Annotated in this window: 47 protein-coding genes, 4 tRNA genes and 3 pseudogenes; 14 read left to right on the top strand and 40 right to left on the bottom strand. The window is 38.8% G+C overall.

Annotation, left to right across the window (positions count from 1 at the left end):
• Nucleotides 1-578 precede the first annotated feature (578 nt).
• The 8 genes and pseudogenes from EAL44_RS06605 to EAL44_RS06645 all read right to left on the bottom strand — a co-directional run bounded on the left by EAL44_RS06605 (nucleotide 579) and on the right by EAL44_RS06645 (nucleotide 9672).
• Nucleotides 579-1961, bottom strand: coding sequence for an MFS transporter (locus EAL44_RS06605; protein ID WP_121076082.1), 1383 nt, complete (start codon nucleotides 1959-1961; stop codon nucleotides 579-581).
• Nucleotides 1962-2211: 250 nt separating this feature from the next.
• Nucleotides 2212-3908: pseudogene (locus EAL44_RS06610) on the bottom strand (DUF262 domain-containing protein).
• A 63-nt stretch (nucleotides 3909-3971) separates the two neighbouring features.
• Nucleotides 3972-4685 carry an amino acid ABC transporter permease gene (locus tag EAL44_RS06620; protein ID WP_121076189.1) on the bottom strand — a complete coding sequence of 238 codons (714 nt, stop codon included), beginning with the start codon at nucleotides 4683-4685 and terminating at the stop codon, nucleotides 3972-3974.
• Complete coding sequence (locus EAL44_RS06625; RefSeq protein ID WP_121076088.1) at nucleotides 4669-5439, bottom strand: amino acid ABC transporter substrate-binding protein; 771 nt, start codon at nucleotides 5437-5439, stop codon at nucleotides 4669-4671. Before EAL44_RS06625 ends, EAL44_RS06620 begins: the two co-directional genes overlap by 17 nt.
• Nucleotides 5440-5506: 67 nt before the next feature.
• Nucleotides 5507-6640, bottom strand: coding sequence for an alanine racemase (gene alr / locus EAL44_RS06630; protein WP_121076091.1), 1134 nt, complete (start codon nucleotides 6638-6640; stop codon nucleotides 5507-5509).
• A 6-nt stretch (nucleotides 6641-6646) separates the two neighbouring features.
• The gene (locus EAL44_RS06635) at nucleotides 6647-7999 is read right to left on the bottom strand and encodes an alanine/glycine:cation symporter family protein (RefSeq protein WP_121076094.1); all 1353 of its coding nucleotides are present in this window, start codon (nucleotides 7997-7999) and stop codon (nucleotides 6647-6649) included.
• A 40-nt stretch (nucleotides 8000-8039) separates the two neighbouring features.
• Nucleotides 8040-9272, bottom strand: a complete 1233-nt coding sequence (locus tag EAL44_RS06640) for an NAD(P)/FAD-dependent oxidoreductase (RefSeq protein WP_121076097.1) — start codon at nucleotides 9270-9272, stop codon at nucleotides 8040-8042.
• A 22-nt stretch (nucleotides 9273-9294) separates the two neighbouring features.
• The gene (locus tag EAL44_RS06645) at nucleotides 9295-9672 is read right to left on the bottom strand and encodes a RidA family protein (protein WP_121076100.1); all 378 of its coding nucleotides are present in this window, start codon (nucleotides 9670-9672) and stop codon (nucleotides 9295-9297) included.
• 314 nt (nucleotides 9673-9986) lie between these two features.
• Here EAL44_RS06645 and EAL44_RS06650 point away from each other — a divergent pair.
• The 6 genes from EAL44_RS06650 (at nucleotide 9987) to EAL44_RS06675 (ending at nucleotide 12750) form a co-directional block, all read left to right on the top strand.
• Nucleotides 9987-10061 (top strand) — tRNA-Gly (locus tag EAL44_RS06650).
• A gap of 42 nt (nucleotides 10062-10103) precedes the next feature.
• Nucleotides 10104-10190, top strand: a tRNA-Leu gene (locus tag EAL44_RS06655).
• Nucleotides 10191-10243: 53 nt separating this feature from the next.
• A tRNA-Cys gene (locus tag EAL44_RS06660) sits at nucleotides 10244-10318 on the top strand.
• 49 nt (nucleotides 10319-10367) lie between these two features.
• A tRNA-Ser gene (locus EAL44_RS06665) sits at nucleotides 10368-10455 on the top strand.
• Between the two features lie 125 nt (nucleotides 10456-10580).
• On the top strand, nucleotides 10581-12071 hold the full coding sequence (locus EAL44_RS06670; RefSeq protein ID WP_121076102.1) for a Na+/H+ antiporter NhaC family protein: 1491 nt from the start codon (nucleotides 10581-10583) through the stop codon (nucleotides 12069-12071).
• A 316-nt stretch (nucleotides 12072-12387) separates the two neighbouring features.
• Nucleotides 12388-12750 carry a hypothetical protein gene (locus tag EAL44_RS06675; RefSeq protein WP_000953797.1) on the top strand — a complete coding sequence of 121 codons (363 nt, stop codon included), beginning with the start codon at nucleotides 12388-12390 and terminating at the stop codon, nucleotides 12748-12750.
• 404 nt (nucleotides 12751-13154) lie between these two features.
• Here the strand turns inward: EAL44_RS06675 and EAL44_RS06685 are convergent, their stop codons facing one another.
• From EAL44_RS06685 to accD, 3 genes are read right to left on the bottom strand one after another with little or no spacing between them, the layout of a single operon-like run.
• Nucleotides 13155-14168, bottom strand: coding sequence for a LapA family protein (locus tag EAL44_RS06685; protein WP_121076105.1), 1014 nt, complete (start codon nucleotides 14166-14168; stop codon nucleotides 13155-13157).
• Nucleotides 14169-14177: 9 nt separating this feature from the next.
• Nucleotides 14178-14630, bottom strand: a complete 453-nt coding sequence (rlmH, locus tag EAL44_RS06690; RefSeq protein WP_001203847.1) for a 23S rRNA (pseudouridine(1915)-N(3))-methyltransferase RlmH — start codon at nucleotides 14628-14630, stop codon at nucleotides 14178-14180.
• A 13-nt stretch (nucleotides 14631-14643) separates the two neighbouring features.
• Nucleotides 14644-15513 (bottom strand): acetyl-CoA carboxylase, carboxyltransferase subunit beta, encoded by an 870-nt coding sequence (gene accD / locus EAL44_RS06695; RefSeq protein ID WP_000505071.1) that lies wholly within the window; start codon nucleotides 15511-15513, stop codon nucleotides 14644-14646.
• 80 nt (nucleotides 15514-15593) lie between these two features.
• Between accD and recO the strand changes: the two genes are divergently transcribed.
• On the top strand, nucleotides 15594-16208 hold the full coding sequence (recO, locus tag EAL44_RS06700; protein WP_162970395.1) for a recombination protein RecO: 615 nt from the start codon (nucleotides 15594-15596) through the stop codon (nucleotides 16206-16208).
• A 10-nt stretch (nucleotides 16209-16218) separates the two neighbouring features.
• On the top strand, nucleotides 16219-16875 hold the full coding sequence (locus EAL44_RS06705; RefSeq protein WP_121076109.1) for a CinA family protein: 657 nt from the start codon (nucleotides 16219-16221) through the stop codon (nucleotides 16873-16875).
• A 2-nt stretch (nucleotides 16876-16877) separates the two neighbouring features.
• Here the strand turns inward: EAL44_RS06705 and EAL44_RS06710 are convergent, their stop codons facing one another.
• From EAL44_RS06710 to glyS, 18 genes and pseudogenes are all read right to left on the bottom strand, one after another.
• Nucleotides 16878-17444, bottom strand: coding sequence for a hypothetical protein (locus tag EAL44_RS06710; RefSeq protein ID WP_121076113.1), 567 nt, complete (start codon nucleotides 17442-17444; stop codon nucleotides 16878-16880).
• Between the two features lie 64 nt (nucleotides 17445-17508).
• Nucleotides 17509-18141: an oxygen-insensitive NAD(P)H-dependent oxidoreductase RdxA gene (gene rdxA / locus EAL44_RS06715; RefSeq protein ID WP_121076116.1), complete on the bottom strand. Its 633-nt coding sequence runs from the start codon at nucleotides 18139-18141 to the stop codon at nucleotides 17509-17511.
• A complete protein-coding gene (gene lgt, locus EAL44_RS06720; RefSeq protein WP_121076119.1) occupies nucleotides 18141-18992 on the bottom strand; it encodes a prolipoprotein diacylglyceryl transferase in 852 nt (283 codons plus the stop codon). Before lgt ends, rdxA begins: the two co-directional genes overlap by 1 nt.
• 8 nt (nucleotides 18993-19000) lie before the next feature.
• Complete coding sequence (locus EAL44_RS06725; protein WP_121076122.1) at nucleotides 19001-19729, bottom strand: RluA family pseudouridine synthase; 729 nt, start codon at nucleotides 19727-19729, stop codon at nucleotides 19001-19003.
• 17 nt (nucleotides 19730-19746) lie between these two features.
• Entirely contained in the window at nucleotides 19747-20928 is a 1182-nt protein-coding gene (gene waaA / locus EAL44_RS06730) for a lipid IV(A) 3-deoxy-D-manno-octulosonic acid transferase (RefSeq protein ID WP_121076125.1), read from the bottom strand.
• Entirely contained in the window at nucleotides 20929-21708 is a 780-nt protein-coding gene (locus EAL44_RS06735) for a zinc ribbon domain-containing protein (RefSeq protein ID WP_121076130.1), read from the bottom strand.
• A gap of 9 nt (nucleotides 21709-21717) precedes the next feature.
• The gene (locus EAL44_RS06740) at nucleotides 21718-22449 is read right to left on the bottom strand and encodes a GTP cyclohydrolase I (RefSeq protein WP_121076133.1); all 732 of its coding nucleotides are present in this window, start codon (nucleotides 22447-22449) and stop codon (nucleotides 21718-21720) included.
• Nucleotide 22450: 1 nt separating this feature from the next.
• Entirely contained in the window at nucleotides 22451-23347 is an 897-nt protein-coding gene (gene glyQ, locus EAL44_RS06745; protein ID WP_121076136.1) for a glycine--tRNA ligase subunit alpha, read from the bottom strand.
• Between the two features lie 10 nt (nucleotides 23348-23357).
• A complete protein-coding gene (locus tag EAL44_RS06750; RefSeq protein ID WP_121076139.1) occupies nucleotides 23358-24296 on the bottom strand; it encodes an NAD(P)H-dependent glycerol-3-phosphate dehydrogenase in 939 nt (312 codons plus the stop codon).
• A 131-nt stretch (nucleotides 24297-24427) separates the two neighbouring features.
• Nucleotides 24428-26587 carry an acyl carrier protein gene (acpP, locus tag EAL44_RS06755; protein WP_121076142.1) on the bottom strand — a complete coding sequence of 720 codons (2160 nt, stop codon included), beginning with the start codon at nucleotides 26585-26587 and terminating at the stop codon, nucleotides 24428-24430.
• A pseudogene (locus EAL44_RS07865) lies at nucleotides 26584-28928 on the bottom strand (dynamin family protein). The gene acpP and the pseudogene EAL44_RS07865 overlap by 4 nt, the downstream one beginning before the upstream one ends.
• Before the next feature lie 2 nt (nucleotides 28929-28930).
• Nucleotides 28931-30577, bottom strand: a pseudogene (locus EAL44_RS06770) (dynamin family protein).
• Nucleotides 30578-30893: 316 nt separating this feature from the next.
• Entirely contained in the window at nucleotides 30894-31181 is a 288-nt protein-coding gene (locus EAL44_RS06775; RefSeq protein ID WP_000271461.1) for a virulence factor, read from the bottom strand.
• Nucleotides 31182-31247: 66 nt separating this feature from the next.
• Nucleotides 31248-31529: a DUF3240 family protein gene (locus tag EAL44_RS06780; protein ID WP_000880326.1), complete on the bottom strand. Its 282-nt coding sequence runs from the start codon at nucleotides 31527-31529 to the stop codon at nucleotides 31248-31250.
• A gap of 15 nt (nucleotides 31530-31544) precedes the next feature.
• On the bottom strand, nucleotides 31545-34604 hold the full coding sequence (locus EAL44_RS06785) for an efflux RND transporter permease subunit (protein ID WP_162970399.1): 3060 nt from the start codon (nucleotides 34602-34604) through the stop codon (nucleotides 31545-31547).
• Complete coding sequence (locus EAL44_RS06790; protein ID WP_121076154.1) at nucleotides 34604-35683, bottom strand: efflux RND transporter periplasmic adaptor subunit; 1080 nt, start codon at nucleotides 35681-35683, stop codon at nucleotides 34604-34606. Before EAL44_RS06790 ends, EAL44_RS06785 begins: the two co-directional genes overlap by 1 nt.
• A complete protein-coding gene (locus EAL44_RS06795) occupies nucleotides 35680-36978 on the bottom strand; it encodes a TolC family protein (RefSeq protein ID WP_162970397.1) in 1299 nt (432 codons plus the stop codon). Before EAL44_RS06795 ends, EAL44_RS06790 begins: the two co-directional genes overlap by 4 nt.
• Nucleotides 36968-39073, bottom strand: a complete 2106-nt coding sequence (glyS, locus tag EAL44_RS06800; RefSeq protein ID WP_121076196.1) for a glycine--tRNA ligase subunit beta — start codon at nucleotides 39071-39073, stop codon at nucleotides 36968-36970. Before glyS ends, EAL44_RS06795 begins: the two co-directional genes overlap by 11 nt.
• A gap of 111 nt (nucleotides 39074-39184) precedes the next feature.
• Between glyS and EAL44_RS06805 the strand changes: the two genes are divergently transcribed.
• Genes EAL44_RS06805 through gatC form a run of 3 tightly spaced genes read left to right on the top strand, consistent with a single transcriptional unit; the run spans nucleotide 39185 to nucleotide 42050 of the window.
• On the top strand, nucleotides 39185-40267 hold the full coding sequence (locus EAL44_RS06805) for a hypothetical protein (RefSeq protein ID WP_121076157.1): 1083 nt from the start codon (nucleotides 39185-39187) through the stop codon (nucleotides 40265-40267).
• A gap of 11 nt (nucleotides 40268-40278) precedes the next feature.
• Nucleotides 40279-41754, top strand: a complete 1476-nt coding sequence (gene gpmI, locus EAL44_RS06810; protein ID WP_121076159.1) for a 2,3-bisphosphoglycerate-independent phosphoglycerate mutase — start codon at nucleotides 40279-40281, stop codon at nucleotides 41752-41754.
• A gap of 14 nt (nucleotides 41755-41768) precedes the next feature.
• Complete coding sequence (gatC, locus tag EAL44_RS06815; RefSeq protein ID WP_121076162.1) at nucleotides 41769-42050, top strand: Asp-tRNA(Asn)/Glu-tRNA(Gln) amidotransferase subunit GatC; 282 nt, start codon at nucleotides 41769-41771, stop codon at nucleotides 42048-42050.
• Between the two features lie 111 nt (nucleotides 42051-42161).
• Here gatC and EAL44_RS06820 read toward each other — a convergent pair whose 3' ends face one another.
• Nucleotides 42162-43472: an adenosylmethionine--8-amino-7-oxononanoate transaminase gene (locus EAL44_RS06820; RefSeq protein ID WP_121076165.1), complete on the bottom strand. Its 1311-nt coding sequence runs from the start codon at nucleotides 43470-43472 to the stop codon at nucleotides 42162-42164.
• Nucleotides 43473-43607: 135 nt separating this feature from the next.
• Between EAL44_RS06820 and EAL44_RS06825 the strand changes: the two genes are divergently transcribed.
• The 3 genes from EAL44_RS06825 to ftsZ all read left to right on the top strand — a co-directional run bounded on the left by EAL44_RS06825 (nucleotide 43608) and on the right by ftsZ (nucleotide 47856).
• On the top strand, nucleotides 43608-45071 hold the full coding sequence (locus tag EAL44_RS06825; RefSeq protein ID WP_121076168.1) for a peptidylprolyl isomerase: 1464 nt from the start codon (nucleotides 43608-43610) through the stop codon (nucleotides 45069-45071).
• A 15-nt stretch (nucleotides 45072-45086) separates the two neighbouring features.
• The gene (gene ftsA / locus EAL44_RS06830) at nucleotides 45087-46568 is read left to right on the top strand and encodes a cell division protein FtsA (RefSeq protein ID WP_121076171.1); all 1482 of its coding nucleotides are present in this window, start codon (nucleotides 45087-45089) and stop codon (nucleotides 46566-46568) included.
• A gap of 130 nt (nucleotides 46569-46698) precedes the next feature.
• Nucleotides 46699-47856 (top strand): cell division protein FtsZ, encoded by a 1158-nt coding sequence (gene ftsZ, locus EAL44_RS06835; protein ID WP_121076174.1) that lies wholly within the window; start codon nucleotides 46699-46701, stop codon nucleotides 47854-47856.
• Between the two features lie 375 nt (nucleotides 47857-48231).
• Here ftsZ and EAL44_RS07995 read toward each other — a convergent pair whose 3' ends face one another.
• The 10 genes from EAL44_RS07995 to EAL44_RS08005 form a co-directional block, all read right to left on the bottom strand.
• Entirely contained in the window at nucleotides 48232-48474 is a 243-nt protein-coding gene (locus EAL44_RS07995) for a hypothetical protein (RefSeq protein ID WP_240448909.1), read from the bottom strand.
• Nucleotides 48459-48890 (bottom strand): hypothetical protein, encoded by a 432-nt coding sequence (locus tag EAL44_RS08000; RefSeq protein ID WP_240448911.1) that lies wholly within the window; start codon nucleotides 48888-48890, stop codon nucleotides 48459-48461. Before EAL44_RS08000 ends, EAL44_RS07995 begins: the two co-directional genes overlap by 16 nt.
• Nucleotides 48856-49089, bottom strand: coding sequence for a hypothetical protein (locus EAL44_RS06845; protein ID WP_240448912.1), 234 nt, complete (start codon nucleotides 49087-49089; stop codon nucleotides 48856-48858). The genes EAL44_RS08000 and EAL44_RS06845 overlap by 35 nt, the downstream gene beginning before the upstream one ends.
• Nucleotides 49071-49604 carry a hypothetical protein gene (locus EAL44_RS06850; protein ID WP_121076177.1) on the bottom strand — a complete coding sequence of 178 codons (534 nt, stop codon included), beginning with the start codon at nucleotides 49602-49604 and terminating at the stop codon, nucleotides 49071-49073. Before EAL44_RS06850 ends, EAL44_RS06845 begins: the two co-directional genes overlap by 19 nt.
• A complete protein-coding gene (locus tag EAL44_RS08075) occupies nucleotides 49591-49722 on the bottom strand; it encodes a hypothetical protein (protein WP_276206210.1) in 132 nt (43 codons plus the stop codon). The genes EAL44_RS06850 and EAL44_RS08075 overlap by 14 nt, the downstream gene beginning before the upstream one ends.
• A gap of 51 nt (nucleotides 49723-49773) precedes the next feature.
• Nucleotides 49774-50598, bottom strand: coding sequence for a small-conductance mechanosensitive channel MscS (mscS, locus tag EAL44_RS06855; protein WP_121076180.1), 825 nt, complete (start codon nucleotides 50596-50598; stop codon nucleotides 49774-49776).
• Nucleotides 50599-50732: 134 nt separating this feature from the next.
• On the bottom strand, nucleotides 50733-50924 hold the full coding sequence (locus EAL44_RS07905; RefSeq protein ID WP_121076183.1) for a hypothetical protein: 192 nt from the start codon (nucleotides 50922-50924) through the stop codon (nucleotides 50733-50735).
• A gap of 136 nt (nucleotides 50925-51060) precedes the next feature.
• Nucleotides 51061-51195, bottom strand: coding sequence for a hypothetical protein (locus EAL44_RS08080; RefSeq protein WP_276206211.1), 135 nt, complete (start codon nucleotides 51193-51195; stop codon nucleotides 51061-51063).
• A gap of 509 nt (nucleotides 51196-51704) precedes the next feature.
• Nucleotides 51705-52076: a hypothetical protein gene (locus tag EAL44_RS06870; RefSeq protein WP_121076186.1), complete on the bottom strand. Its 372-nt coding sequence runs from the start codon at nucleotides 52074-52076 to the stop codon at nucleotides 51705-51707.
• Nucleotides 52077-52138: 62 nt separating this feature from the next.
• On the bottom strand, nucleotides 52139-52459 hold the full coding sequence (locus EAL44_RS08005) for a hypothetical protein (protein ID WP_240448913.1): 321 nt from the start codon (nucleotides 52457-52459) through the stop codon (nucleotides 52139-52141).
• Nucleotides 52460-52960 lie beyond the last annotated feature (501 nt).

Below are 52960 nucleotides of genomic sequence, written 5' to 3' on the forward strand. Positions count from 1 at the left end.
ATTAGCATCCCTTTAATCCAAAGAAAAGCTAGCGTCGTTTCTAGTGGTAGCGATTACACGAACTCTTTTGTTTTCAATGAAGGGGCTAGCCATTTTAAGGTGTTTTTTAATTACGGGTGGGTGTTTTAAAACGCTAAAATATTAAAAAACTCAATCAAGCGATAATCTCATTGTGATGCACGAAGTTAGGGTGTTTTAAACCACTCAAGCAGAAATTCCAATCGCTTTATCGGTTGGGTGCTTCACTGAGATTGCAGAGAGGAATTATAATATCCCCCCACCCCTTAAGAGTTTTACAACAAAATGAAATCTAAAACAATAAGTTTAAAAATCTTTGAATGTTAAGGATTTCATCACTACCAAAATCCACCAACGCTAAGCGTTAAACCCTTACAACAAATGGCGCTAAAACACCCTATTAAAACTTAAATAATAACACTTCCTTTTTTAGCTTTTTCTCTCTTTTTCCACGAAATTCCTCTATATTTTTAATTCTAGGGTCAATATGATTTTTTTAAATATGGTTTAATGAAAATCCACTCAATCTTGGTTGAATGATTCAAAAGTTTGCGCTTCTTTCATGCCGTGGGCGACACTTCGTGTTGGGTATTAGATTTGTTGTAAATTGGCGCCATTAAAAGCGATGCGATAAAGGCAATTAAAGCAACCACAAAAATATAAAAACTCAAACCATAACTTTGCAAGCTTTCAGGCGCTGCTATAGCTTTTGCATTCAACCAGCTTGAAAGTTGAGGGGTAAAGCCAGCGGTTATAGCATAGGCTATATTATAGGCAAAGGAAATCCCACTAAAACGGATTCTAGCACTAAACACATCGCTCATAAAAATGGGGCAAAAATTCATAATGCCTGCGCAAAAGCAAGCTAAAAAGTATAAAACTATGGTATTGACCAAACTTGGCGCGTTAGAATAAAATTCTTTGAAGAATAAAAAGCCAAAAAACCCAAAGGCCGCACTAAAAGCCATACAAACTTTGTGCGGTTTGATTTTATCGGCTAAAAACCCGGTTAAAATAATAGAACTTACAATACCAACAAGTCCTAAAATTTGAAAATAGGTTTTTTCAAACGGAGTGAAATTAAAATTGGGGTGCGTAAGGGTAAAATTGGGAACAAAAAGGATAAAAATCAAAATACAAGCGGTTAAAACCCAAGTGATAAGCATGGAGATTGATATACCAAAGAGAGAATTTTTAAACACCTCTTTAAGCGGGAATTTGACTAAGGCATCGTCCTGTTTCATTTGCTGAAAAACAGGAGTTTCTTCTAAAAAGCGCCTCAAATACACAGAAATGATACCAAAAATCCCTCCAAGCCCAAAGGCAACCCTCCAAGCCCAATCTTCAACAACAGGCTTGTCAAAAACCATGTAAATCCCTATATAAACCAAACTCCCAAGCAAAATCCCAGAAACTACGGAAGCGGTTAAAAAACCGATATAAGTGTTTTTTTGTCCTTGCGGGGCATGCTCATGGACAAAAACCCAAGCGCCAGGCAATTCACCACCCACAGCAACGCCTTGACAAATCCTAACAAACACCAAAAAAACAGGAGCTATATAACCAAAATAATGAGCGTTTTTTAGGCTAAGCCCCATGCTATCAACGCCAAAACTCACCAAATGATTAAAAGTTGGCATCAAAGCGAGCGCAAAGGTTGGGATCACCATCAATAAAATAGAGAGCATGAACATGTTTTTACGGCCGAATTTATCCCCAAAGTGGGCCATCACTATGCCGCCAAGCGGGCGCGCCAGATAGCCTGCAGCAAAGATACCATAAGTGTTGATTTCAGACCAAATGGGGCTGAGGGTGTTTGGGAAAAAGTGTTTGGCAATGATACTCGTAAAAAATACAAAGATGATAAAATCGTAAAATTCTAAAGTCCCGCCAAGCGAAGATAACCCTAAGGTTCTTACCTCTTTTTTGCCTAAATGTTTTATTGATTATCCTTTCACTAAGGCTATCGCCCTTTTAATTTTTCATTTTGAAACTAAGATGGATAAAATTAATATAGCTACCTTACACCTTAACGGCATTTTTTAGATAACAAACATTAAATGAAATTTGATTAGCACTTAAAAAGTGAATCACTCTATCTTTTTTATCCTTAAGTATCACTTAAACGATTTTACATTTTGTTTTACCCGTTTTAAACGCTTACTTGATTCTATCAGCCAAAAAACACTCCTATTAAGACTTGGGTAATAACACTTCCTTTAATTTTTTAATGATAGCGTCTTCTCTTTTTTCACGAAAATCCTTTATGTTTTCCCATTCTAATTCTAGGGTAGGGTCAATATAATTTTTTCTTTTATACTCTTCTATGGCTCGCTCATCTTTATATTCTTCTTTGAGCCAACTTTCTGGGTCTTTATCCTTTTTGGCTTGGTTCTCTGCACCTTCTAAAAGCTGGAGATTAAATAAATAATCCTTCCACCCATAGAAACCTTGATTTAATTTTTCATTTTTCTTATTAAACTTGGACTTTGGATAAATATGGTCTATATGAAAAGTGGTGGTTTTATAGTTCAGGTTTGGGTATAAGATTTGCAAGATAGGAAAGACTTTAGCATCGCTACTAGAACACATCATTTCTTCTATAGTATCGTTAGTGATTTTTAAAGGACTTGTTTCATGCTTGGCTAAATTGTGGTTGAATGATTCAAAAGTTTGCGCATCTTTCATGCTATTGGCTATGTTGTTTAATTTTGTATCTGTTGAGTTACTAAAATAACTCGTGATTTGAGCGTTACGGACAAATTTTAGGGCTTGTTCCTTATCGTTCTCATTCATTTTTGAATTTAAAAAATAAAAATAGGCTAAACTGGATAAAATATAAGCTGAACCCAGATAGCCGGCATAACCAAAATTTTCTAATAGCTCTGCAGCATTATAAATGCTACCTGTAATTTTTTCCCAATTGTCTTCAATTTTTTTAATGTTTGGTTTATTAAAATTTTTTAATTTAAACCTAGTGTTGCTACCAACTAGAAGCAAACAGGTTTTTAGCACCTGGTCTCGCTCCATGTTTGAAAAGCCTTTGTCTTTTAAAGCATCCACTAGCTCATTCATTCTTTCTCTAATATCGCTTGAAAAACTTGCTGTCAAAATAGACATCAATAAATCAGAATAGCTTAACTCAACCCCGCCACTATTGACACGGATAAAAATATTTAAAACTTTATCAAGATCTTTTTCTGTTTCTTCAAAAAATGAGATGAGCTTTTCGGTGCAAAAAGCGTTTTTTAGTTTTTCTAGTAATGCTGACTCTTCACCACCTAATTCGTGTTTTATCGCATATTTTATAACACTTTCCAACTCTAAAATATCCCCCACCTTAAACCACCAATGTTTCTTATCGTTTTCAGGCTTTTGAGCATGAAATTCAAACTGGTAATTGTCTTCTGGATTGTCCATGTTTGGCTGGTGTTTCAAGTTCAAATACAAACGCTTTTCTTCATAAGCGTTAGGGTTATCGTATCTAGCTTTCTTTTTTTTAAGCGTTGCCTTTAAGCCCGATATAAAGCGAGGTTAAGCGTTGTTGGCCATCTAGGACAATAGACAAATCATCACGCCTAATTTGTTCAATACGGATTTTTTCATTGTGAGGCTCTCGCTCATCGTAATTTGTAATGAATTGATAGAGTTGGAAATTGAGTTTATCGCTATCTTGTTCGTCGCTCTTGGCTATATCCTCTTTTGGTAATTTCCAAAATAAAAAAGAGCCGATAGGATAGCCCCTAAGAATGGAGTCAAAAAGTTGCTCTATCTTTTTTTTCATCGGCTTTTTTGAGTCACACGTATTCACGCTGAATGTCAGGCAAAAAATAACGCATGTTCAATTCATCTACCACATCTTTAATGCTCTTATCCAAAAACACACCCATGGGAATCTCCTTATCTTGTATTATTTAGGCTTTATTATAATCAAATATTAGAATGAGCCAACTTTAATTTAAGATTTTCTCCACATGCTTTTGGATCACTTCTAAAACCAAGCAAAAAAGCCAGTAAATCAAAGCGGCTTCCAAGTAAATAGGCAAAAAATCATAGCTGGCGTTCGCTTTTTGCTGTGCGATTCTAAAAACCTCTGCGATAGTGACTACAGAAGCTAAAGAAGTTTCTTTAAAAAGGCTGATGAAGGTGTTACTCAGGCTGGGCGTGGCGACTTTGAGCGCTTGAAAAAAGATGACATGCCAAAAGGTTTGCAAGTAGTTTAAACCCAAACTCAAGCTTGAATCCCATTGATCTTTAGGGACAGAAAGAAAACTCGCCCTTAAAGTCTCTGAAGCGTATGCCCCCACATTAAAAGAAAACGCAATAATGCCTGCCGGGATTGGATCCATATAAACCCCAAGGGCGGGCAAACCATAAAACACCACCACGATTTGGACCAATAAAGGCGTGCCTCTAATGAGCGAGACATAGAAATTCACGCCCGCTAATAAAGCCTTATGCATGAAATGTTTAGGGGGCGCAATTTTAATGAGAGCCACCACAATAGCAATCAATAAGCCCAAAATAAAAGAGGTGATCGCTAAAGGCAAAGAAATGCAAAAAGCGGCTTTTAGCATGGGGTAGAAAGCCTCTAATAGTAATTCCAAACGCTCCTTGCTCAAATCTAAAGATTCAAAAAACAAAGACAGATTAGGGCTGGCTGACATCTTTTCCAAAAAATTGTTCGCCTAAGCGTTTTAAAACCCCTTTATTGATCAATCTTTGCATCGCTTGGTTGATAAGCTCTAAGGCTTTTTCTTGGTGCTTGTTAATGACAAAGGAAGCACCCCCATCTTTTTCTTGGGACTCCCATGCGATTTTAAAGAGGCTGTTTTTATGGGTGTTTAGGTAGTTTAAGATCGCTAAAGAACTATTTAAGGTCAAATCGGCTCGTTTTTGCGCCACCAACAACAAGGCTTGTGCCATAGAATCCACTGAAACGATTTGAGCGTCGTATTTAAAAGCGATTTCCCCATAAGTGGAGCTTAAAGTGTTAGCCGCCTTTAAGCCCTTAATATCTTTAATGTCTTTAATGCGGTTTTCATCTTTCCTGACTAGCATGATCGTGCCTGAATAGCTATAAGGCAAGCTTTTGTCAAAAGCCGCTTGGCGTTTTTTAGTCGTCAAACTCACTTGATTAGCGACCATATCAAAACGCCCCGATTTCAAACCTGTGAGCATAATATCCCATGAAGTTTCGTGGAATTTGATTTTCACGCCAAGCTCTTTAGCCAACTCCCTAGCTACTTCCACATCATAGCCGGTGAGCTTACCCTCTTTATTATGGTAAGTGAAAGGGGGGTAAATGCCTTCTGTGCCAACGCTGATCGTTTCTTTATTGATAAGCTTTTCATACAAGCTAGAAGCGTTCAAAAAACCCCCCAAAAAGCTTATTACTAATAAAAATAAAACTTTTTTCATTTTATATTTTAATCCTAAATTTTTTCAAGCATTCTAACACAAAATAAAAATTTTGCATGGTTTGATTTTAAATATAAACACGCTCCAAGCGTTTGGATAAAGTGCTGATGGTTTCATAAGGAATGGTGTTTAAAAGCACAGCAATCTCGCTTGCGTCATTAGCCTTAGCGCTTTTATCCCCAAACAAGATGACCTCATCGCCCTCTTTGGCTTGAATATCATTGAGTTTGACAAAGCATTGATCCATGCACACCTTGCCAATAAGGGGGGCTAATTGGTTATTGATTACTACTTGAATGCGATTGCCTAAAGCGCGCACTAACCCGTCCGCATACCCTAGCGCTAAAACACCCACTAAAGTCTCTTCATTGGTGTAAAAATGCTCGCCATAGCCAATAAATTCGCCTTTTTTAACGCTTCTGATTTGAACGATTTGGGCTTTCAAACTGATAACATTTTTCAAGATGGTTGGGCATGATTCTTTCATTTCATTAGAGGGGTAAAAACCATAGAGCATGATCCCTGGGCGATAGAGGTTTAAGAAGCGGTTTTCATTCCCGTTACACAAGGAAAGGATGCCGGCGGAATTATAAGCATGGCGGTATTGAAACTCTATTTTTTGATTTAAAAGCTGCTCTAAAAAAGCGTTAAAGGCTTTCATCTGGTTTTTAGCATGGGTTTTAATCTTAGCATCAGCGTTGCTTAAATGCGTGAATATCCCTTCCACTTCCAAGCCTTTTAAAGCGCGGATTTTTTTAATGATTTCTATGCTTTTAAAATTAGGCTCTAAACCCAAGCGGTGCATGCCGGTATCAATTTTGATGTGCACTTTTAAGCGTTTTTGAGATTTTAAAGCCATTTGAGAAAAAATTTCCGCTTGTTCAAGGCTAAAAACCATAGCGCTCAAATCGTTATCAACTAACATGGAAGCGTTAGCATTAGGGCTATAGCCTAAAATCAAAATAGGGGTTTGAGAGAAATGAGAGCGCAATTCTAAAGCTTCATCTAAGGTCGCTACCCCTAAATAATTAGCCCCTTCTTGTAAAAAAATTTCGCTCGCTTTAATCGCCCCTACCCCATAAGCGTTCGCCTTGACAACCGCCATGACACAAGCGTCTTTAGGGACAATGCTTTTGACTGCGTTAAAATTATGCCTTAAAGAAGCGGTATCCACTTCTACAAAACTCGCCCTTTTTAACATGTCATTTTACTTGTTAGAATGCTTGCTAAAATACCAACGAGTTTCAGAATAAACCACTTTATGCAATAAAATCAAAGCGATTAAATTAGGGATAGCCATAAGTCCGTTAGAAAGATCCGCTAAATTCCACACAAAATCAATTTTAGCTATAGCCCCCACCATCACGCTCGCTAAAAAGATCAAGCGGTAATATTTCACTTTTTTTTCACCAAAGGCGTATTCCGTGCATTTTTCCCCATAATAAGCCCAACCAATGATCGTAGAGTAGGCAAAAAAGATCATGGTCAAAAAAATCACCACTGTCCCTAATGAGCCTAGAAAATACTCCGTGCTTTTTAGAGTGAGCAAATTAGCGCTCAATTTTGTGCCGTCAGGGAGCAAGGTGTTGTATTCTGGCGCCATTAAAATCACGCTCGCTGTCGCCGAACACACCACTAAGGTTACAATAAAAGTTTGGAGCATGGACACTAAGGCTTGGCGCACCGGATGGTGTGTTTGAGCGCTCGCAGCAATAATAGCCGAACTCCCCAACCCCGCTTCATTAGAATACAACCCCCTAGCCACGCCGGTTTTTATCATCGTCGCTATCAATGCGCCGCTCGCTCCGCCCACAACGGGTTTAGGGTTAAAGGCTTCTTCAAAAATGAGTTTGATCGCTTGAAGGGCTAAATCAAAATGGCTAACAATAACATAAATGATAGCGATCAAATACAAAAGCACCATGATAGGAGCTAAATAAGAAGTGAATTTACCAATGGATTTGATCCCCCCTACCACAATAACAGCGGTTAAAAGAGTGAGCAATAAACCTGAAACCCAAGTGGGCAAGTTCGCTTGTTCGCTCAAAATGGAAGAAACCGCATTAGATTGCGTCATGTTACCGGTGCCAATGCTCGCAATAATCGTAAAAATCGCAAACGCCATGGCGAGTTTGGGCATGTTAAGGCCGTTTTTGATGTAATACATAGGCCCTCCGTTGTATCCAAACGCCCCTTTTTCCCGGTATTTCACCGCTAAAATCCCCTCAGAATACTTAGTCGCCATGCCAACAAGCCCAGTAACCCACATCCAAAACACCGCTCCTGGCCCTGCGATGCTGATAGCAGTCGCTACGCCTACGATACTCCCAATGCCTACAGTCGCCCCTAAAGAGAGCATGAGAGCGGAAAATTGCGAAATGTCGCCCTTAGATTGGGATTCTTTGTCAAAAAGGATTTTGATCGCATAAAAAATCTTACTGAATTGCAAACCCCTAAGATAGAAGGTTAAAAACAAGCCGGTGCCTACTAATAAAATTTGCATGGGAATCCCCCACACCAAATTAGATAACAAACGCACCACCGAATCAATCGTTTCCATAAAAACTCCTTAATAAACTAGGGTTTAAAAAAGAAATTCCTTAATCCCTAAAAAATGCAGAAAAAAGCATAATATCGGCATTTTTTTCATTCGCTCCGTCTTGGCTTAAATCAGCGATGATTTTACCAATGGCCGGGCCAAAAGTGATGCCAAGCCACCCTAGCCCTGTCGCATGGATTAAGTTTTTATAGCGTTTGTCAAACCCTAAATAAGGAATGTCATTAGGGGTTAAGGGTCTGAAACCGCACCACTCTATGGCGTCTTTCATTTCAAAAGGCTGCGTGAAAGCGGCTAAATTCTTTTTCATGTTAGCGATTTGCTCTTTATCAATGAGGGCGTTGTTGGTGTTTAATTCCAGTTTAGAAGTGATCCTTACAGTGTCTCTTCGTGGGGTCATTGCCATGAAAATATCTGCAAATAAAGAAGAGGTTTTAGGCTTTAATTCTTCAGGCATTTTAAAGGTGATGCTATAACCTTTAGCCCCCATCATTAAAAAATCGTTCTTGGTTTTTTTAATGAGAGTGGGGTTAGCCCCAGTGGCTAGAATGATTGTTTCTGCTTGGATTTTTTCCTTGTGCGTGATAACGCCCTCAATAAGGTTGTTTTTAAACTCAAAATCAACAACCTCTTCATTATAAAGAAACTCCACGCCAACATTTTGTAGATATTCTTGTAAAGAGCGCACCACTTCGCCCGGATCCACATGCGCGTTTTCCGTTAAAAGTACGCTCCCGCAGATATTGTCATTAACAACGGGCATGTATTCTTTGGTCTCTTTGGCACTAAGGATTTTATAAGCGTCGCTGTCATCGCAAGTTTTAAGCTTTTTTTCAAAATTTTCTTTTAAGGTGTAGATCATTAACAGCCCGTCTTCTTTATACCAAAAATCCATGCCGTCTTTTAGCATTTGATGATACATATCAATACTCAGCCACCCGTAGCGTTCAAACAACGCCATGGTGCGGTGCGTGGATTTAGCGTTCGCACTTTTTACAAATTTTAAAATCCATTGATAGAGCTTTAAATTAAGCCCAAAATGGAATTTTAAAGGGGCTTGGTTTTTGAGCATGAGCTTTAGGGTGTCTAACACCACACCAGGGCATGAGAGTGGGGCTTTTTTAAACGCAGAAATAAGCCCAGCATTCCCAAAAGAAGTGCCGTTTTTGCCATCGCTTTTTTCAATCACGCAAACCTTATGCCCTAACTTGTGCATAGAATACGCGCAAGAAAGCCCTACAATCCCACCACCTATGACCACGACTTCTTTTTTCATGCTGATAGTCCCTTAAATAGAATTACTTAATGGCTATCGCTTCAATTTCTACTAAAGCGTCTTTAGGCAGTTTAGCCACTTGAAAGGTCGCTCTGGCCGGATAAGGCTCTTTAAAATAACTCCCATAAATTTCATTCACCACAGCAAAATCGTCTAAACTTTTCAATAAAATAGTCGTTTTAACCACGCTATCCATCCCCAACCCTGCTTCTTTTAAAATCGCTTTGATATTTTCCATGGACTGCGTGGTTTGAGAATGAATATCCGCGCCTTTAAATTCGCCGGTGCTCGCATCAATACCCAATTGCCCAGAGATAAAAACAAGATCGTTAGTAGCGATAGCTTGAGAGTAAGGGCCTATAGCCTTTGGGGCTAGCGTTGAATGGATGACTTCTTTCATGATTGAAACTCCTATGATGATGTGTTATGTTAGCTATTATTATGCAATCAAATTAAAAAGAAATAAAAAATGAGCGCAAAGCGCCATGAATTTTCATCTTATTATAAGGTATTGTATATTTTTTACCCATATTTAGAAACTCTTAAACGGGTTTTGTTTGAATGGAAACTCAAAACATTATTGTTCATTTTTTAAATAAAAGGGGTTTTGGCTGTTTTGATTGGTTTTAAAATCAGTTTTGAAATTTTTCATAAGCCCTTGACTTTTATTATTGAGTTTAGATACAATAACAATCGTCTTTTTGAATAAAGAGTGCGGGAATAGCTCAGTGGTAGAGCACGACCTTGCCAAGGTCGGGGTCGCGGGTTCGATCCCCGTTTCCCGCTCCATATTTTGATTTAACTTCTAATAGCATGGTTTCTATTTAGTTTGCCCAGGTGGTGGAATTGGTAGACACAAGGGACTTAAAATCCCTCGGTAGCAATACCGTGCCGGTTCAAGTCCGGCTTTGGGCACCATTTTTGAGTGCGATTTGATTTTATTTTTTGAATACGCTAGTGTTAAAATTTAAGGCGACATAGCCAAGTGGTAAGGCATGGGTCTGCAAAACCTTGATTCCCCGGTTCGAATCCGGGTGTCGCCTCCATTTATTGTAGTCATTTAGGGACTTTTGTAAGGGACTTTTATGAAAATAGCGGGAGATGGCTGAGTGGTTGAAAGCGGCGGTCTTGAAAACCGTTGAGGGTCATACCTCCGGGGGTTCGAATCCCTCTCTCCCGGCCACTTGATTAAAATCTTTTAAGCGATTTGTTTTGGCAAATTCATCTCTTCTTTTAACAAAGAATTTTGTGAATATTGATTGTCTCTTTTAATTGAAATTTAAAGATTAGTTTAAAGGATTTTATTCGGTGGGATTGTCAGCATCAAGCCTTATTGTTCCTATTAGCGTTATTTTAATGGTTTTTCTCACTAAGCGAGTTGCGCTCTCGTTGTTTGTGGGCATTTTAGTGAGCGCTGTTTTAATGCATTCGTTACACCTTTCTTACATCGTAGAATATGCCTATACTAAAATCACTTCCGTTTTTTACACTTACGAGCCAGAAAAAGGGCTTCATTTCAATCTTTCCAACCTTTATGTTTTTGGGTTTTTAATCTTTTTAGGCGTCTTAAGCCAAGTGATTTTAAAATCCGGTAGCGTGCAGAACTTTGTTAAAAAAGCCAAAAAATACTCTAAAAACGCCAAAACCCCCGAATTTATCGCCTTTTTTTCAGGCATCATTATTTTTGTAGATGATTATTTTAACGCCCTAACCGTGGGGCAAATCTCAAAATCTTTAAACGACGCTCATAACTCCACACGAGAACGCCTAGCTTATATTATAGACTCCACTTCAGCGCCGGTGTGCTTATTAGTCCCTATTTCTAGCTGGGGGGCATATATCATGGGGATCATGAATAACGACAGCTCACCCTTATTAAAAGATAGTTTTTCGGTGCTTGTGCAAAGCTTAAGCAGTAATTATTATGCGATTTTTGCACTCATTGCAGTCTTTCTCACTATTTTATGGCAAATCAACCTCCCTGGCATGAGGAAGTATCAAAACATAGGCGTGAAGGATTTTTATAGCGAACAAGAAGAAGGCTCTTCAAAACTAGCCCCATTAAGCCTGTTACCCCTTTCTATTTTATTATTGATTGTGTCCATTTCATCATTGATTTTTTATACAGGAGTGATCTTAAAAAACACTGATGCGAGTTTTTCGCTCTTTTATGGGGGGCTGTTTTCGCTCATTGTTACCTATCTTCTAGCTTATAGGTTTTTAGAAAAAGGGAGTTTTTTTAAACTCATGTTGGATGGCTTTAAGAGTGTGGGGCCAGCGATACTAGTCTTAACGCTCGCTTGGGCTATTGGGCCTGTGATTAGAGATGACGCTCAAACGGGGATTTACTTGGCCCACATCAGCAAGGGATTTTTAAATAGTGGGGGAGATGCGTATATGCCTTTAATCTTTTTTTTAATCTCTGGGTTTATCGCCTTTTCTACTGGCACAAGCTGGGGAGCGTTTGCGATCATGCTGCCCATTGGAGCGGGCATGGCTAATGAAAGCGATATTATTTTGATTGTCTCAGCGATCCTCTCAGGCGCGGTTTATGGGGATCACACAAGCCCCATTTCTGACACGACTATACTATCGGCTGCAGGGGCAGGGTGTTCGGTGCAAAGCCATTTCATCACACAACTCCCTTATGCGACTATTGCGATGCTTTGTAGTGCGGTGAGTTTGGGGGTGGCAAGTTTTATGCATTCACGCTCGCTCGCTCTTTTAATCGGTGTGGCTTTGCTTGTGGGGGTGTTTTATCTTTTAAAAAGGTTGTATGGTGAAAATCTAAAAACTTAAATTGGGCATTGACCTAAAAATTTAAAAATCCCATTTTTTAAAATTAAAATAAGGTTTTAGCGATCCCTATTGGATTAAAAAAGAGTCTTATCTCATTATCAATCAATTTAAAAAAATTATTCAAAAATAACCATCAATTATAAAAATCTTCACAAATCTCTAAATCGTAACGCTTTTTTAAAAAATACATTTTTTTTAATTTTTTAATCAACCATTAAGGTGTTTTAGGTTAAATTTCCTTATCTGTTAAACATACGGATAATGTTATATCTTAAGGAAAGAAAATGGGGTTAGGACACTAATAAGTTTAGGGATTTTGTTAAGCGTTTTGAATGGCGATGATCTGAGATTGTATTCAAAACCTTTAGTCTATTCGGCTGGAAGTGGGATTATTGGGATTGATATTGACAAACGGACATTTTACAAACGAGCGTTCGCTTTCACGATGAAGTCGTTGTTCGGTGAAAATTTGCTTCTGTTTGTCAAATTAAAGCATTCTGCGTTGATGAGCAAACACATGAAAGGGCCTTTAGAAAACCGCCACCATCATTCTTTCACTAAAAATTATGAAAAAGCGGTTAATGGTTGCCAAAAGTATTTCCATATCAAATTGCCTGAAGGCGCTCCTAGCAACTTCAAATCAGGTTCATACATGGCCACTATGGTGGTGCGTTTTTAAAGCGTTATTTGGGGTATTCTTTAATACCCTTATCGTCTTTTAAAATATCATCTTTTAAAAGCACAAATTTATTTTTTAGCCCTTTTTTTAAATCTTCTTAAAACTCTTTTGTTGTAGTAATGAATGAAGTATTTTTAAAATACGGATAAAATTCATAAAAAACTTAAAAAATAAAAAGGCTTTGTTTTCACCAAATACGGGTTACTAAAACTTTTTATGGTGGGTTAAAGCGTATTTTTGGCTTTAATTGTTTCTTTTAGGATTAGTTTCATCAAGGTTTAAAGCATTAGCGTCTTTCCTCTTATCATTTGGCGCTAAAAGCGACTCCATTAGCCCATTTCTTGAATTTTTTGCAACCATCTATTTTTATCTGCCCTAAAAAAATATGAAGCCAAACAAACCCCCTACAAAAACGCTTCTAACTTATAGGCTTTTTTATGCTCTTGTTTCAAATCCATGTAAGCGTTTAAAAGCATGTATTCTTCAAAAGATAAAACCGCTAGATGCTCCTTAGCGAGATCGTTCATTTCTAATTCTAACAACACGAATAAAAAGGCTTTTTGCGCCTTATCGTCTTCTTGGCTTAAAATCTCAAAAAACTGGAACCATTGATCAGGAACAAGAAATTTTTGCGCTTTTTGCGCGAGCTTTAAATAATCATTCTTGTCATAACCCACCTTTTTGCAAAGCTCTGAAATTTTTAAAGTGTCTGTGTTTAAAGATTTTTCAAAAAAGGCTTTTAAAAAAGACTTCACGCACTCTTTGTCCAAGTTATCTTGCATCGTATTCAAAGCCTTTAAAACCTCTTTTTTGCTGCCTTTTTGGGCGATTTCTATAAAAGCGTAGCGGCGTAATTCCAAAGGGATTTGCGCGTTTGTTAAAACTTCAAAGGCGTTTTTTAAATCGTTATGAATGAAAGCCTTCAAGCGTTTAGAAAAATAAGCATGCTCATAAGCTAACGAATGCTTAGCGTGATCTTTAGGCTCAAGGGTGTTATTTTCTATATTGTGGTAATGCTTAAAAAGGTTATCCACTTTTTCGCACCCGCTATTTGGCGTGTTTAAATCAGCCTTTAAATCATAGCGGGCTAAGATTTGAGAGAGGTTTTTAGCGAGATCGCTTTTAAATTTCGTTTTTAAAAAAGTCTTTTGGGTGTCTTGAGACAGGATTTGTTTGAGCAATTTGTCAAAATCCCTTTTTTCATGGTATAAGCGGATTTTGTGGCTGAGATTGTGCTTGAATAAAAAAACCCATGAAAAAAAAGCGAACATGCCTAAAACGCCCATAAGCCATACCGCAATGGGAAAATTAAAGCTGTAACTCCCTAAATTAAAGGCGTAAGCTTGCGGATCAATACTATAAACAAACACACCAAAACCCACAATAAACAAAAATGTAAAGATAATGTAAAAACGCATGCGCACCTCCTATTTGTGGTATGGATGCTTAAAAATAATGCTTAAAGCCCTATAGATTTGCTCGCATAAGACAATTTTAGCCACTTCATGGCTAAAAGTCATCTCGCTCAAACTCCAAGCTTGACAATCCTTTAAAAAATTTTCTTCAAACCCATACGCTCCAGCGATAAAAAAATTAATATTAAGATGATTTTCTAACATTTTACTAAACGCAAAGCTATCGCCCCTTTGAGCTTTAGGGTGTAAGGCAATATTTTTTGCCTTAGGGTTTAAATACGGCTCAAAGGCTAGAGAGTAGCTTTTTTGAGCGAGTTCTTTAGAAACTTTTTGAGCGTTGGCGGTATTTTTAGGGAATAAATCCACTAACTCTAGCTCGCAATCAAATCGCTTGCATTGCTTTTGATAGCTTTTCACCAAATCTAGGGGCGAATTTTTAGCGATAGAATACACCACGCAACGCATCAATCTTAAAACTTTAAAAAATCTTTGAAGTCTTATGCGTCATCATAGCGATCAAATCGCTCAAAGTCTTCTTCAAATCCTTCCTGTGCACAATCATATCAATCAAGCCATGCTCTAATAAAAATTCCGCCGTTTGAAAGCCCTCAGGCAAATCCGCCCCTATGGTTTGTTTAATCACCCTAGGTCCTGCAAAACCTATCATCGCCCCAGGCTCTGCGATAATGAGATCCCCTAAAAAAGCAAAAGACGCGCTAACGCCCCCATAAGTGGGATCGCTTAAGAGCGAAATGAAAGGGAGTTTAGCCTCACTCAATCGGTTCAAAGCCGCGCTCGTTTTAGCCATTTGCATGAGCGAATAAGTGGATTCTTGCATCCTAGCCCCCCCACTCGCTGAAACAATCAGTAACGCTTCTTTTTTGGCGACCGCGCGATTGATCGCTCTTACAATCTTTTCGCCTTCTACAGAGCCTAAACTCCCCCCCATAAAACTAAAATCAAACACCACGATCTGCAAAGGCATGCGGTTGATTTTAGCCTCACCGCTGATCACTGAGCTTGGGCGGTTAGTCCTTTTTTCGTATTTTTTGATGCGTTGCTTGTAGCTCTCTTTATCCACGAAATTTAAAGGATCATTAGGCCGTAAGTGTTTGTCAAACTCTTCAAAACTCCCCACATCGCATAAAAATTCAATCCTTTCAGTCGCATTCATGCGGAAATGGTAATGGCATTTCAAACACACGCTGTATTTGCCAAACACTTCTTTATGATACATTAACGCATAACATTTAGGGCATTTCACCCAATGGCTTGGCTGTTCTTCCTTACTTGGTGTTGTCCGCAATTTATTGATCTTAAAATTTTTAAAGAAATCTGCAAATCCCATGTTTTTCCTTAATTTTGCAGTTTTATTAGGATTGTATCCAAGTTTTGCTTATAATAAACCAAATTAGCTTAAGAGTAGTGATGCAAGGGTTTCTTTTACAAACACAAAGCATAAGAGATGAAGATTTGATCGTGCGCATTTTAACCAAAAACCAGCTCAAAACCCTCTACCGTTTCTATGGCAAACGCCACAGCGTGCTGAATGTGGGGCGTAAAATTGATTTTGAAGAAGAAAACGATGATAAATTTTTACCCAAATTAAGGAATATTTTGCATTTAGGCTATATTTGGGAAAGAGAAATGGAACGCTTGTTTTTTTGGCAACGCTTTTGCGCTCTTTTGTTCAAACATTTAGAAGGCGTGCATTCTTTGGATAGCATCTATTTTGACACTTTAGATGATGGGGCTAGCAAACTCTCCAAACAGCACCCCTTAAGAGTGATTTTAGAAATGTATGCAGTCCTTTTGAATTTTGAAGGGCGCTTGCAAAGTTACAATTCTTGTTTTTTATGCGATGCAAAATTAGAGCGTTCTGTCGCTTTGGCGCAAGGGTTTATTCTAGCGCACCCCTCTTGTTTGAAAGCTAAAAGCCTGGATTTAGAAAAAATCCAAGCTTTTTTTCGCACTCAAAGCACGATTGATTTAGAAACAGAAGAAGTGGAAGAATTATGGCGCACGCTGAATTTAGGGTTTTGAAAGGTTAAAGATGAAATTTAAATTTTTGAATATGGATAATGAGAGCGGTTTTATTTTGATTGAAAAGGAATTGGAACGATTGAAAATCACCGCTCAAGTCAAAGAAGATGGCATTGAATTAAAAGGCGAGAATGTAGAACAAGCGAGAATTTATCTTCAAACGCTTTTTAACTCTAATATTGTGGAATTAGACGATAACAAAAAAAGCGCAAACACTATAATAGAGCGCTTGAAATCTTTAGGTTTAAAAATGGCGGTGGCTGAAAGCTGCTCTGGGGGGTTATTATCGCATGCATTCACTTCCATTAGCGGGGCTTCAGCGGTTTTTATGGGGGGTGTTGTGTGTTATAGTGAAGAGGTTAAGCGCGAATTGTTGAAAGTCAATGCCACGACTTTAAAAGTCTTTGGGGTTTATAGCGAAGAGTGCGTGAAAGAAATGCTATTAGGCGTGTTTTTAAATTTTAAAGTGGATTTAGCGCTGGCGATCAGTGGGGTGGCTGGCCCTAATGGAGGGAGTAAGGCTAATCCAGTAGGCACGATTTATATTGGTGCACAAAGATTAGGATCTCAAGCTTTCATTGATCGCTGTTTTTTTGAAGGCAATAGAGAAAGCATTCAAAATAAAAGCGTAGAGCATGCCCTAAACATGCTCGCTAGAATGCTATAAAACTACCTTAACGCGCAAACGCTACCGAATTCTTTTTGAGCGACCTTAGCGATGTAGGCGATTTCATTATCGTTAAGGTTTTCAACGCTCGCTCTTAAATACCTTTTGATTTGCTCAATCTGGCAACCCACTAGCTTGATTTTCACCACAGCCACCTCAGATTTTAAATTCGTGTAAGTGTCAGATACCTGGATCTTAGTCGCTAGGTAATTATAGATAGCGTAGCTGATATTCGTAGCCGTTTGCTCAGACTCATGGAATTGCTCCATGAAGCGTTTTTTATACTTCAACATGATTTCATGAAAAACCACGATCAGGCTCAATTTAGCGTTTAAGGTCGCTTGCTCAATCCCTAAGTACTTGTTACTGACAGGGATATACGCCACGCCCATTTCTTCGTAGGGGACTTTAGGGTCTTCAAAAACCCAAGCAGGAGCATCAGACAATTCTGATTTCATGCCCTTTAAATCAGAGACTAAAATCCCATCATCTCTCAAAAGACTCTTAGCGCTCAAGGAAACGCCTAAAAACACCCCTAAAAGAGCGATTAAAACCATTCTTTTAAACAAAATACCACCCCTTAAACTTTAATTTAGGTTTGATTATAGTTAAAAAATTTTTGATTTCGTTTAATCACAACCAAGTAATTGCATCAATCTTTGATTTTCTTGATTTTTGGCTCGCTTCTGTCACCCTCTTACCCAAAGCGATCAAACACACGATTTTAGGCTTATTGATACGCTGTTCTAAAATCTCGCCCACTTTTAAAGGATCAAAGCCTCCAATAATGCAACTATCCAATCCCATTAAGCTCACGCCCATGCAAATTTGCCCCACAGCGATATAGCATTGCTCTAAAATATAGCTTTCTAATTTTTGCATGCTGTGGTTGAATCTCACGCCAAGCATTTGAGCAAAAGACGGAATCACTCTAACTTTATAAGACTCCGGATAGAGATTTTGCATGTAGTGGCTATGCGGTAACAACTCGCTAGGTTTTAAAGAGCATACCACCATTAACGCTGAAGCGCTTTTAATCATCTCTTCATTGAAATAGCTGTGTGCTGCAATTTGTTTTTTTAAATCCTTATTGGTAACCATCACAAAATGCCATGGTTGCGTGTTGTAAGAGCTTGGCGATAGCCTGGCGATTTCAGCGATTTCTTCTAATTCTGTGCTAGAAAACTCATAATGGCTGTCAAACATCTTGCAAGAATGGCGTTCGTTCAGTAATTGTCTTCTTTTTTCGTGATCCAAAAATTTCATTATTCTTCCTTTATTTTTTTAGAATTTTTCGTAGCATACAATAAAATCCCTAACGAAACAATTACCATAAACAAGCTTAAAATCTGCCCCATGCTCAAATTCAAAAAATAAACCCCTAATTGGCTGTCTGGCTCTCTGTAAAACTCCGCAATAAAGCGCATCAAGGAATACCCCAAGCCATAAACCACGATAAGCAACCCATGCGTTTTGGTGTGTTTTTTAGCCCACATCACCATAAAAAACACGACAACCCCCTCTAAAAACGCTTCAATCAATTGGCTGGGATAACGCAACTCGTTATCCACCATAATGCCTATGATCTGCCCTAAATGGCTGTCTTTGGGGACGATTCTCCCAAAAAGCTCCTGGTTTAAAAAATTCCCAATCCTCCCAAAAACATACCCTAAAGGCAGGCTGATCGCAATCAAATCCAAATAAATCAAAAGCTTTTTCAAATCCTTACGGCTATAAAGATACGAAGCGATCAAAAACCCCACTAACCCCCCATGATAGCTCATCCCACGAATGCCTACAAAATTCCCATGGCTATCAAAAGGGTTAAAGATTTGCCAAAAATGCGTCAAATAATAGCCAGAGTTAGGCTCATAAATAAGAATGTATCCTATCCTTGCCCCTAGCACAATGCCAAGCTCCGCCCATAGAAAATAGCTTTCAAATTCCTTCCTTTCAATGGGGAATCGCTTGGGATCTTTTTGGATCATTCTTAACGCCATGTAAAATGCGACAACAATCGCGCACGCATACGCCAAACCATACCAATGCACTTCAATACCGCCAAGACTAAAAGCGATGGGGTTAAATCGTTCATAAATCGTATTCCAAGCGTTCATGCTCATCCTTAAAATTCAAATTCTTTAGGAGCGATCGCTTCAAATTCATACCCTAACAGCGCGATTTTATGCGCATGGAGCATCAATCGTTTGGCGGAACCTGGCTCGTTATTATAAAGCGTATCGCCTATAATGGGGTGGTTGATATGCTTTAAATGGACTCTGATCTGGTGGGTTCTTCCGGTTTTGATCCCCACTTTTAAAAGGGTTTTTTTATTGATGATTCTTAAGGGCGTGATGATTGTAACCGCTTCTTGCCCTTTTTTAGAGATTTTACTGAACGCTTTAGTGGTTTTAATGGTAAGAATAGGAGCGTTGATTTCTCGCTCTTCTTCTACAATCCCTTGAACGATCGCTAAATACTCCTTTTTAACCGCCCTGTCTTTAAAAGCCTTTTTAGCTTTTAAATGGAATTCTGAATTTTCTTTCACCAATAAAATCACCCCGCTTGTTTCTTTATCCAAGCGGTGCAACAGTGCCCAACCTTTGAAAAAAGAAACTAAATCATAGCTCTCTATAAAAGGGGGTTTAAAAAGGGCTAGAATGTTTTCATCTTCAAAGATTACGCTGGGTTTTTCAATTTTTTGGACATTAAAGCGCGTGTTTTGGGGTAATTCCTTTCTGGCAACACTCAATTTCTTCCCCCCTATGCTCACTAACCCCAAATCAATCAAAGATTTGGCTTTTTTATGCGAAATGTTTTCTTGAATACTCAATAATTTGTAGGCTTTTTCCATGTTTATCCTTTATTTTTTTAATGTTTGATGAATGCGAGCAATTCGTTTAAATCATGCCCATTTTCTAAAAAACGCGCCACGCCTAAATTTTTGTAATCTAAGAGAGCGTCTAACAGATCCTCTTTTGGAACGATTTTATAAGGCTTGACTAATTCAAACAACGCCACTTGGTTGAAAAGATGCTCCCCTGTGATTAGGCGCGTATTAAAAAACGCCGGCTCTAAAGGGTTATGCCCCCCCATTTTGACAAACGAACCCCCTAAAATGACAATATCAGCGATCGCATAGAAGTTATTCAATTCCCCCAAGCTATCCACTAACAAAATATCGCATTCCACAAAACCCTTTGAAGAAAAACACTCCAAACTAAAAGGCGTCGTTTTTAAGGTATTTTGCAATAAATCTTGCACGCTTTTAAAACGCTCGGGGTGGCGCGGCACGATAAAGAGCCTTGCGTTTTTAAAAGTCTTTTTCAATTCTAAAAACGCTTTTAACCCTAATTCCTCTTCGCTCTCATGCGTGCTGGCTAAAACAATGTTTAAAGCGCTTGGGTTTTTAGGGTAAAACGAAGTGATCACAGGCTTTGAAAAACGCTTGATATTCAAAAAATCCACCACTTTTTTAGCCCCTAGATTCAACAAGCGCTTTTGATCGTCCTTGCTTTGCGCTAAAATCAAATCAATGCGTTTGAATAAAAGCGCATAAAAGAAAGAAAAACGCTGGTACTTGGGGTAAGAGCGAACGCTGATCCTAGCGTTAATGAGCATGGTTTTTGCTCCTAATTTTTGAGCCGTATCAAACACATTAAACCACAATTCCGCTTCTGTAACCACCAAAGTTTTCAAGCGTTTTAAGTTTTTTTCCCATGCGAATAATAGGGTTTCAAAAGGCAGGTAACGCACTTCTATATGTTGAGAGTGCTGGTAAGTTTGAGCGGCTAATTCAAAGCCGGTATGAGTGGTAACGCTGATTAAAATCGGCTCTTTTAAAGCTTGAATGATCGGCTCTAAAGATTTGACCTCCCCATAAGAGCATGCATGAAACCAAAAAATCGGCTCGCTTTTTAAAAGATTGTCTTTGAGAAAAAAACGAGCCTTTAAAGAATGGCGGTATTTTTCTTTAAAACTCAAAAGCAAGATGAAAGGCGCACAAAAAAGATGCCCCAAAGTCAAACATAAAAGGTAGAAAAACTTAAACAATCAAACAGATTCTTGGCTTTCTTCTTGGCTTTCTTTTGGTTGGCTTTCTTTTGGAGGTTGAGCGTTACTTTCATGCACGCCCTCAGCGTATAAAATACGCCCGCAATACGGGCAAGTGATCATGTCCCCACTCGTTAGCACTTCAGTATAAATCTTATCGTTCAACCGAATAAAGCAACCCCCACAAGCCTGTTTTTTGATCGTTACGATGCTCGTGTTTTTCGCCCATCTTCTAATCCTTTCATAAAAGCTATAGATTTTAGGCTCGGTTTTTTCCACGAGTTCTTCTTTCTTTTTAAAGATGATCTGTTGGGTTTCTTTGATGTTTTTGACTTCGTTTTCCACTAAATTTTCCAATTCCAGCGCTAATTTTTCAAGCTCTAGCATTTCCTTTTTCAAAACTTCTTGTTTTTCGCTTTTGTGCTTGATTTCATTTTGCAGGTTTTCAATTTCTCTGTTGGCTTGACTGGATCGTTCTTTAGCAATATCTTCTTCAATGTTTAAAGAGCGCAACTCCCTTTCGGATTTAATCTCGCTCATTTTCTTTTGGATACTGGCGATTTTAGCGTTCGTGTCTTGTAAGGTTTGCTCGTTTTTAGAAACCTGTAATTTTAGGGCTAATTTTTCTTCTTCCAGATTCAAAATCGCTTTATTTTTAGCTTCTTTATCATTCAAGGCTTTATCCAAGTCTTTCCGTTTTTCTCTGATCAACGGCTCTAAAGAGTCAATTTCTTTATCCAAATGCGAAATTTCAATCAATTGTTTGAGGTGTGTGTTCATCGCTTTCCTTTAAATGATTTGCAAGGGGTTTTTAAAATTCTCTATTGTAACCAAATAATCAAAAGAATGCAAAATTTCAGCCACAATGAGCGCAAAACCCCTTTCGCTATAATAATGCGTGGCGTCAATCAAACTTATCCCTAAAGATTGAGCGATCATAGCGTCATGGTATTTCACATCGCCTGTAATCAAACAGCTTTGCGCTTTTAAAGAAGAAAACATGGACGCCCCCGATCCACACACAAACGCTAAATCTTTAATAATTTGAGAACTTTTGACACACGCTAATTGTCCCACCCCTAAAGAAGATTTAATCCTTTCTACAAGTGCATCAAATTCTATATTGGCGTTTTCTTTCACTAACATAAGGCCTTTTTCCATCAAGCCATCAAACCCTAAAAGCGCGCGTGCGAAATGCTTGTTTAAATGCGTTTTGTCAAAATTCGTGTGCATGCTGATGACTGAAATGTTTTTTTGGATTAGGATTTTTAAAATATTCCCCGGATAAGTCTCATAATTTAGCGTTTTTAAGGGCTTGAAAATTAAAGGGTGGTGCGTGATGATTAGGGCGTTTTGTGGCGCGTTTAGAGCGATTTGAAGCGTGATTTCTAAGCATGCGACAATCTCGCTAAATTCATGGTTTTCACTCCCCACATTCAACCCGCTATTATCCCACGATTCTTGGAGTTCAAAAGGCGAAAGGCGGCTCAAAACTGCCAACACTTCCTTAACTAACGCCATTTTAAGCCTTTGTTAGAGCGTTTTTCAGGCGCTCTTCTCTCTCTTCTTCTTGCTCTTTATAAAGAAGCGCACACCCTTTGGCTAAATCCCTGATTTGTAAAATATAATTTTGCCTTTCAGCCACCGAAATCGCTTTTCTGGCGTCTAAAATATTGAAAAAATGCGAGCATAGCATCACGAAATCATAAGCCGGTAATGGGAGCTTGTTTTTTAAGCAATGCAAGGCTTCGGCTTGGGCGTTTTTAAACATTTCTAATAGCCTTGTTACGCTCGCTATTTCAAAATGATACTTGCTGAATTCGTATTCGCTTTCTAAATGCACTTGCGCGTAACGCACGCTGTCATTATCCTTTTTAGCCCATTCAATCTCTAGGATATTTTCCACTTTTTGGACATACATCGCTAATCTTTCTAAGCCGTAAGTGATTTCCACAGGGATAGGGCTACAAGGAATGCCCCCCACTTGCTGGAAATAAGTGAATTGCGTAACCTCCATGCCATCAAGCCACACTTCCCAGCCAAGCCCCCATGCCCCTAAAGTCGGACTCTCCCAATTGTCTTCTACAAATCGTATATCATGTTCATTAAGGTTTATCCCTAACACTTCTAAGCTTTTTAAATACATTTCTTGGATATTAGAAGGGCTTGGCTTGATAACAACTTGGAATTGGTAATAACTCCCCAAGCGGTTAGGGTTTTCCCCATAGCGCCCATCAGTAGGCCTTCTAGAGGGCGCGACATACGCCACATTCCACGGCTTTTTATCCAAACTCCTTAAAAGCGTGGCCGGATGGAATGTCCCGGCTCCTGCAGGAATATCATAAGGCTGGATCACCAAACAGCCTTGATCTTTCCAATACTCTTGTAATTTTAATAATAAACTTGAAAAATCTTGCATGCTTTCTCCTTTAAGCGCGTCTGATCAAATCGTTCATGCTCTCTAGCACACTCTTACCCTTTAAAAGCAAGGCTAATTCGCTCGCAATGGGCGTGTAAATGCCGTATTTTCTAGCGATTTCCACAATGGCGTTGGTCGTTTTCACCCCCTCAGCCACTTCGCCCAATTCTTCTAAAACCACCTCTAAAGGCTTGTTTTGGGCTAGCCCCAAACCCACACGATAATTCCTAGATAAAATAGAATTAGCGGTTAAAAACAAATCCCCAGCCCCAGAAAGCCCCAAAAAAGTCTCTGTCTTGCCCCCAAAGAACGCCCCAAAGCGTTGCATTTCCACTAAACCTCTAGACAATAAACTCGCTTTAGCGCTATTGCCTAATTTCAAGCCATCACAAACCCCCCCCGCAATGGCTATCACATTTTTATATGCGCCAGCGATTTCACCCCCTATAATGTCTTGTTGGGCGTAGGCTCTGATAAAAGAGGGGGTTTTATTGGCAAATTCTAGCGCTAAAGCCTGATTATTAGAATGAATGACTAACGCGCAAGGCAGGCCTTGAATGATTTCAGCCGCAAAACTAGGACCCGCTAAAAAACACAAAGCGTTAGGATCGATAAAATCCTTTGCGATCTCGCTCACAAACGCCTTATTTAACACCTCTATCCCTTTAGAGGCGATTAAAACCTTAGCGTTTTTGGGTAAAGAAGCGTTTTGAAACCATTCCCTTAAGTGCTGCACGCTAATAGCGATCACATAGAGCGCTGCTTTTAAGCCTCTTTGTAAATCCACTTGCTCTATGGGGGCAGAACCTTTAGAAATTAAAGCGTCATTGAGCTTTTTTAACGGCTCGTTTAGATCGCGCCTTGAAATGATTTTCACTTCATTTTTTTCTCCAAAAGCAAAGGCTAAAGCCCTCCCCCACGCCCCGCCACCAAATATTGCAATTTCCATTAAATTCCTAATCTCATTGATTGTAAAACTCACCATTTTACAATAATAAGTTTAAAATAGCCCTTACATTCAAAACGCTGTCTTTGATTAAAACATATACATATTGAATAATATTTTAAAATTAAAAAGCGTTAAATTAGTTGTTTCTCAATATATCTCATTACATCGCCCACATTGACGATTTTTTCCGCTTGCTCATCAGGAATCTCAATGCCAAACTTTTCTTCTAACGCCATGATTAATTCCACGATATCTAAAGAGTCCACACCCAAATCCTTCACAAATTTCGCTTCTGGCGTAACTTGTGATACATCTATGTTCAACTGCTCAGCAATAACTGCCCGAATAGTTTCAAATAAATTCGTATCATTCGTATTGAAAGCTTTATTGTTATTTTGTGAATTTTTTGACCTCCTCCATTCCCGCAAATTATTTTGAAGCTTCTCATCGTTTAAATCAGATTGATAAACTTTCTCATCTCTTTCTTTAAATCTTTTAAGCCTTGACAAGTTTTTTAAAGAATAGTCTAGTTGGAGAAATTCATTATTGTAATCCATCAAATCTCTATATTTTTGGATCTCTTCTTCACTCAATTCATACCAATCCAAGAAAAACATGCACCGATCCCTAAAATACAACACCATTTTTTTGATCTCCTCAAACTCTCGGCGGTTTATTTCTTCCGGTGTGTTTTTTAAATCCCTCCACTCCCGCAAATCGTTTTGAAGCTCCTCATCGTTTAAGCACTCTTGATAGACATTGTTCTCTTCTTCTTTAAATTCCCTAAGCGTTTGCAAATTTTCTAAAGAGTAGTGCAGTTGGAGCAATTCATTAGTATAATCCACATTTTCGCTTTGCCCTTGAACATCTTCTTGGCTCAATTCATACCAATCCAAGTAAAACAAACTGTGATCCCTAAAATACAGCGCCATTTTTTTGATTTCTTCAAATTCTCTGTAGTTTGCCTCATCGTCCTCTTCGTCGTCGTTTTGTTCTTTGTATTTTTCAAAAGTGAAAGCGCTCACACGATCAAAAACCTTATCAATGCTTTCTTTAAACAAGTCAATCATTTCGTTCAATCGCGCTAAATTCTCTCTTTTGGATTGTTCTTGCTCAGAAAATTCGTTGTTGAGCGATTGAATTTTATTAAAAGTAGCATCGCTAAAATCATCAAAGCCTTTTTGCATCAAATCCAGTTTGACAGAATGCAAAGCCTTTTGGTAGCGTTTGAATCGGTTAGCGTCTTGCTTAATAGCCTTTTCATACATGGAATGCACCTCGTATAAAGATTCTAAAATTTCGTTTTGTTTCTCGCTCCTTTGATTTAACTTCATTAAAAATTCCTCAAGCGAGTTAAAAACTTTGCTTTTTTCGCTGAATTCTTTGTATTCTTGATACCTTGTAGCGCTGTAAGCGCCAATCCCTAAAAATTCAATGCCATTATTCTCTAAAGTCTCTTTAATTTGTTTAGCGACTTCTTCTAATTGGCTTTTGGTGCGCCTATCAGCCCTACTCAATACGATAAAAACCTGTTTGCCTTCTTCTTCGTATAATTCTTGCAAAAACTCTAAATCATCTTTATGAATATCCCCACGCTCGCAACTAATGAGCCATAAAATGTGTTTGGCGTGTTGTAGGGATTCTTTAGAGGCTTCTTTGTCCCCACCCGTATAGCCTTGATTGCCGTGGTTATAGCCAGGCGTGTCTATGAAGCACAAAAATTCAAAAGGCACGCTAGGAGCGCTCAAAAGCATGAAAGGCATGATTTCTTTCAAATTAAAGCCAAGGGATTTTAAAAACTGATGATCAAAAGCGAGATTAGGTAATTCCACCATGCCCCCATTTTGAGAAAACCCCATTAAAACTTCTCTTTGACCCTTTAAGCAATAAGTGGGGATAGCTGTGGTGGGATTCATGTCTTCAGGAAGTTTTAATTTCAAGCCCAACAAGTTGTTTAAAAAAGTGGATTTGCCCGCGCTAAACCCTCCCCCCACCGCAACAATGGTTTTTTGGAACAAACTAGGGTAGCCCGCTACCAATTGCAATTCTTTTTGGATTTCTTGAAGCATCAGTAACGCTATTTCCTTTTCTTTGAGCGAATCCACGCCGCTAGCGAACTCTAAAAACTCGTTATTTAAGATTTGCTGGTATTCTTCTAGCCCTTCATTGTTTGTTTTGGCGTTTAAAATACGAGCGATTAGATCGTAGCGTTCTTTTAACCCCTCTGTATTGTGGTGGTTTTCAGCCTTGCTATTATCACTAAAAATACCATTAAAAAAATTAATGCTCATTGGATCCCCTTTAAAGCGTGGATTTGTGCGTCTAATTGAGCGATGGATTGCTCTTTGTTTTGCACTTGATTGTGCAAATTTTGCATGTTTTCTTTAAGTTTTTGAAGCGTATCGCTGGCGAAATTTTGCCTTTCTAAAGTCTCTCTTAAAACTTGGATATAGCCTTTCACATCTTTTTTAGCCTCATCTTCAAAATCCCTCACATAATTCCCCACGCTTTGTATGAAAGCATTAGCTTCATCGCCTTTTAAAAAGCCTGTTTTCCCCCTTATCTCGCTAGGAAGCTTATCAGTGTAATCAAACTCTTTAAATTCAATGCGATCCAAGACAGCCATCACGCTTCTTTTGAAAGCCATCTCATCAATCAAATCATCAGAGATGATTTCGCACAATCGAGAAAAGACTTTAGCGTAGAGTTCTTTTTTGAAAACGACTTTAAAAGAACGAGCGCTGTCATTCAAAGCCCTTTCGCAGCTTTCATGCATCTCTGTCAAATAATCAAGCACCGCTCCGGCTTTAATGGTCATCACATCTCTTGTGTGCTCTACTTCCTCATAGCCCACATCATCATCAGCCCAAAACAAAAAATTCCTTTTAAAGCTCCCCCAAGCACCGCCTTGCTTCACTCTTTCAGTGTAACGCTCTGTTACTTCTTCCTCTTCTTTTCTAGTGCCCACCTTAGCCGTTTGGATAGCTTTCTTCAATGTTTCTTCCAATCTAACTCTAATATTGTTGATGAAATGCAAGATAAATTCTTCATACGCTTCCCTAAACTTCATTTCAATGTTACCAGAGAGTTTTTCATAAACCTCTATTTGTTTTTTGATAGCACTAATGTCAGCGCTTTTAACCCTCTTTTTTTCTTCTTCCAAATCTTGCAACAACTGCGTTATGAATGAATGGAGGTTGTTTGCTTGGTTCTCTGCATAATTTTGCAATTTTTGAGACATGATTTTTTCTTTCTCTTGGGCGGCTTTTTTAAACACTCTTCAATCGCGCCCATATTGCTTAAAAGGAGTAAGCTTTCTTTAGACTTATCATCGCTACTAAAAGCGTCAGGATAAAAATCTTTTAAATTCCGTAAGGCATTGTGATACTCTTCTGTTTTTTTATTTCTTTCCCAAGAAGCTTGGTTGTTAAAGTCTTTATACATGCTAAAGCAAGTCCCTGAAGCCAGAATGACGCCATTTTTTTTCGCATTTTCAAAAATCTCTTGTTGGTTGGGGTAATCTTTAATCAACGCTCCCATGATATTATTTAATGTAGATGAAAGGGATTTTTGCACGTTTTCTAAGGCTGTAGGGAGGTGTTGGCAAGATTTTTCCGCTACACTCATAGAGCCAACAGCGCTGTCGGCTTGGCTTGCCACAAAATAAATTTCTTGAGTGCCTTCTTTATTAGAAACCCTGTCAAATAAATCCATATCGCTACCCGTTAAAAACTGACTAGAAGGGCTTACAATAAACACCACATCGCAATCTTTCAATAAGGCTTTGGTGCGCTCTTCTCTTGAGACAATCGGATCGTTCACTCCCGGGGTGTCAATCACTTCCAAATCTTTAAGATTGGGGTTATTCAAAGAAATTTGCACCGCTTTAGTGTAGGGCATATACTTCCCGTCCGCGCCCACGAATTGGAGCAATTTTTGATTCAGCTCTTGTAAGCTGTTGGCTTGAATGCGCGGATCTAATTTTTCCGTGTTGAGCAAACCGCTTTGTTTCATCTTTCCGTATTGATCGTATGATGAAACGAGCCTCGTATCCTTTTCTAACTCGCTTTTAGCGATCCTTTCAGCCCTTTTTACTATTTCTTCATCGCTTAAAACCCTCTCTTTGGGTGCTTCTTCGCTTTTGTTTCTGCCAAACGCTTTGCCAAAATTCTTAAATCCCTCTTTAGCTCTGTTTGAAAGACTTTGTTTTTCTTTTTGTTTGTTGACTTCTTCATCAACAATTTTGTCAAACTCCCTTACATACCTTTCATGTTCGTTTTTAAGCTCTGCAATATCCTTTTGGCTATAAAACTCCACTTCAGCGCTCATGGTCTCGGCGTATTTTAAAATGGTAAGGCTAGCGGTCATGGGCGTTGCCGCTTTGGGTAAAACCTCTACACCTTCAAAAATCAAAGCGTTTAAGAGCGAGCTTTTACCCGCTTTCACGCGCCCGATGATACCGACTTTAAGATCCCTACCTTCAGCCTGCATTTCTTTTAGCGTTTTCTCTAACTCTTCGGTTTTGATCACAGCGTTTTCGCTGATAAAAGGCCTCGCTCTTTCTTGCAAGCCTTGTTCTTGTAGCGTTTTTTCAATTAGAGTGCTTTTTTTGATGAGTTCTTGAGCGTTCATTATTAATCCTTTAAATATTGTTGTTCTAGATCGCTTAAAGCGTTGATCTTGTTTTCTAAGATTTGTTTTTGATTTTCTAGATCGTTTAGGTGTTTTTCTTTTTCTTTTTGAGCGAGCGCGATTTCTTGTTTTTTATGCGTGATTTCCAGTTCGCACCGATCTTTTAAACCTTTTAGGGAATTTTCCAAGCATTCATTAAACAAGCCCGGTAAAACTTTTTTAAGGTTGTATTGAACCTCTGGTATCACTTTTGCTTCAATCAGATTTTCTAATTTCGCCCGCTCTTTTTCCTCGTTTCTAAAGAATGAAGCGATGATATTAGGCAACAAAGTCAATAAATCTTTTAAAAGAGGTTTTAACCCTTGCAAGATCAGCGCGAAGGGTCTTGTAACCGGATTCTTGGCTAAGATCACGCTTAAAGCATTGATCCCTAATTCAAGGCCATGCTCTAAATTTACAGAAAAACCGCTAGAAAGCTACGTGTTGTTCAAGCTTGCAAATTCCGCGCAAAAATCTTTTGAAAAAGAAAGGTTGATCTTTTCAATCTCTAATTTAGCGTTTTTGATCAAGCTTTGTTGCATGATGCTTTCTATTTCGCTATTGAACTCGTTAGGCTTGTTGATTAAAGAGGCTAAATAGGATTTTTGCTCCCTGACCTCTTCTACTACTTTTTTAACCACCGATCCCACAGCCACGCTAGAATATTCTTCTTCTAAATTAGCCCTTAATTTTTCATAGGTTTTTTCAATGTCTTTAACGCCCAAATCCAACGCTTGTATTTCTTCTAACGCCTTTTCTTTAGAGTAATCAAAGCTTTCCATCACGCTTTTTAGGCTGTTTTGTAACTGGGAATTTAAAAATTTCAATCGTTTCAAATACAAAGCGCTAAAAAGCTTTTCAGCGTCTATTTTGTCCGCTACCTCTAAAAGAGCGTTATTGTCTTTATTGGAATGGATAAGGCGCGTTGTCAAATCAAGGTGATCTTGGATTTGATCTTCAATATAATGAGAAATCTCTTCCACTTGCGAGGGCGTCCTTAAATTCGTTTTACTCAAAATAAAGCTAAGACCCTTATCAAACTCTAAAAGATTTTTCAACTCCCTAACCATGCGTTTAGTGAGGTTGCCCTCTTCTACGCTTGTGAGAATGACAAAATGCACGCCCCTTTCTAAATATTCCAAAATGGCATGGGTGTGGTTTGAATTAGGGCTATCAAACCCCGGCATATCCACAAACACTAAGGGCGCGCTATCTTTTAGGGCTTCATTATTCAAATAAACCTTAAGGTAGGAATACTTAGCCGCGTTGTCTTTAATGACTTCAAAACTTTGCTCATTCAGTTCAAAACTCTCTGCTTTTTCATCATTGTTTGAAAAAGCCTCTATGCGTTCATTCGCGCTATAGTGCAACTCAGTGGCTAAAGAAGTCTCTGGCGTGATAGCCGTAGGCAAAACGCTACTGCCTAAAAAGCGGTTTAACAGCGTGCTTTTGCCTGCGCTAAAATTCCCCACAACGGGTATGATAAGCTGTTGTTTTTGAGCACTTTCTAAAAGCGTGAAGCATTCTGTTTTATCAATCTCCACTTCTTTTAAAACTTCTAAAACCTGTTCTAAAAACTTTACAAAATTCGTCTGTGCACGTAAAGACATCATCAATCCTTTATATTAAAATTTAAATAAAACGCAAAAATCCCCAAAAACGGATAGGGCTGTATGGAATTTATATTTTTATGTGGGTATGGGTTTATATGGGGGTGAAAAGATAAAACGGCTGACTAGAGAGAGAGAAAGCGAATTTTTAAGAATAAAAACCATTACAAGCTCCTAACACCATTTAATGGTGGGTATTATACTTGATTTTTACGGATTAGACTCAATCAATATTGAAAAATGAATGATTTTTGATTGCGTCAAATAGCGTGAGATCCTCTTGTCTTGTTTGTCAAAACTCGCAAGTAAGCCATGCTTATAGAACGATTTTAATAGCCGGCATCAAATCGTTGTTTTCTTCTATTTTTAACATTCTGACATCTTTAACACAATCCGCAAAACATGGTATTTGTTTGGCTAGAATTTGCACCGTAGCGACGCAAGTAACAGCGTTGATGGTCTCATCGCCAAAATACACGCTACCTTGTTGCCATTTAAAGCCGTGTTGTTCCATGAACTTACGAATATCAGAATAAACTTTTGACAGATTCACTCCGTTTTCATTCAAGCAATTGGTGTCAAGATCAAAAGTTACAGCATACATCTTAGCTCCTTTATTGGTGTTATAGCATATTTTTACTTAGAATTTCGTTTGGTTAATGCATGCGTTTTACAACCCATGCGTTTGAGAATAAAACAATTTCATTTCTTTAGAAGCGAACTGGTTTTTTAACGCTTGGGCTAGAGGTAAAGCGACTTCCTCGCTTAAAAAAAGCTTGAATTTAGCGTAGTCTTTACGCCCGCTCACCTGTTCTTTTTGGCTTAAAAGCAGCGAAGAAGCGGCGTATTTATAGCATTCCACATAAAAAAAATCATCAAAGCCTTTTTCAAACAAATAATCTATTAAAGCGTCTTTCAAACAAATATCAATATAAATTTCTAAAGCCAGCATGCGAAATCCCTTAATTCAAACGATTTTAATCTTTTTAGCGATGAGCATGAACATGGGTGGCAGTAAGAGTAAGGTTAGAGCGCTTGAGGTAACCAAACCTCCAAGCACCACGATCGCTAAAGGTTTTTGGACTTCGGATCCCACGCTATGAGAAAATAATAAAGGTATCAAGCCCAAACCGGCAATGCAAGCGGTCATTAAAACCGGCCTTAAACGCCTTTTAGCGCCCAACAAAACGCATTCTTCTACGCTTTTTCCTTGCAAGAGAAGCTCTTTAAAATAACCTATCATCACCACGCCATTTAAAACCGCAATCCCAAAAAGAGCGATAAAGCCCACGCTCGCTGGCACTGAAATATACTCCCCTACCGCAAACAACGCAATAAGCCCTCCGGTAACTGCAAAAGGGATATTCAAAAGAATGAGCAAGGCTAAAGGAATGCTTTTAAAAGTGAAAAAAAGAATGAAAAAAATCGCTAAGATGCTTAAAGGGATAACGGTGGAAAGCCTTTTATTAGCCCGTTGCTGGTTTTCAAACTGCCCCCCATAAGTGATATAGTAGCTAGGGGGGAGTTTGACGTTTTGAGCGATCACTTTTTTAGCCTCTTCTACAAAAGAATTCAAATCGCGCCCCACCACATTACTGCGAACCACGCTCATGCGCCTTGAATCTTCGCGCACGATAGAAACAGGGCCATCCACTTCTTCAATCTTAGCGATAGAAGTGATAGGCACTAAAACGCCATATTTTGAAGTCAAGGCCAAGCTTTTAATCTTTGTGATAGAGCTTGCAAAATCGCTTTCTTGGCGGATCATCACCGGCGTGCGTGAAATCCCTGTAGGGATCACATCCACGATCAAACCCTCTAAAGCGGATTTTAAAAACTTGGAAAATTCATCGCTACTGATCCCCACATTCGCCATCGCTTCTTTATTAGGGGTTACATACAAATAATTCACGCCCTCATTGAGCGTGGTTAAAACCTCACTAGAGCCTTTAATCCCTTTTAAAACTTGCGCGATTTGAAAACTCAATTCGTTTAAGGCGCTAATATCATCTCCAAAAATCTTAACCGCTAAATCCCCCCTAACCCCTGTCAGCATTTCAGAAATCCTCATTTCAATGGGTTGGGTGAAAGAAAAGTTAATCCCCTTAAAGTCTTTTAAAGAATCCATGATTTTTTCTAATAATCCATCTTTAGTTTTCACGCTCCATTCTTTTTTAGGGATAAAGGAAATAAAAGTATCGGTTTGATTCAATCCCCCCAAATCCAGCCCCAATTCATCGCTCCCTGTGCGCGCGACAATGCTTTTAACTTCCTTGACATGCTTTTTAATCGCGCTCTCAATGTTTAACATGAGATCTCTAGATTGATCTAAAGAAATAGAAGGGGTGGTTTCCACGCTCAAAACCACATCGCCCTCATCTAAAGCGGGCATGAAATTCTTCCCCACAAAAGGGAATAAAGAAAGGCTCGCCACTAAAAAAACAAACGCTCCTAAAATCACTTTTTTAGGGTTACGCACAAAAAATTCCAATAAAGGGGCGTAAATTCTGTTTAAAAACCTCGTTAAAAAGGTTTCGCTATGGGGCGTGGCTTTTAAAACAAGAGAGCTGACTACAGGAATGATCGTGATGGATAAAACTAAAGTGCCTAAAAGCGCATACACAATGCTTTGCGCTAAAGGCCTAAACATCTTGCCCTCTAACCCCTGCAAGGTCAAAATCGGCACAAAAAACACAATGATGATCACCACCCCACTCACCACTGAAACAGCGATTTCTTTACAAGAGCGATAGATCGCATGGAGTTTAGTGGTTTTGGTGTTGGCGCTCAATTTTTCAAAAGCGTTTTCCACCACCACCACGGCTGAATCAATGAGCATGCCTATAGCAATAATCAACCCCCCTAAGCTCATCAAATTTAAAGTCAGATCGCTAGTCTTAATAAAAATAAACGCCACGGACAAGCTTAAGGGTAAAATCACCCCCACAGCCACGCTCGCCCTCAAATTCCCTAAAAATAAAAAGAGCGTGATGATGATTAAAACAACGGCTTCAATGAGCGTTTTAGAAACGGTGGCAATGGCTTTTTGCGTGAATTCAGAGCGATCATAAAAAACATTAATGGACACGCCGCTCGGTAAAAAGGGTTTTAATTCTTCTAGTTTTTGATACACTTGAGTGATGATTTCTTTGGTGTTAGCGTCTTTTAAAGAAAGCACCAAGCCCTCTGTGGTCTCGCCCACGCCATCTTTAGTAACAAACCCTAAGCGGGTGCGAGACTGGCTGATGACTTTCGCAAAATCCTTAATGTGCAAATGCCCTAAATTCGTGGAAACGGTGATTTTGCCAATGTCTTCTAAACTCAAAGAAGCGGTTTGGATTTTGACTAAAAAGGTTTCGCCATCTCTATCCACGCGCCCCGCTCCGCTGTTTCTTAAATTCACTCTCACAGCCGATTCTAAATCAGAAATGCTCACCCCAAGCCTTGCCATATCGTTAAAATCCGGCACGATCACAAACGCCCTGCTAAAGCCTCCAATAGAATTGACATCCGCCACACCGCTAATCATTCTCAATTGCGGGCGGATCACAAAGTCTAAAAGCTGTCGTTTTTCTATCTCGGTGATATTGCCATCAATGGTGAACATAAAAATGTCTGATAGCGGCGTAACAATGGGTGCCATGCCCCCTTCAACCCCCACGGGTAAATCTTTCATCACGCTGCTCAAGCGCTCATTAACAATGTTTCTCGCTAAATAAATATCCACGCTGTCATCAAAATCTATCGTAATATCTGAAATAGAATATTTTGAAATACTTCTTAAAGATTTTTGCCCCTTCAAGCCTAAAAGCTCCAATTCTAAAGGGCGCACGATGTTGTTTTCCATTTCTTCAGGGCTAGAGCCAGGGAGTTTTAAAATGATTTTAACTTGAGTGGGCGAAATATCCGGGAAAGCGTCTACTGGAGTGTTGATAAAACTATAAGTCCCAAAAAACAGCGTAAGAATCGCGCAAACAATCACAATCACCCGCTGGCGTAAGGAAAATTCAATGATAGAAGCGAGCATCATTCTTCCCCTAAATTGTTGATCATGCCTTTTAACCCTATCAATGACCCCACTGCCACACTGTCATTGGGGTGTAAATTTTTAGCGTTCACGATAAAAATCTTGCTGCGCTCTTCTAAAACTTGAACCACCACAGGCCTAAAACCTTTAGGCGTCCTCACAAACACTAAGTAATCTTTCCCATTCCTTATTAAGGCGTTTGAAGGGATTAAAACGGAGTCTTTGGGTTGAGAGCCTTGAATATACATTTCTACCATTTCCCCCACATGGTAATTGCCCTCATCCAATAAGGCGGTGGCTAAAATCGTGTTAGAGCCTTTGTCTAACACCACCGAAACGCTTTGGATTTTCCCGATTTTTTCCCCCTCTTCATTATAGACCGGTGAATCCCTTTTAATGGATTTAGAAACGCCTACAGGCAATTTGATTTGAGCGATCAAATCATCGCTTTTTGAAATACGCACATAGCTAGTGAAAGCTAAAATCTTCTCGCCCACATTTTTAGGCGCTAACGCTAAAAGACCGCTGTCTCTAGCCACAATCCTAAAACCATACTGCCCTTTAGGGTTTTTGGGATCCACGCCAAAGCTTTTAAAAGTGGATTCTAGTTGATTGACTTTTAAGCCCATTTCTTCACTGGTTAGAAAGCTCGTTTGATACTCCCTTTTAGGGATCACCCCAGCCTTATAAAGCTCTAAATCTTTTTTAGTAATATCTTTAGCGATTTTTAATTTATTTTGGTTGTTTTGTAATTCAAAATACAAATTGCTCAAATCAATGGAGCTCACTTCACAGATCGCATCTCCAGCCTTCACCTGCTCGCCCTCTCTTTTATAAACAGCGACCACAGACGCATCAAAACTCAAGCTCTGCACCACAGAACTTTTACTATCAAAATCAATATAAGCGTTAAAAGGAAGCCCTTTACTGAAAATCTCTTTATCTAATTTAATCACCTTTAACCCCATGGGTTGCAAGTTTTTTTCTTCTAAAACAATTTCTGGATACTCTTTAGCCTTTAAAGAAACACCCATTGAAAAAACGCCCATTAACATAAGCCACCATAACGCCCGCTTCAATGCAATTCTCCTAATCTGGTCAAACTCTCCCCTAAAGTCTCTTCTAAAAGCGCGCTAATATCAATGTATTCAATCTTGGCTTCCGCTAGAGTGATGAGAGCGTCCATGTAAGAATTTTGATAAATCAAGTATTCAAAAAGCCCGATTTTTTGGGCTTCATAAGCGATGCGCCCCATTTCCATCAAACGCTTCTTATTGGCAATGGCTTCTTTTTGGGTTTCAATGTATGCTTCTTTGGTTTTGAGCTGGTTTAAGTAGGAATTGGCGTTAATTCTAATGTTTCGTTTCATCACTTCATTTTGCGCGAGCGTCCCGCTTTGCAAATCCAAGAATTTACGCTTTTGATAGATATTTTTAGGCGTTACCGGCAAAGGGATACGCACTTCCACGGAAAGATTGGTAGAAGAGTTATAGCTTTCAGAACCAATCCCAAATTCAAATGCATTAAACACGTCTCTATTAGCCAATTTCGCATTCACCTGATAATCTTTAGCCGTTAGATCCAAAATATCCACATACAACGAGCGATCCAATTTGAACTTTAAAGCTTCAGGCTCTAATCGCACGTATTCAAAATCCAAACCGATCACCTTGACATCATGCAAATGATCTAAATAAGTGTCAAAATGCGCCCCCTCTTTGACCGGCTCCACAATCGCAAGCATCGTGTCTAGCATTTTTTCTAAATCTATGAGTTTGGTTTCCACATTGGTTTTAGCGAGTTTGGATTCCAAATAAGAATTATTGAAGTTGATATAATCTTTTTCGCTCATGCTGCCGGCTTTGACTTTTTCTTTGGCGATTTTGAGCTGCGAATAAAAGTTCGCTTCCCGTTGCGCATACACCTGATACTTTTCTTTAGTCATCACATAAGTCAAATACAAGCGTTTAGCGCCAATAAAAGCGAGATTTTTATTCAATTGATAGCTTTTATCGTATTGAATGGTTTTAATAGAAAGGCTTTTGGATAAAAGCGAGCTCACCCATGGGAGCTTAGGTCTTACCATTAAAAGGGTTCTGGGCTGCGCTTCTACAATGCCTTGGAAGTTTTTCACCATAGAAGTTTCATTATAAATATAGGGGAAATCCCAAGCGTTCACGGAGCGTTGCTCATTCAAACGGCTTTTAAAATCGGCTTTTTTGCCGATCAGCTCCATTGAATTAATTTCTACTTCTTTAAAAAACTCTTGTAGGGTAAAGATTTTAGCGCTAAGCATGCCCACACTAAACATGCTCATTAAAAAAGTTACCCCCAAAAAACGCTGGATTTTGCGTTTGACAGCATTAAATCGCAATTTCTTTAATATCCCCAATTTCTAAGAAACTTTGATACACGCCCCACAAGAAATTTTTACGATTTTTTTGGATTTCTATATCTTTATCCATGACTAGCACGCTTTTAAAATACTCTTCTAAAGGTGCATGCAAACCAAAATAAGCCTCTATTTTGCTATCCAAACTCTCAAAAGCGCTCATTTTGATCGCGTTGAACGCTTCAAAAAGGGCATGCTCTTGCGATTCTTTGAAAAGACTCGTGGAAAACCCGCTTGATTCGTTAGGGTTTCTGTCTTTATTGATATTGGCTAGGCGTTTGAAAGCACTAAAAAGCAACTCTTTTTTTTGAGCGTTCTTAGGATCGTCTAAAAAGCGTTTTAAGGCTTTGACTTTTTGAATGATTTTAACAATGTCTCTCTCGTTGGTGTTTAACACGCTCCTTATAATAGAGGGGTTGCAATCTATTAAATTATGAAAGCGCTCCAGTAAAAACTTCTCTAAAATCTCTAAATCAAAGCTCTGATAAACGCCCACTTTTTCAAAGAGGTTTTTTAAATCCGCTTTCAAATCAAATTCTAACCCGTAATGTGCGATGATTTTCAATAATCCAAAACTCAAGCGCCTTAAAGCAAAAGGATCTTTAGAACCGCTAGGGATTTTACCCACGCTAAAAAGAGAAAACAGGCTGTCTAATTTCAAGCTCAAAGCCACGATCGCGCTAAAAACACTAGAGGGCAAGGGGGCGTTTTCGCTTGCGGGCAAATACTGCTCTTTCACACTCAAAGCGACTAACTCGTTTTCGTTTTGTTTCAAAGCGTAGTAATAGCCCATGATCCCTTGAAGCTCGCTAAATTCATACACCACTTCACTGAGTAAATCCGCTTTAGCGATTTGAACGGCTCTTTTAACCAACTCAAGGGCTTTTTCTAAAGGCATGTTTAAAGATGAAATATATTTTTGCGTCAAGTATTGGGCGATGATTGATTCGTGCTCCATTTTATCTTTTAAAGTCCCTAAACCTTGCACAAAAACCACGCTCTCTAAAGGGGCGTTATCTAGGGGCTTTTTAAGATCGTTTTCATAAAAGAAAACCGCATCGCTCAAGCGGGCTTTTAAAACCTTTTGATTGCCTAAAATGATTTTTTGCTTGTCTTTATTGATAGCGTTACTCACCACAATAAAGCCGTTGTGTAATGTTGGGCTTTCTTCTTGGCTTTTTTGACAAAAGGTTGCAAAATAGCGCTGGTTTTCTTTCATGGAAGTGGTGATGATTTCACTGGGTAATTTTAAAAACGCCTTGTCAAACTCCCCTAAAAGCGCACTGGGGTATTCCGTGATCGCTACAACTTCATCTAACAGATCCCTATCAATTTCTACGATAATGTGATGTTTTGTTTCTAGCTCTTTAATTTCTTGCAAGATTTTAGCTTCGCGCTTTTTAGGGTCTAAAATGACATGGTTTTTTTCTAAAACTTCAAAATACGCTTTAGGGCTATGCACTTCAATAAAATCAAAGCCCTCTTGTCGGTGCGCTTTGGTGGCTTGCTTGGTTTTAAAACCATACTCTTTGATTTCAATATCGTTAAAATTTTCCCCATTAAACAACACGCAAATATTATGAATGGGTCTGATAAAGCTTTTTTCCACATTGCCCCAACGCATAGACTTCCCAAAATTCAAACCCTCTAAAAACTCTAACACAATGGGCATGACTAGATCTTTTGTAGGCTCTTTGGCGTGGATTTTAGCGTGATAAAGCACTTCTTTATTGTTTTTAAACGCTGTTTGGAAATTTTGGGGATCCTTTAGTCCTAATTTTTGATAAAACCCTAAACCTAGTGCGTTCAACCCTTGCGTTTTATCTTGGTGATTGCATGCGATTCCAACAGGAGGCCCAAAAAATTCCTCTTTAGTTTCTTGCGTTAAAAGAGGAAAGTCTTTGATGAACAAACACAAGCGCCTAGGGGTGTAAAAAACCTCTATAGTTCCCGCTTCTAAAGCGCATTTTTGAAAAAGAGCGTGGAGTTTTTTAGGCATTTCTTTATATTCATTCAATAACACTTGCGCGGGCAATTCTTCAACTAAAATCTCTACTAACAATTCATCTGAATGCAAAATCTCAATTCTCCCTAAAAACAAAATCACTTTTAAGACTAAATCATGTTAGAATTATACTTGAATTTATTTTTAGTTTAGTTTATTTTTTAAATACAAAAGGTAGGCGTTTTGAAACATTTAACCCCACTCACTCACACCCTTTTTAAAGCCTTATGGCTAGGTGCGGCATTAAGCGTATCTTTAAGCTTAGTGGCAGCAGAAAGCCCCACTAAAACAGAGCCTAAGCCCGCTAAGGGGGTTAAAAACAAGCCCAAATCGCCCGTTACTAAAGTCATGATGACCAATTGCGACAACCTTAAAGACTTTAACGCTAAGCAAAAAGAAGTCTTAAAAGTCGCCTATCAATTCGGCTCTAAAGAAAATTTAGGCTATGAAATGGCAGGCATCGCATGGAAAGAATCATGCGCAGGGGTTTATAAAATCAATTTTTCCGATCCGAGTGCAGGCATCTATCATGCGTATATCCCTAGCGTTTTAAAAAGCTATGGGCATAATGATAGCCCCTTTTTGCGTAATGTGATGGGGGAATTGCTCATTAAAGACGATGCGTTTGCTTCTGAAGTGGCCCTAAAAGAGTTGCTCTATTGGAAAACGCGCTACCATGACAATCTAAAAGACATGATCAAATCTTACAACAAGGGCAGTCGTTGGGAAAAAAACGAGAAGTCTAACGCCGAAGCTGAAAAATATTATGAAGAGATACAAGACAGGATCAGGCGTTTGAAAGAATCTAAAATCTTTGATTCGCAGTCTGGTAATGACCAAGAATTGCAAAAAAGCGCTAATAGTAACTTGGATTTAGACCCTATCGGCAACGCCATGCCCCAAACTTTAGCCACCCAAAAATCTCAAATAGAAAAATCTCAAATAGAGGAAACTCAAGCAGAAAAACCCCAAGAAATGAAAGAGGCAACTAGCGAGCCAATAGCTAGCAAGCCAGAAAAAGCAAAAGATAAACCCATGTATTTGGCTCAAATCAATAGCACTGATTTCACACCCGCTAAAAAAAGCCCAAAAAAACCGGCTAAAGCGAGTCCAAAACGCTTCTCCAAAAATAATATAAATAATGTAAAAAATCACACTAAAACCGCTTCCAAAAATTCCAAAAGTAAAGAAGTGTGCAAAAATTGCTCTCCAGGGCAAAGGAATGCGATTTTAGCTAACCACATCACTCTCATGCAAGAGCTTTAAAAGTCTGAAAAATGGCACAAAAAACTCTTTTGATTATCACTGATGGCATTGGGTATCGTAAAGATAGCGATCATAACGCTTTCTTCCATGCCAAAAAACCCACTTATGATTTGATGTTTAAAACCTTGCCTTATAGCCTGATTGATACGCATGGCTTGAGCGTGGGCTTACCTAAGGGGCAAATGGGAAATTCTGAAGTGGGGCATATGTGTATTGGGGCTGGTAGGGTGCTCTATCAGGATTTAGTCAAAATTTCTTTAAGCCTTCAAAACGATGGGTTAAAAAACAACCCCGCTTTTTTAAACACGATCCAAAAAAGCTCTGTGGTGCATCTTATGGGTTTGATGAGCGATGGGGGCGTGCATTCACACATTGAGCATTTTATCGTTCTGGCTTTGGAGTGTGAAAAATCCCATAAAAAAGTCTTTCTGCATTTAATTACCGATGGGCGCGATGTCGCTCCTAAAAGCGCTTTAACTTATTTAAAACAAATGCAAAATATCTGCAATGAAAACATTCAAATCGCTACCATAGGTGGTCGTTTTTATGCGATGGATAGGGATAATCGCTTTGAAAGGATTGAGCTTGCGTATCATAGTTTAATGGGGCTTAACCACACGCCTTTAAGCCCTAGCGAATATATCCAAAGCCAATACGATAAAAATATCACCGATGAATTTATCATGCCCGCTTGTTTTAAAGATTATTGCGGCATGCAAGATGATGAAAGCTTTATTTTTATCAATTTCAGGAACGATAGGGCTAGAGAAATCGTGAGCGCTTTAGGCCAAAAAGAATTTAGCGGCTTTAAGCGCCAAGCTTTTAAAAACCTCCATATCGCTACCATGACGCCTTATGATAACACCTTCCCCTACCCTGTTTTATTCCCCAAAGAAAGCGTTCAAAACACGCTCGCTGAAGTGGTTTCTCAACACAACTTGACCCAAAGCCATATCGCTGAGACTGAAAAATACGCGCATGTAACCTTTTTCATCAATGGCGGAGTGGAGACGCCTTTTAAAAATGAAAACCGGGTGCTTATCCAAAGCCCAAAAGTTACCACTTATGACTTAAAGCCTGAAATGAGCGCTAAAGAAGTAACCCTTGCGGTGTTGGAGCAAATGAGATTAGGCACGGATTTGATCATTGTGAATTTTGCTAATGGCGACATGGTGGGGCATACGGGGAATTTTGAAGCGAGTATTAAAGCGGTAGAAGCAGTGGATGCATGCTTAGGGGAAATCCTTTCATTGGCTAAAGAATTGGATTACGCCATGCTTTTAACAAGCGATCATGGGAATTGCGAACGCATGAAAGATGAAAACCAAAACCCCTTAACCAACCACACCGCCGGGAGCGTGTATTGCTTTGTTTTAGGGAATGGAGTCAAATTCATAAAAAACGGAGCGTTGAACAATATCGCTAGCAGCGTGTTAAAGCTCATGGGCATCAAAGCCCCAGCAACGATGGACGAACCCCTATTTTAAACTAAAGGAAAAGAATGCAAATTGATGACGCATTATTGCAACGCTTGGAAAAATTGAGCATGCTAGAGATTAAAGACGAGCATAAAGAGAGCGTTAAAGGCCATTTAGCGGAGGTTTTAGGCTTTGTGGAAAACATCTTCGCTTTAGAAACTAGCACGCTAAAAACGGATACGCATCTTAGCACGCCTTTAAGAGAAGACGAACCCAAAAACCAACCTAACATCGCCAAAGAGATTTTAAGCCACAACAAACACAGCCAGGATCATTATTTCGTTGTGCCTAAAATCATTGAATAGGTTTGATTGAATAGGCTTAATATCAAGTGAAAAGCTTGATTTTTAAAATCAAACAGACAAAAAAGCTATCGCTTGACTAAAATTAAGCTTTTTACTATTTTAAAAGGGCTTTCAGCCTTTTTTTAACTCATCAAGAATTTCCACTAGCCCCACAACCGCCTTTGTGATTTCTTCATGCGTGATAATATAAGGGGGCATGAGATAGATCGTGTTGTTTAAAGGGCGCAATAACAGGCCTTTGGTTAAAGCCTTTTTAAAAACCGCCAAACTCAAACGCTCTTTAGTTTGAATAAAGACTTCAAAGGCAAAGACCATGCCCAAACGCCTTAAATGAGACACCACTTGTCGCTCTATCAAGGGTTTTAACGCATTTTGGAGCGCGCTAAAAATAAACTCGCTCAAAGCCTTGTTTTTTTCAATAACATTTTCTTTTTCAAAAATATCCAGCGTGGCGTTCGCGCATGCGCATGCCAAAGCGTTTCCTGTGTAGCTGTGCGAATGCAAAAACGCTTTATTGTCTTCATAGGGGGCGTAAAATCGGTTATAAATTTCATTATGAGTTAACAACACGCTTAAAGGCAAATACCCCCCACTAATCCCCTTAGACAAACACAAAAAATCAGGCTCAATCCCGCATTGCTCATAAGCAAACATGCTCCCTGTGCGCCCAAACCCGGTAGCGATTTCATCAAAAATAATGTGGATGTCTTTTTGCTTGCACAATAAAACGGCTTGTTTTAAATACTTTGCACTATAAATATGCATATTCCCTGCACATTGCAAAAGAGGTTCTGCAATGAAGGCACAAATTTCTTCATGATGCTTATCTAACAAACGCTTTAAAGCGCTCAAACTATTTTCTATTTCACTATCGTTTTTAGGCACGGGTGTGGTGAGATTCTTGAGTAATAAAGGGGTGTAAGTGTCTTTATAAAGTTTCACATCGCCCACGCTTAACGCTCCCAAAGTCTCGCCATGATAGGAATTAGAAAGCGATAAAAAAAGCTTTCTGCGGTGCGTTTGGTTTTTTAAAAAATGGGCGTGATAGCTCATTTTCAAAGCGATTTCAATACAAGATGATCCATTATCCGCATAAAAGCATTTGTCCATACCGGTGAGCTGGCAAAGCCTTTGAGAGAGCGTGATAATGGGCTTATGGCTAAAAGAAGCCAAAAGGACATGCTCTAAATCATCAATTTGATTTTTGAGCTGCTGGCTGATGTAGGCGTTATTATGCCCAAAAAGATTCACCCACCATGAGCTGATCAAATCCATGTAAGCGTTATCGTTAAAATCATAGAGATAAATCCCTTGAGCCTTTTTAATGGGGATAATGGGGAAATTTTGATGCTCTTGCATTTGCGAGCAAGGGTGCCAAAGGTATTCTAAATCCAAAGCGGCCAGATTTTCTTGAAAATTCATGTTAAAAACCCTCTATAAATAAGGATAATTTTAATAACCTTTGGTTAAAATAAGGTTATTTGATTTTACTATAAGGTTGTTTAAACCTGAATTTCATATTTTTTTTTGATTTTTTAAAAAGGGATTAGAGTTCTTATGATTGAATGGATGCAAAATCATAGAAAGTATTTAGTGGTTACAATATGGATAAGCACGATCGCTTTTATTGCCGCCGGAATGATAGGTTGGGGGCAATACAGCTTTTCTTTAGATAGTAATAGCGCTGCCAAAGTGGGACAGATTAAGATTTCTCAAGAAGAATTAGCCCAAGAATACCGCCGCCTTAAAGACGCCTATGCTGAGTCTATCCCTGATTTTAAAGAACTCACTGAAGATCAAATCAAAGCCATGCATTTAGAAAAAAGCGCTCTAGATTCGCTCATCAATCAAGCCCTATTAAGGAATCTCGCTTTAGATTTAGGGCTTGGCGCTACAAAGCAAGAAGTGGCCAAAGAGATCAGAAAAACAAGCGTTTTTCAAAAAGATGGTGTTTTTGATGAAGAATTGTATAAAAATATCTTAAAGCAAAGCCATTACCGCCCCAAGCATTTTGAAGAAAGCGTTGAAAGGCTTTTAATCCTTCAAAAAATCAGCGCTCTCTTCCCCAAAACCACTACCCCTTTGGAGCAGTCTAGTTTATCGCTTTGGGCAAAATTGCAAGACAAATTAGATATTCTTATCCTAAACCCTAATGATGTTAAAATCTCTCTTAATGAAGAAGAGATGAAAAAATATTACGAGTCCCATAAAAAGGATTTTAAAAAGCCCACAAACTTTAAAACACGCTCTTTATATTTTGACGCTAGTTTGGAAAAACCTGATTTGAAAGAATTGGAGGAATACTACCACAAAAACAAGGTGTCTTATTTGGACAAAAAGGGGAAATTACAGGATTTTAAAAGCGTTCAAGAGCAAGTCAAGCATGATTTAAGCATGCAAAAAGCGAATGAAAAAGCCTTAAGGAGTTATGTCGCTCTAAAAAAAGCGAACGTGCAAAACTACACCACACAAGATTTTGAAGAAAACAACTCCCCCTATACTGCTGAAATCACGCAAAAACTCGCCGCTCTCAAGCCCCTTGAAATCCTAAAACCAGAGCCTTTTAAAGATGGTTTTATTGTGGTGCAGCTCATCTCTCAAATTAAAGACGAATTGCAAAATTTTGATGAAGCCAAAAGCGCTCTTAAAACCCGCCTAACTCAAGAAAAAACCCTTATGGCGTTGCAAGCTTTAGCTAAAGAAAAGCTTAAGGATTTTAAAGGGAAAAGCGTGGGCTATGTAAGCCCTAATTTTGGAGGCACTATTAGCGAACTTAACCAAGAAGAAAGCGCTAAATTTATCAACACCCTTTTTAACCGCCAGGAAAAAAAAGGGTTTATCGCTATTGGTAATAAAGTGGTGCTTTATCAAATCACAGAGCAAAATTTCAACCACTCCTTTAGCGCAGAAGAAAGCCAGTATATGCAGCGTTTAGTCAATAACACTAAAACGGATTTTTTTGATAAAGCGTTGATAGAAGAATTGAAAAAACGCTATAAGATAGTCAAATACATTCAATAAATGCAAGGGGAAATCATGGAACATAAAGAAATCGTTATAGGGGTTGATATAGGCTCTAGAAAGATTTGCGCGATAGTGGCTGAATTTAAAGAAGGGATTTTGCGCATCATTGGCACAGCCCATCAGGACTCCAAAGAAATCAATTCAAAAGCCATTAAAAGAGGGCGTATCAATAGCCTTGCTCACGCTTCTAACGCCATTAAAGAAGTGATCAATAGCGCTAAAAAAATGGCAGGTTTGAACGCTGATGAAGACAGGAATAACCCCATTTCCTCCTTTAGAGAATCGTATTACCCTAAAACTAAAGCGATTGTTTCTTTTTCTGGGGCTTATACTGAAAGCATTAGAGATATCACCGGTGTGGCTAGCACTAAAGATAATGTGGTTACTATAGATGAAATCAATCGCGCTATCAATAACGCATGCGCTAAAGCAGGCTTGGATAACGACAAACACATTTTGCATGCCCTCCCTTATCGCTTCACTTTAGACAAACAGGAAGTGAATGACCCCTTAGGGATGAGCGGGACTCGCCTAGAAGTCTTTATCCACATTGTCTATACAGAAAAAAACAACATTGAAAATTTAGAAAAAATCATGATCCAATCTGGGGTAGAGATTGAAAACATCGTGATCAATTCTTATGCAGCCTCGATTGCCACCTTGTCTAATGACGAAAGGGAATTGGGCGTGGCTTGCGTGGATATGGGCGGAGAGACATGCAACCTTACGATTTATAGTGGCAATTCCATACGCTATAACAAATACTTACCCGTAGGCTCTCACCATTTGACTACGGATTTATCGCACATGCTCAATACCCCATTCCCTTACGCTGAAGAAGTTAAGATCAAATACGGGGATCTTTCTTTTGAAAGCGGAGAAGAAACGCCCTCTCAAAATGTCCAAATCCCTACCACCGGCTCGGATGGCAATGAAAGCCATATTGTGCCGCTTAGTGAAATCCAAACTATCATGAGAGAAAGGGCTTTAGAAACCTTTAAAATCATCCACAGGAGCATTCAAGATAGCGGTTTAGAAGAGCATTTGGGTGGGGGCATTGTGTTAACCGGTGGGATGGCTTTAATGAAAGGGATCAAAGAATTAGCCAGAACCCATTTCACTAATTATCCGGTGCGTTTGGCGGCCCCTGTGGAAAAATACAATATCATGGGCATGTTTGAAGACTTGAAAGACCCTCGCTTTTCAGTCGTGGTTGGCTTGATTTTATACAAAGCAGGGGGGCATACCAATTATGAAAGAGACTCTAAAGGGATTATCCGCTACCATGAAAGCGATGATTACACAAGAACAGCCCATCAATCAAGCCCTACCCCCCATATCCATTCATCGCCCACAGAAAGGAATTTGAGCGATTTAAAAACCTCTAACGCTCCTTTAAACACCGCTAAAAACGATGACTTCTTGCCTATAAAACCCACCGAACAAAAAGGTTTTTTTAAAAGTTTCCTTGATAAGATTTCCAAACTCTTTTAAGATACAGCCATTTCTTTATGCGATAAAAACGCCTTGATAGTTATCAAAAGCCAGAAAACATGGTATAATCCTTTAGCTATTTATCAAAGTTTAAGATTTGCAAAAATCGTATCTCAAGGGGAATGTGGCTATGGTTCATCAATCAGAGATGGAAAATTATAATATTGGTCAAGCAAGCATTGAAGAAGTAAGCGATCCAGCTTATAAAGGGGCTAAGATTGTCGTCATCGGTGTTGGAGGTGGGGGGTCTAACATGATTAAACACTTGGTTGAATACGGCGTGCATCAAGATGTTACCCCCATTGCAACAAACACTGATGGCCAACACCTCAAAAACAATCCCGCTCCGGTTAAAATCCTTTTAGGCAAAGAATCCACTGGAGGTTTAGGCGCTGGGGGAGTTCCTGATATTGGTAGGAAAGCCGCTGAAGAAAGTGCTAATGAAATTAGAGAAGCGATTAAAGACGCCAAATTAGTCATTGTCTCTACAGGGCTTGGCGGAGGGACTGGGACTGGAGCCACCCCTACTATCGTTAAAATCGCAAAAGAAGTGGGAGCGCTCACGATTGCTATCGTTACCAAGCCTTTCAAATACGAAGGGTCTCAAAAAAGCAAGAAAGCCGAAGAGGGGTTAAAGGAGTTGGAGCAATCTAGCGATTCTATTTTGGTTATCCCTAATGATAAAATTCTTTTGACCATGAAAAAAAACGCCAGCACTAAAGAATGCTATAAAGAAGTTGATGATGTCTTGGTTAGGGCTGTGAGCGGTATTTCTACGATCATCACTAAACCTGGTGATATTAATGTTGATTTTTCTGATTTAAAAAGTGCTCTTGGTTTTAAAGGCTTTGCGTTAATGGGTATTGGTGAGGCCACTGGCGAAGAATCCGCTAGATTAGCGGTGGAAAATGCGATCCAATCGCCTCTTCTTGATGACGCTTCTATTGATGGGGCTAAGAGCATTATTGTCTTTTTTGAGCACCACCCTGATTATCCTATGTATGCTTATTCTCAAGCTTGCATATCTATTCAAGAACGAGCCAATCAAGATGTTGATGTTAAGTTTGGCCAACACACGAGCGAGAGTATCCCCATTGATCATGTGCGCGTTACTATCATTGCAACCGGTGCTGAAAGAAACAGCGGTGGAGCGGGTTTGGAATCTATCGCTACGCCCTCTCAGCCTGTGGTGAAACAAACAAGAAAAGTGGGTAATAGCGATTTTTTAAGAATCCCTACTGAAGAAGAACTATCCACACCCACAGCCATAAGGATCCAACAAGATTAATTTCAGATCTCGCTTTTTCCCCTATTTTTATAGGGTCATAATAAAGCGGTTTGTTGGATTTGCTCTCATTTATTTTTTTAGAATAAAATTAAAAAGCTTTGATTTTAAAACTTTGATTTTTCGGTGTGCTGACTTTTAAAGCGTTTAGGGGATTTTATAAAGCACTTAAAGGGGAATATCCCAAAGCACCCCCTAGTTAATGAAACGCTAGAAACCCATTTGGCAAAAACCAAGGGCTTTATTTTTCACACTCACCACCCCTAAAACTATACGCCCCGTTATGAATTTGTGAGGTCAATGCATTTTTGACTTGATTGAGTTCTGCATTCTTAAGGACGGATTTGGGGGACTTCAATGACTAGCTGATTGAAATCCTCACCGCTTTATCAATCTCAAAGATAAAATCATATAAGTGGTGTCTTTAATCAAAGCATAAACTAGGTCTATGTTTTCTGTTTGTCTTATTGCTAATAAGGTGTCGTGGGATAATTTCGCGCTCACATTGATGAGCTGATTGAGTAGGTCTTGTTCGTTAATGGAACAATACCCAGCGTTAGTATCAAATTGATTAGTTTTAAGGGGTTTGGGTTTGTATGTGTTATCTAGAACGCTATCCATATAGTAAAGGAAGCGTTCAAGTCGTAGGAGTATCCAGGAACCCACTTGCTCCAATTTTCCCAACCACCCCTAGTTCCTCTTATTTTTCTCTGCCCGTTCTCTATCAAATTGGCTTTTAATTTAGCAAGAACACTGTTAGCGGTAATGTCTTTTTGTTCGGTTGCCTTATAAGTTCTTGCTATACTTTCATAGGTAGAGAACCCAAACCTAGCGGATTTAGATTTATCATCTCTTTTGATTTTATCTTTTTTAGTTTCGCTGTAGCTGTGTTTAGCAACGCTACGCATAAACTCCGTGAAAGCAATCAAAAAGTCAGGGTTTGACTGACCATTAGGTAAGGCTTCATCAGCGATAGAGTTCCTAAATTTAGGGTCTTTTAATTCAGCAAAGGGTTCTCCAAGTCTTGTTTTTTCCATCAAGCATCAAGTAGGAGTAAGGGGTAGTGCATATTAAAGTGAATACAGCCCCACGCTTATCTTTAGGGCTGTTGATAATAATGCTGTCTTGGTTGAACTCCCTACCCAAATTCACTATGATGTCTTTGAACTGATTTTTATTAGGGAATGGTTTGAGTTCAAAACAAATGAAGCTAGTTTCTATGTTAGCTTGTGGCATACCTGCTTCTCTGTATAACCTTTAACAATTTTGTATCCTATGTAGCCCTTGTATAGGTCTAGATTTTTTCTCAACCACTTGGTTCTTTTTTCGTTATCAGTGTTAGTGAGCATAAAGGGTTTTAAAAGGGCTTCAACTTCCTCTTTTTTCTCGCCTTCTGTTGTCGCATTCAGTTCTAAAATCTTGGTGGCTTCTTTTAATCCATAATCCGCAATAATGGCTTTATCGTTATAAGTTCTACAACCAGAGGTAACTGCTACTGGGCAATTTAGCATCCGATCGCATAATCGGCTCATAGATAAAGCGGTGGCATTCATTTTTTGAGCCATAGTCAAATCATCATAATACACTAGGTTATTGTCTCTTTTTGACCTTGTGTTTAAAACGGCTCTTAACGCTGACTTTTTCTTATCATACTCGTTTAGTTGGACTGATAGGGATTGGTTAGGATTGACAGAGATTTTAAAGAGAGGCAGTTGGCTTCTAGCTTCTTTATATTCCTTAAAGGCGAGCATCAATGAGAGATGATAACGAATGGGAATTGATAGGGTCTTTTTCATTATCAATCAAGTTAGACTGGGTGCGTTTAGAATTATTAGCACCGATGAAAAGGTTTTTAAAATCGCTTGACATAGGGTCTCCTTAAAATTCAAGTATCACTACAATCAACGCACCTCACACCAATCACTTAGAAGAGTCTTGATTTTTAATAGCAATATCTAGCTTGTTGAAAGGGATTTCAATGTGGTTAGCGTCTAGGGCGTTTTTGATGCGTTCAATGAGTTCGCTTCTCACATTAAAGATCCCATCTTCAATCTTTGCCCAAACCCTAATGGTGAAATTCAATGAACTTTGTCCAAAATCCGTGATCCCAATAAAAGTGGGCATGTTTTTATCAATTTTTTCCATTGCGTCAATAACATCTTTTATAGTCTTATGCACTAGTTCAATATCGCTCCCATACCCTACCCCACAAACCCATTCAATGCGCCGGCATGCCGTGTTATTGCTATTAATAATATTAGAATTAGCGACACTTCTATTGGGTAAAACCGCCAAGCGTCCGTCATGCAAGCGTAAAGAAGTGTTAAAAAAATTAAGTGCTTCTACTTTGCCCTCTAGGCCAGAGATTTCAATAATGTCTCCTTTTTTGAAAGGGTGTAAAATAATAAGGATTATCCCTCCAGCAATGCTTGAAAGATAATCTTTTAAAGCCAACGCCACAGCAATCCCCACCGTTCCTAAAACAGTGATAATAGAGGTGGTTTGCACGCCTAGCGTGCTGAGCGTAATGATTGTGGTGATGATAAGGATTAAGATAAAAGTAACCTGTGCGACAAAATTCGCTAAAATCTCATCCTTTTTGGATAAAAATTTCATGGTTTTTTTTTGTAAGAAAAACGAAAAATAAAAACCTATACAAAAGACAATGACAGCCTTGATCAAGATTATCCCAAAATGCTTTGCTTGCGGAAAAAAATCCACTAACAGCGTTTTAATTTCATCCATAAATTTTTCCTTGCAAATCACAAAATCGCTAAAAGAGACAAGATAACTTACCCTTATGTAGCTAATTTTGACATGTTAGCATGTTTAGGACTAACCTTATTACCACAACTCAAACGCTCAACCCAATGCCAGTGTCAAAGGGATTGGCTTTTAGCACGCTGTCTAATAAAGAAGGGTTTTTTAGTGTTGAACCTAGAGATTACTTTGCACACACCCCCTACTTGATGACTGCCGCTTACTTTATGGCAATGGTTTTTCCCTAGCTTGGCTTTAATGGATTTTATCGTTACGCTATCAACAGATACCGCTCTATAAGATTTTCGCATAAAAGCTATGGTGTGTTTAAAAGCCTCTGAGTAATTCTTTAAGAATTTAGGGGAATTGGGGCTTTCTCAATTTTGGTCAATGTTGATGCGATTAGCAATCTTAATTTTTTGACCCCTTTTATAAGGCTTATAACCTTCACCCTTCCTTTTTCTCAAAGAATGCGGATTTTAAAGGAGTAGTGAAAGACAACCACGCTTCAGAGCTGTTGCTAATAGAATACACCACGCTATCTTGTTCGTATTGGTATCCTAGCTCTCTAATAATTGTCAATAAATCCACACACCTAATGCGTAGATAAGAAAACTAGGCTCTTTACTGCCTTGATAAACGCCATTGACTTTAATGTAACCGATTTTTGGGTATAGCTTTTTAATATCCGCTTCTCATTCCTTGTTTCTTTGGGCATTCTCTGTATCGCTCATTAGGTGTTTAGAAAAGATAGCACCAACAGACCCACCTATAATAATCCACGATCATATCAGCGGCGGTATCAAACCCGTAATCTTGCCATAAGCTCAACTTAAACCCTCTGTTAGCTGAAAGACACAAGCACTCATCGTTATATAGATGTTTATATAATCTAGAAAGGAGCGGTTATGCTGTATTTTTCTTTTTTAGTCAGCTCATCAAGCGCCTTTAAGTTAGGGTTATTCATAGCTTCACTTAAGGTCGTTTTTAAAGTCGGTTTTGATTTTGTAAGTTCTCATAGCATTGATGAGGCTTTGATTGACTTTATCGCTTGTAATATTAAGTTTTTTCATGGGTTAGTTCCTAGAACGCTATCCAACCTGAACGCCTTTTTCATATCCACATAACCGGAAAGCGCCTATTACCCCACCCGTTGCGCTAGTTTTCATTCTATTAGCGTCAAGTTTGACTTTTAAACTCTGTAAGGTGTTTTCGGCTATTTGTGTGGGTTTATAGAGAAAGAACTTCTTTCCGTATATTTTTGAATAAGCACTTTGGAATGATTTAGTGCTAGGGTTCATATCTTTACCAAAACTGACAAGCTCTGATTTTCCTATTAACTGACCGAATTTACATTTCCTGTGTATTTTGCCAGAGAAGTCATAAGCCTCAACCCCATCAAGGTTTGGTGTGGTGCAAATGAGACTAAATCTAGCATAAACCTTACCGCCTTTTTCTACCATTTCAGGACACCACGCAATGCTGTCTTGCTCGAATTTGTTTCCTAATTTGATGAGTTCTGCTCTTAAATCAAAGCGATGGTCTTTGAGCGTATAGACAAAAAAGAAACTTCATTACTAGGAATATCGCTAGCTTTTTCTTGGCAAGAACCTACAATAGTAATAAATCCCACTTTAGGGTATAAGGCTCTCAACATTGCTTTGAGCTGTTTTGTTCGCTTCATATTGGTTTCTCTAGTATAACTTCCCCTGAATGCTGAAATAGTTCCGCATTGACCCTCCGCCATATGCTTATACAACCTAGATAGACCCGCAGCGCTCAAGTCAGCCCTTTCTTTAGGGGATAAGTTAATGACCGCTTCTATATTAGGGCTACTCGCTCTCAATTTAGCAAACTTTTCAGCTGTCCCATAATGATTAATTCAGGTTCAGTGCCATTCTTTAACTCTGACTTTTTAACATTTCAAAACCACTAGACATTGACTACCTTTTCAAATTTATTTATTATAGTTGTTATCTTACACTAATTATATAGGGATAAAAACCCAAGAAACTAAAAAATACCGATACTATATAAAAAAAGCTTCTTAAACAAAATAAAACATACCAATGCGTGTTATCAAATCATTAAAAACAATAAAAAAACTTAAACAAAATAAGCAAACAAAAACCTTTGAATAAAACAATAAACCCCCAAACCAAAACAACTAAAAATAAAAAAATGAAAAAAGCAACAGAAAAATAAAGCACTAAAATATAATCAATAATGAAATCAAATAAAAAGCAAGACTAAAAAACATTTCCCTATCCCTGCACCGACCTACATTCCCACTCTTGAAAAGAGCAGTATTATCAGCGATGAAGAGCTTGACTTCCAGGTTCGGAAT

The sequence above is a fragment of the Helicobacter pylori genome (assembly GCF_003637685.1).
In the GTDB taxonomy this organism is placed as follows: Bacteria; Campylobacterota; Campylobacteria; order Campylobacterales; family Helicobacteraceae; genus Helicobacter; species Helicobacter pylori_CJ.

Excerpts from the sequence above, each read along its gene's own strand:
- EAL44_RS06635 (WP_121076094.1), bottom strand. The coding sequence starts at position 7,999 with ATGGAAACGATTGATTCGGTGGTGCGTTTGTTATCTAATTTGGTGTGG.
- acpP (WP_121076142.1), bottom strand. The coding sequence starts at position 26,587 with ATGAGCATTAATTTTTTTAATGGTATTTTTAGTGATAATAGCAAGGCT.
- EAL44_RS06850 (WP_121076177.1), bottom strand. The coding sequence starts at position 49,604 with ATGCTCGCCTTTAAGGAATATAAAGAAGCTAGAAGCCAACTGCCTCTC.
- EAL44_RS06780 (WP_000880326.1), bottom strand. The coding sequence starts at position 31,529 with ATGCTGGCTTTAGAAATTTATATTGATATTTGTTTGAAAGACGCTTTA.
- EAL44_RS06870 (WP_121076186.1), bottom strand. The coding sequence starts at position 52,076 with ATGGTAGAAAAAGGCGGTAAGGTTTATGCTAGATTTAGTCTCATTTGC.
- accD (WP_000505071.1), bottom strand. The coding sequence starts at position 15,513 with ATGGGATTTGCAGATTTCTTTAAAAATTTTAAGATCAATAAATTGCGG.
- EAL44_RS08000 (WP_240448911.1), bottom strand. The coding sequence starts at position 48,890 with ATGGAAAAAACAAGACTTGGAGAACCCTTTGCTGAATTAAAAGACCCT.
- EAL44_RS06625 (WP_121076088.1), bottom strand. The coding sequence starts at position 5,439 with ATGAAAAAAGTTTTATTTTTATTAGTAATAAGCTTTTTGGGGGGTTTT.
- gatC (WP_121076162.1), top strand. The coding sequence starts at position 41,769 with ATGCAAATTGATGACGCATTATTGCAACGCTTGGAAAAATTGAGCATG.
- gpmI (WP_121076159.1), top strand. The coding sequence starts at position 40,279 with ATGGCACAAAAAACTCTTTTGATTATCACTGATGGCATTGGGTATCGT.
- EAL44_RS06640 (WP_121076097.1), bottom strand. The coding sequence starts at position 9,272 with ATGAAAAAAGAAGTCGTGGTCATAGGTGGTGGGATTGTAGGGCTTTCT.
- EAL44_RS06620 (WP_121076189.1), bottom strand. The coding sequence starts at position 4,685 with ATGTCAGCCAGCCCTAATCTGTCTTTGTTTTTTGAATCTTTAGATTTG.
- EAL44_RS06705 (WP_121076109.1), top strand. The coding sequence starts at position 16,219 with ATGAAATTTAAATTTTTGAATATGGATAATGAGAGCGGTTTTATTTTG.
- EAL44_RS07905 (WP_121076183.1), bottom strand. The coding sequence starts at position 50,924 with ATGCGAAAATCTTATAGAGCGGTATCTGTTGATAGCGTAACGATAAAA.
- recO (WP_162970395.1), top strand. The coding sequence starts at position 15,594 with ATGCAAGGGTTTCTTTTACAAACACAAAGCATAAGAGATGAAGATTTG.
- EAL44_RS06645 (WP_121076100.1), bottom strand. The coding sequence starts at position 9,672 with ATGAAAGAAGTCATCCATTCAACGCTAGCCCCAAAGGCTATAGGCCCT.
- EAL44_RS06825 (WP_121076168.1), top strand. The coding sequence starts at position 43,608 with ATGATTGAATGGATGCAAAATCATAGAAAGTATTTAGTGGTTACAATA.
- alr (WP_121076091.1), bottom strand. The coding sequence starts at position 6,640 with ATGTTAAAAAGGGCGAGTTTTGTAGAAGTGGATACCGCTTCTTTAAGG.
- EAL44_RS07995 (WP_240448909.1), bottom strand. The coding sequence starts at position 48,474 with ATGGATAGCGTTCTAGATAACACATACAAACCCAAACCCCTTAAAACT.
- ftsZ (WP_121076174.1), top strand. The coding sequence starts at position 46,699 with ATGGTTCATCAATCAGAGATGGAAAATTATAATATTGGTCAAGCAAGC.
- EAL44_RS06735 (WP_121076130.1), bottom strand. The coding sequence starts at position 21,708 with ATGAACACACACCTCAAACAATTGATTGAAATTTCGCATTTGGATAAA.
- lgt (WP_121076119.1), bottom strand. The coding sequence starts at position 18,992 with ATGAACGCTTGGAATACGATTTATGAACGATTTAACCCCATCGCTTTT.
- EAL44_RS06820 (WP_121076165.1), bottom strand. The coding sequence starts at position 43,472 with ATGAATTTTCAAGAAAATCTGGCCGCTTTGGATTTAGAATACCTTTGG.
- EAL44_RS06785 (WP_162970399.1), bottom strand. The coding sequence starts at position 34,604 with ATGCTCGCTTCTATCATTGAATTTTCCTTACGCCAGCGGGTGATTGTG.
- rlmH (WP_001203847.1), bottom strand. The coding sequence starts at position 14,630 with ATGCGTTGCGTGGTGTATTCTATCGCTAAAAATTCGCCCCTAGATTTG.
- EAL44_RS08075 (WP_276206210.1), bottom strand. The coding sequence starts at position 49,722 with ATGTCAAGCGATTTTAAAAACCTTTTCATCGGTGCTAATAATTCTAAA.
- EAL44_RS06685 (WP_121076105.1), bottom strand. The coding sequence starts at position 14,168 with ATGCGTTTTTACATTATCTTTACATTTTTGTTTATTGTGGGTTTTGGT.
- EAL44_RS06845 (WP_240448912.1), bottom strand. The coding sequence starts at position 49,089 with ATGCCACAAGCTAACATAGAAACTAGCTTCATTTGTTTTGAACTCAAA.
- EAL44_RS06725 (WP_121076122.1), bottom strand. The coding sequence starts at position 19,729 with ATGGAAAAAGCCTACAAATTATTGAGTATTCAAGAAAACATTTCGCAT.
- ftsA (WP_121076171.1), top strand. The coding sequence starts at position 45,087 with ATGGAACATAAAGAAATCGTTATAGGGGTTGATATAGGCTCTAGAAAG.
- EAL44_RS06775 (WP_000271461.1), bottom strand. The coding sequence starts at position 31,181 with ATGTATGCTGTAACTTTTGATCTTGACACCAATTGCTTGAATGAAAAC.
- EAL44_RS06750 (WP_121076139.1), bottom strand. The coding sequence starts at position 24,296 with ATGGAAATTGCAATATTTGGTGGCGGGGCGTGGGGGAGGGCTTTAGCC.
- mscS (WP_121076180.1), bottom strand. The coding sequence starts at position 50,598 with ATGGATGAAATTAAAACGCTGTTAGTGGATTTTTTTCCGCAAGCAAAG.
- EAL44_RS06740 (WP_121076133.1), bottom strand. The coding sequence starts at position 22,449 with ATGGCGTTAGTTAAGGAAGTGTTGGCAGTTTTGAGCCGCCTTTCGCCT.
- glyQ (WP_121076136.1), bottom strand. The coding sequence starts at position 23,347 with ATGCAAGATTTTTCAAGTTTATTATTAAAATTACAAGAGTATTGGAAA.
- rdxA (WP_121076116.1), bottom strand. The coding sequence starts at position 18,141 with ATGAAATTTTTGGATCACGAAAAAAGAAGACAATTACTGAACGAACGC.